At 39.6% G+C, this 57,671-nt stretch carries 63 protein-coding genes and 5 pseudogenes (1 of these 68 running past the window's edge); 13 read left to right on the forward strand and 55 right to left on the reverse strand.

The window, feature by feature from the left end; all coding sequences use genetic code 11:
* Positions 1-258 precede the first annotated feature (258 nt).
* The 23 genes from RG959_RS09335 to RG959_RS09445 all read right to left on the reverse strand — a co-directional run bounded on the left by RG959_RS09335 (position 259) and on the right by RG959_RS09445 (position 18,057).
* A complete protein-coding gene (locus tag RG959_RS09335) occupies positions 259-882 on the reverse strand; it encodes a carboxymuconolactone decarboxylase family protein (RefSeq protein ID WP_342796864.1) in 624 nt (207 codons plus the stop codon).
* 363 nt (positions 883-1,245) lie between these two features.
* Positions 1,246-1,962, reverse strand: coding sequence for a cytochrome c biogenesis CcdA family protein (locus RG959_RS09340; protein ID WP_342796865.1), 717 nt, complete (start codon positions 1,960-1,962; stop codon positions 1,246-1,248).
* Between the two features lie 159 nt (positions 1,963-2,121).
* Complete coding sequence (locus RG959_RS09345; RefSeq protein WP_342796866.1) at positions 2,122-3,501, reverse strand: MBL fold metallo-hydrolase; 1,380 nt, start codon at positions 3,499-3,501, stop codon at positions 2,122-2,124.
* 217 nt (positions 3,502-3,718) lie between these two features.
* Positions 3,719-4,279, reverse strand: coding sequence for a TlpA family protein disulfide reductase (locus RG959_RS09350; protein ID WP_342796867.1), 561 nt, complete (start codon positions 4,277-4,279; stop codon positions 3,719-3,721).
* On the reverse strand, positions 4,276-4,914 hold the full coding sequence (locus RG959_RS09355; protein WP_342796868.1) for a hypothetical protein: 639 nt from the start codon (positions 4,912-4,914) through the stop codon (positions 4,276-4,278). The genes RG959_RS09350 and RG959_RS09355 overlap by 4 nt, the downstream gene beginning before the upstream one ends.
* Before the next feature lie 170 nt (positions 4,915-5,084).
* Positions 5,085-5,330 carry an OsmC family protein gene (locus tag RG959_RS09360; RefSeq protein WP_342796869.1) on the reverse strand — a complete coding sequence of 82 codons (246 nt, stop codon included), beginning with the start codon at positions 5,328-5,330 and terminating at the stop codon, positions 5,085-5,087.
* Positions 5,331-5,477: 147 nt separating this feature from the next.
* Positions 5,478-6,491 carry a C40 family peptidase gene (locus RG959_RS09365; RefSeq protein WP_342796870.1) on the reverse strand — a complete coding sequence of 338 codons (1,014 nt, stop codon included), beginning with the start codon at positions 6,489-6,491 and terminating at the stop codon, positions 5,478-5,480.
* Positions 6,492-6,727: 236 nt separating this feature from the next.
* Positions 6,728-7,486, reverse strand: a complete 759-nt coding sequence (locus RG959_RS09370; RefSeq protein WP_342796871.1) for a response regulator transcription factor — start codon at positions 7,484-7,486, stop codon at positions 6,728-6,730.
* A 172-nt stretch (positions 7,487-7,658) separates the two neighbouring features.
* Positions 7,659-8,600 carry an ATP-binding protein gene (locus RG959_RS09375; RefSeq protein WP_342797010.1) on the reverse strand — a complete coding sequence of 314 codons (942 nt, stop codon included), beginning with the start codon at positions 8,598-8,600 and terminating at the stop codon, positions 7,659-7,661.
* Positions 8,601-8,706: 106 nt separating this feature from the next.
* Positions 8,707-9,402 (reverse strand): response regulator transcription factor, encoded by a 696-nt coding sequence (locus RG959_RS09380; protein ID WP_342796872.1) that lies wholly within the window; start codon positions 9,400-9,402, stop codon positions 8,707-8,709.
* 133 nt (positions 9,403-9,535) lie between these two features.
* Complete coding sequence (locus RG959_RS09385) at positions 9,536-10,138, reverse strand: class I SAM-dependent methyltransferase (protein WP_342796873.1); 603 nt, start codon at positions 10,136-10,138, stop codon at positions 9,536-9,538.
* 184 nt (positions 10,139-10,322) lie between these two features.
* Positions 10,323-10,919 carry a class I SAM-dependent methyltransferase gene (locus RG959_RS09390; RefSeq protein ID WP_342797011.1) on the reverse strand — a complete coding sequence of 199 codons (597 nt, stop codon included), beginning with the start codon at positions 10,917-10,919 and terminating at the stop codon, positions 10,323-10,325.
* Positions 10,920-11,291: 372 nt separating this feature from the next.
* Positions 11,292-12,068 (reverse strand): sulfite exporter TauE/SafE family protein, encoded by a 777-nt coding sequence (locus RG959_RS09395; RefSeq protein ID WP_342796874.1) that lies wholly within the window; start codon positions 12,066-12,068, stop codon positions 11,292-11,294.
* 59 nt (positions 12,069-12,127) lie between these two features.
* A complete protein-coding gene (locus RG959_RS09400) occupies positions 12,128-12,355 on the reverse strand; it encodes a sulfurtransferase TusA family protein (RefSeq protein WP_342796875.1) in 228 nt (75 codons plus the stop codon).
* Positions 12,356-12,396: 41 nt separating this feature from the next.
* Complete coding sequence (locus RG959_RS09405) at positions 12,397-13,524, reverse strand: MBL fold metallo-hydrolase (protein WP_342796876.1); 1,128 nt, start codon at positions 13,522-13,524, stop codon at positions 12,397-12,399.
* A 62-nt stretch (positions 13,525-13,586) separates the two neighbouring features.
* On the reverse strand, positions 13,587-13,982 hold the full coding sequence (locus tag RG959_RS09410) for a DsrE/DsrF/DrsH-like family protein (RefSeq protein ID WP_342796877.1): 396 nt from the start codon (positions 13,980-13,982) through the stop codon (positions 13,587-13,589).
* Positions 13,983-13,995: 13 nt separating this feature from the next.
* The gene (locus RG959_RS09415; RefSeq protein WP_342796878.1) at positions 13,996-14,556 is read right to left on the reverse strand and encodes a sulfurtransferase TusA family protein; all 561 of its coding nucleotides are present in this window, start codon (positions 14,554-14,556) and stop codon (positions 13,996-13,998) included.
* A 54-nt stretch (positions 14,557-14,610) separates the two neighbouring features.
* Positions 14,611-14,907, reverse strand: coding sequence for a rhodanese-like domain-containing protein (locus tag RG959_RS09420; protein WP_342796879.1), 297 nt, complete (start codon positions 14,905-14,907; stop codon positions 14,611-14,613).
* A gap of 23 nt (positions 14,908-14,930) precedes the next feature.
* Complete coding sequence (locus RG959_RS09425) at positions 14,931-15,299, reverse strand: rhodanese-like domain-containing protein (RefSeq protein ID WP_342796880.1); 369 nt, start codon at positions 15,297-15,299, stop codon at positions 14,931-14,933.
* 34 nt (positions 15,300-15,333) lie between these two features.
* Positions 15,334-15,816: a DsrE/DsrF/DrsH-like family protein gene (locus RG959_RS09430; RefSeq protein ID WP_342796881.1), complete on the reverse strand. Its 483-nt coding sequence runs from the start codon at positions 15,814-15,816 to the stop codon at positions 15,334-15,336.
* Positions 15,817-16,005: 189 nt separating this feature from the next.
* A complete protein-coding gene (locus tag RG959_RS09435; protein WP_342796882.1) occupies positions 16,006-16,266 on the reverse strand; it encodes a metal-sensitive transcriptional regulator in 261 nt (86 codons plus the stop codon).
* The gene (locus RG959_RS09440) at positions 16,253-16,513 is read right to left on the reverse strand and encodes a hypothetical protein (protein ID WP_342796883.1); all 261 of its coding nucleotides are present in this window, start codon (positions 16,511-16,513) and stop codon (positions 16,253-16,255) included. The genes RG959_RS09435 and RG959_RS09440 overlap by 14 nt, the downstream gene beginning before the upstream one ends.
* A 1,091-nt stretch (positions 16,514-17,604) precedes the next feature.
* Positions 17,605-18,057, reverse strand: coding sequence for an OsmC family protein (locus RG959_RS09445; RefSeq protein WP_342796884.1), 453 nt, complete (start codon positions 18,055-18,057; stop codon positions 17,605-17,607).
* Between the two features lie 205 nt (positions 18,058-18,262).
* Between RG959_RS09445 and RG959_RS09450 the strand changes: the two genes are divergently transcribed.
* The gene (locus RG959_RS09450; RefSeq protein ID WP_342796885.1) at positions 18,263-18,940 is read left to right on the forward strand and encodes a GntR family transcriptional regulator; all 678 of its coding nucleotides are present in this window, start codon (positions 18,263-18,265) and stop codon (positions 18,938-18,940) included.
* Between the two features lie 257 nt (positions 18,941-19,197).
* Here the strand turns inward: RG959_RS09450 and murI are convergent, their stop codons facing one another.
* The 6 genes from murI to RG959_RS09480 all read right to left on the reverse strand — a co-directional run bounded on the left by murI (position 19,198) and on the right by RG959_RS09480 (position 24,362).
* On the reverse strand, positions 19,198-19,974 hold the full coding sequence (gene murI / locus RG959_RS09455; protein ID WP_342797012.1) for a glutamate racemase: 777 nt from the start codon (positions 19,972-19,974) through the stop codon (positions 19,198-19,200).
* A gap of 611 nt (positions 19,975-20,585) precedes the next feature.
* On the reverse strand, positions 20,586-21,701 hold the full coding sequence (gene mnmA / locus RG959_RS09460) for a tRNA 2-thiouridine(34) synthase MnmA (RefSeq protein WP_342796886.1): 1,116 nt from the start codon (positions 21,699-21,701) through the stop codon (positions 20,586-20,588).
* A 104-nt stretch (positions 21,702-21,805) separates the two neighbouring features.
* A complete protein-coding gene (hslO, locus tag RG959_RS09465; protein WP_342796887.1) occupies positions 21,806-22,687 on the reverse strand; it encodes an Hsp33 family molecular chaperone HslO in 882 nt (293 codons plus the stop codon).
* A gap of 28 nt (positions 22,688-22,715) precedes the next feature.
* The gene (locus tag RG959_RS09470) at positions 22,716-22,934 is read right to left on the reverse strand and encodes a DUF896 domain-containing protein (protein WP_342796888.1); all 219 of its coding nucleotides are present in this window, start codon (positions 22,932-22,934) and stop codon (positions 22,716-22,718) included.
* Positions 22,935-23,095: 161 nt separating this feature from the next.
* Complete coding sequence (locus RG959_RS09475) at positions 23,096-23,218, reverse strand: isochorismatase family protein (protein WP_342797013.1); 123 nt, start codon at positions 23,216-23,218, stop codon at positions 23,096-23,098.
* Between the two features lie 547 nt (positions 23,219-23,765).
* Positions 23,766-24,362 carry an SIR2 family NAD-dependent protein deacylase gene (locus RG959_RS09480; protein ID WP_342796889.1) on the reverse strand — a complete coding sequence of 199 codons (597 nt, stop codon included), beginning with the start codon at positions 24,360-24,362 and terminating at the stop codon, positions 23,766-23,768.
* A gap of 209 nt (positions 24,363-24,571) precedes the next feature.
* On the opposite strand from RG959_RS09480, the gene RG959_RS09485 reads away from it, so the two are divergent.
* A complete protein-coding gene (locus tag RG959_RS09485; RefSeq protein ID WP_342796890.1) occupies positions 24,572-24,913 on the forward strand; it encodes a winged helix-turn-helix transcriptional regulator in 342 nt (113 codons plus the stop codon).
* Positions 24,914-25,225: 312 nt separating this feature from the next.
* Here RG959_RS09485 and RG959_RS25580 read toward each other — a convergent pair.
* The 4 genes and pseudogenes from RG959_RS25580 to RG959_RS09495 form a co-directional block, all read right to left on the reverse strand.
* A pseudogene (locus RG959_RS25580) lies at positions 25,226-25,318 on the reverse strand (RNA-guided endonuclease InsQ/TnpB family protein); the annotation flags it as partial.
* Between the two features lie 34 nt (positions 25,319-25,352).
* Positions 25,353-25,460, reverse strand: a complete 108-nt coding sequence (locus RG959_RS25585) for a zinc ribbon domain-containing protein (protein ID WP_483298872.1) — start codon at positions 25,458-25,460, stop codon at positions 25,353-25,355.
* A gap of 123 nt (positions 25,461-25,583) precedes the next feature.
* A complete protein-coding gene (locus RG959_RS25145; protein WP_369335178.1) occupies positions 25,584-25,688 on the reverse strand; it encodes a helix-turn-helix domain-containing protein in 105 nt (34 codons plus the stop codon).
* Positions 25,689-25,949: 261 nt separating this feature from the next.
* Positions 25,950-26,393 carry an Lrp/AsnC family transcriptional regulator gene (locus tag RG959_RS09495; protein WP_342796891.1) on the reverse strand — a complete coding sequence of 148 codons (444 nt, stop codon included), beginning with the start codon at positions 26,391-26,393 and terminating at the stop codon, positions 25,950-25,952.
* Positions 26,394-26,513: 120 nt separating this feature from the next.
* Here RG959_RS09495 and RG959_RS09500 point away from each other — a divergent pair, with 120 nt between their 5' ends.
* Positions 26,514-27,050: a cysteine hydrolase family protein gene (locus RG959_RS09500; protein ID WP_342796892.1), complete on the forward strand. Its 537-nt coding sequence runs from the start codon at positions 26,514-26,516 to the stop codon at positions 27,048-27,050.
* Between the two features lie 1,385 nt (positions 27,051-28,435).
* On the opposite strand, the pseudogene RG959_RS09505 reads toward RG959_RS09500, so the two are convergent.
* Positions 28,436-28,615: pseudogene (locus RG959_RS09505) on the reverse strand (IS110 family RNA-guided transposase); the annotation flags it as partial.
* Positions 28,616-28,898: 283 nt separating this feature from the next.
* Between RG959_RS09505 and RG959_RS09510 the strand changes: the two are divergent.
* A pseudogene (locus RG959_RS09510) lies at positions 28,899-30,006 on the forward strand (transposase).
* Positions 30,007-30,150: 144 nt separating this feature from the next.
* Here the strand turns inward: RG959_RS09510 and RG959_RS09515 are convergent.
* The 9 genes and pseudogenes from RG959_RS09515 to nadE all read right to left on the reverse strand — a co-directional run.
* On the reverse strand, positions 30,151-30,924 hold the full coding sequence (locus RG959_RS09515; protein ID WP_342797014.1) for an MBL fold metallo-hydrolase: 774 nt from the start codon (positions 30,922-30,924) through the stop codon (positions 30,151-30,153).
* A 225-nt stretch (positions 30,925-31,149) separates the two neighbouring features.
* A pseudogene (locus RG959_RS09520) lies at positions 31,150-31,405 on the reverse strand (Hsp33 family molecular chaperone HslO); the annotation flags it as partial.
* A gap of 34 nt (positions 31,406-31,439) precedes the next feature.
* On the reverse strand, positions 31,440-31,658 hold the full coding sequence (locus tag RG959_RS09525; protein WP_342796893.1) for a DUF896 domain-containing protein: 219 nt from the start codon (positions 31,656-31,658) through the stop codon (positions 31,440-31,442).
* 30 nt (positions 31,659-31,688) lie between these two features.
* Positions 31,689-32,231 carry a cysteine hydrolase family protein gene (locus RG959_RS09530; RefSeq protein WP_342796894.1) on the reverse strand — a complete coding sequence of 181 codons (543 nt, stop codon included), beginning with the start codon at positions 32,229-32,231 and terminating at the stop codon, positions 31,689-31,691.
* A 59-nt stretch (positions 32,232-32,290) separates the two neighbouring features.
* On the reverse strand, positions 32,291-33,754 hold the full coding sequence (locus RG959_RS09535; RefSeq protein WP_342796895.1) for a nicotinate phosphoribosyltransferase: 1,464 nt from the start codon (positions 33,752-33,754) through the stop codon (positions 32,291-32,293).
* 59 nt (positions 33,755-33,813) lie between these two features.
* Positions 33,814-34,392, reverse strand: coding sequence for an HD domain-containing protein (locus RG959_RS09540; RefSeq protein WP_342796896.1), 579 nt, complete (start codon positions 34,390-34,392; stop codon positions 33,814-33,816).
* A 37-nt stretch (positions 34,393-34,429) separates the two neighbouring features.
* Positions 34,430-35,275 carry an SIR2 family NAD-dependent protein deacylase gene (locus RG959_RS09545; RefSeq protein WP_342796897.1) on the reverse strand — a complete coding sequence of 282 codons (846 nt, stop codon included), beginning with the start codon at positions 35,273-35,275 and terminating at the stop codon, positions 34,430-34,432.
* A 108-nt stretch (positions 35,276-35,383) separates the two neighbouring features.
* Entirely contained in the window at positions 35,384-36,235 is an 852-nt protein-coding gene (locus RG959_RS09550; RefSeq protein WP_342796898.1) for an SIR2 family NAD-dependent protein deacylase, read from the reverse strand.
* A 189-nt stretch (positions 36,236-36,424) separates the two neighbouring features.
* Positions 36,425-36,847: pseudogene (gene nadE, locus RG959_RS09555) on the reverse strand (NAD(+) synthase); the annotation flags it as partial.
* A gap of 243 nt (positions 36,848-37,090) precedes the next feature.
* Between nadE and RG959_RS09560 the strand changes: the two are divergent.
* The 3 genes from RG959_RS09560 (at position 37,091) to RG959_RS09570 (ending at position 39,483) form a co-directional block, all read left to right on the forward strand.
* Entirely contained in the window at positions 37,091-37,426 is a 336-nt protein-coding gene (locus RG959_RS09560; RefSeq protein WP_342796899.1) for a winged helix-turn-helix transcriptional regulator, read from the forward strand.
* 382 nt (positions 37,427-37,808) lie between these two features.
* Positions 37,809-38,261: a MarR family winged helix-turn-helix transcriptional regulator gene (locus RG959_RS09565; protein ID WP_342796900.1), complete on the forward strand. Its 453-nt coding sequence runs from the start codon at positions 37,809-37,811 to the stop codon at positions 38,259-38,261.
* A 40-nt stretch (positions 38,262-38,301) separates the two neighbouring features.
* Positions 38,302-39,483, forward strand: a complete 1,182-nt coding sequence (locus tag RG959_RS09570) for an MFS transporter (RefSeq protein ID WP_342796901.1) — start codon at positions 38,302-38,304, stop codon at positions 39,481-39,483.
* A gap of 396 nt (positions 39,484-39,879) precedes the next feature.
* On the opposite strand, the gene RG959_RS09575 is transcribed toward RG959_RS09570, so the two are convergent.
* Positions 39,880-40,320 carry an Lrp/AsnC family transcriptional regulator gene (locus RG959_RS09575; protein ID WP_342796902.1) on the reverse strand — a complete coding sequence of 147 codons (441 nt, stop codon included), beginning with the start codon at positions 40,318-40,320 and terminating at the stop codon, positions 39,880-39,882.
* A gap of 121 nt (positions 40,321-40,441) precedes the next feature.
* On the opposite strand from RG959_RS09575, the gene RG959_RS09580 reads away from it, so the two are divergent.
* The gene (locus RG959_RS09580) at positions 40,442-41,005 is read left to right on the forward strand and encodes a cysteine hydrolase family protein (protein ID WP_342796903.1); all 564 of its coding nucleotides are present in this window, start codon (positions 40,442-40,444) and stop codon (positions 41,003-41,005) included.
* A gap of 294 nt (positions 41,006-41,299) precedes the next feature.
* Here RG959_RS09580 and RG959_RS09585 read toward each other — a convergent pair whose 3' ends face one another.
* Positions 41,300-41,440 carry a hypothetical protein gene (locus tag RG959_RS09585; protein ID WP_342796904.1) on the reverse strand — a complete coding sequence of 47 codons (141 nt, stop codon included), beginning with the start codon at positions 41,438-41,440 and terminating at the stop codon, positions 41,300-41,302.
* Positions 41,441-41,753: 313 nt separating this feature from the next.
* On the opposite strand from RG959_RS09585, the gene RG959_RS09590 reads away from it, so the two are divergent.
* Positions 41,754-42,515, forward strand: a complete 762-nt coding sequence (locus RG959_RS09590; RefSeq protein WP_342796905.1) for an MBL fold metallo-hydrolase — start codon at positions 41,754-41,756, stop codon at positions 42,513-42,515.
* 664 nt (positions 42,516-43,179) lie between these two features.
* On the opposite strand, the gene RG959_RS09595 is transcribed toward RG959_RS09590, so the two are convergent.
* The 5 genes from RG959_RS09595 to RG959_RS09615 form a co-directional block, all read right to left on the reverse strand.
* Positions 43,180-44,577 carry an MFS transporter gene (locus RG959_RS09595; protein ID WP_342796906.1) on the reverse strand — a complete coding sequence of 466 codons (1,398 nt, stop codon included), beginning with the start codon at positions 44,575-44,577 and terminating at the stop codon, positions 43,180-43,182.
* A 112-nt stretch (positions 44,578-44,689) separates the two neighbouring features.
* Complete coding sequence (locus RG959_RS09600) at positions 44,690-46,117, reverse strand: glycoside hydrolase family 1 protein (RefSeq protein ID WP_342796907.1); 1,428 nt, start codon at positions 46,115-46,117, stop codon at positions 44,690-44,692.
* 64 nt (positions 46,118-46,181) lie between these two features.
* The gene (locus RG959_RS09605) at positions 46,182-48,065 is read right to left on the reverse strand and encodes a beta-glucoside-specific PTS transporter subunit IIABC (RefSeq protein WP_342796908.1); all 1,884 of its coding nucleotides are present in this window, start codon (positions 48,063-48,065) and stop codon (positions 46,182-46,184) included.
* 134 nt (positions 48,066-48,199) lie between these two features.
* A complete protein-coding gene (gene licT, locus RG959_RS09610; RefSeq protein ID WP_342796909.1) occupies positions 48,200-49,054 on the reverse strand; it encodes a BglG family transcription antiterminator LicT in 855 nt (284 codons plus the stop codon).
* A 161-nt stretch (positions 49,055-49,215) separates the two neighbouring features.
* Positions 49,216-49,662 (reverse strand): Lrp/AsnC family transcriptional regulator, encoded by a 447-nt coding sequence (locus RG959_RS09615; protein WP_342796910.1) that lies wholly within the window; start codon positions 49,660-49,662, stop codon positions 49,216-49,218.
* A gap of 121 nt (positions 49,663-49,783) precedes the next feature.
* Here RG959_RS09615 and RG959_RS09620 point away from each other — a divergent pair, with 121 nt between their 5' ends.
* Positions 49,784-50,338 (forward strand): cysteine hydrolase family protein, encoded by a 555-nt coding sequence (locus RG959_RS09620; protein ID WP_342796911.1) that lies wholly within the window; start codon positions 49,784-49,786, stop codon positions 50,336-50,338.
* 92 nt (positions 50,339-50,430) lie between these two features.
* On the opposite strand, the gene RG959_RS09625 is transcribed toward RG959_RS09620, so the two are convergent.
* Positions 50,431-50,793 (reverse strand): hypothetical protein, encoded by a 363-nt coding sequence (locus RG959_RS09625; protein WP_342796912.1) that lies wholly within the window; start codon positions 50,791-50,793, stop codon positions 50,431-50,433.
* 17 nt (positions 50,794-50,810) lie between these two features.
* Between RG959_RS09625 and RG959_RS09630 the strand changes: the two genes are divergently transcribed.
* The gene (locus tag RG959_RS09630) at positions 50,811-51,662 is read left to right on the forward strand and encodes a helix-turn-helix domain-containing protein (protein ID WP_342796913.1); all 852 of its coding nucleotides are present in this window, start codon (positions 50,811-50,813) and stop codon (positions 51,660-51,662) included.
* Between the two features lie 221 nt (positions 51,663-51,883).
* Here RG959_RS09630 and RG959_RS09635 read toward each other — a convergent pair whose 3' ends face one another.
* Positions 51,884-52,150, reverse strand: a complete 267-nt coding sequence (locus RG959_RS09635; RefSeq protein WP_342796914.1) for a hypothetical protein — start codon at positions 52,148-52,150, stop codon at positions 51,884-51,886.
* A gap of 105 nt (positions 52,151-52,255) precedes the next feature.
* Between RG959_RS09635 and RG959_RS09640 the strand changes: the two genes are divergently transcribed.
* Positions 52,256-52,432 (forward strand): hypothetical protein, encoded by a 177-nt coding sequence (locus RG959_RS09640; RefSeq protein ID WP_342796915.1) that lies wholly within the window; start codon positions 52,256-52,258, stop codon positions 52,430-52,432.
* Positions 52,433-52,743: 311 nt separating this feature from the next.
* Entirely contained in the window at positions 52,744-54,123 is a 1,380-nt protein-coding gene (gene purF / locus RG959_RS09645) for an amidophosphoribosyltransferase (protein ID WP_342796916.1), read from the forward strand.
* Positions 54,124-54,274: 151 nt separating this feature from the next.
* Here purF and RG959_RS09650 read toward each other — a convergent pair whose 3' ends face one another.
* The 3 genes from RG959_RS09650 to RG959_RS09660 all read right to left on the reverse strand — a co-directional run.
* Positions 54,275-54,544, reverse strand: coding sequence for a hypothetical protein (locus RG959_RS09650; RefSeq protein ID WP_342796917.1), 270 nt, complete (start codon positions 54,542-54,544; stop codon positions 54,275-54,277).
* 962 nt (positions 54,545-55,506) lie between these two features.
* Complete coding sequence (locus tag RG959_RS09655) at positions 55,507-56,811, reverse strand: (Fe-S)-binding protein (RefSeq protein WP_342796918.1); 1,305 nt, start codon at positions 56,809-56,811, stop codon at positions 55,507-55,509.
* A 1-nt stretch (position 56,812) separates the two neighbouring features.
* A protein-coding gene (locus tag RG959_RS09660) for an FAD-binding oxidoreductase (RefSeq protein WP_342796919.1) crosses the window boundary here: on the reverse strand, positions 56,813-57,671 show its 3' portion. The gene runs 551 nt beyond the window's last position; only the last 859 of its 1,410 coding nucleotides appear in the window; the start codon falls outside the window, past its right edge — the gene reads right to left on this strand; the stop codon is at positions 56,813-56,815.

Below are 57,671 nucleotides of genomic sequence, written 5' to 3' on the forward strand. Positions count from 1 at the left end.
CACTAGGCTATGTAAGCCCGATTGAATACAAACGATCGCCCCTTAAAAAAGCTGTCTGATTTAGTGTTGACAATCCAGGGTACTTTCAGGAAAACGCTGAGTTATCCTGATAAGGAAATTCCAACATAAAAAAGGCTAACTTCTCCGTAAATTCAAAGAGAAATTGGCCTTTTTCATTACTTCTTTAAAACAGCCGATTACGGAACAGACCTTGATCAGATTCATATGAAATGGGGTATTTAAATAAACCTGCTTTTATTACATTAAAGTTTCCACGCCTTGTTTTTCATCAAAATTCAGCACAGCGACTTTAAACAGATTTGAAATAAAAGCATGGATCAAAGCAGCCGGCAGAAGAGGAATAATACTCATGATCATCTTAACTTCATAGAAAAAATTAGTTTTTTCAATTTTTTTGCCTTTGATACGGCTTTTGAAGGCACTTAGTGCGATGCCGTAAATATTCCCAATCATAATTATTCGAATGACACCCAGTATTCCAAACGCTTTTTCAGTTCCATATACTTTCACTACGCGATTCCATGCTTCCTGGGATGGATTTCCTCTCGTATCGGCGTAATGCTGCGCAAAAACAATAGCCGACATTTCATCATCCGAAATTCCTTCCGTCATTCCTGATAAAAGCATTTTTATTTCCTTATCGCTCATCCCTTGTTCCAAAGCAATTTTTGTATGGGCATATGAGCAAACTTCACAGCCATTTACTGCCGTTACAGCTAGCATGACCCTTTCAATAAAATGTGGGGATATCCTATTCATTTTCTTGTTCTTTCTCATGTATTTGAATGTCCTTAGGCCTTTATAAAGAGCAACATAAAATTCTTTTGTAGTATAAATTTTTTTATATAATTCCTGTCCCATTCTTTTGTCTCCTTCCTACACAAGTAGTTGCTTGTAAACTAGCAGAAACTAGTAACTAAAAATTGCTGTAGCCCCGATGACGAGTTTTCTCCAATGCTTAATAATTACTGATCACCACAATAAAGAGCCACTAGTTCTGTTTATTTACATTTAGTCGGTGCAATGAACATTCGTTATGCACCTGTGGTTGGTGGTAAAAGTCAACCAGCCTAAGAACCTATAAGGTCTGTCTTAGGAGCGGTGATGACACACCGTTATCTTGAAGGCTGCTCAAAGCAGAAGTGAACTGAGAACGCTTAGTCATTCAAGAATCCCATCCGTACACCATTAAGGTGTAAGACTTGCCTCTTTAGAGGGCTTTTCTTAAAATGTAAAAAGAGAAAATTGAGCGAAATAAGCGCTTATTTTTGTCATTTGTCCGGTAAACACAAGCAATCCAAGCAAAATCATAATAGAGCCATTTATGACTGAAAGCCTGCCCAGATATCGATTAATCGTGCGAATGATGCTTACCGACCTGGTCATCATAAAAGAGAGCAGCAAAAAAGGAAGAGCCATTCCTAAAGAATAAAATGTTAACATCACCATGCCATGACCAAGCGTATTGCTTGAACTGGCAAGCAACAAAATAGAGGAAAGCGTTAATCCAACACAGGGCGTCCAGCCGAATCCAAAAGCCATGCCAAGCAGAATAGAGGAAAGCCAGCTTGTCGGCTGTTTCAATTGATGATCCCACTTCTTGTCTTTCATCAAAAAGGAAAATTGAAAGATGCCAAGCATTTGTAAACCAAAGATAATAATCAAAATTCCACTTAACTGTTCAATAAACGGACGATTGGCTGTAAACAATTGGCCTATAAACGTCGCTGATGCTCCCATTAAAATAAATACCATGCTAAACCCAAAAACAAAAGCCAAAGAGCGCTGAACTAAATGGCTCGCGTCTACCCTTAGCTTTTGTTCCTGAATGTTTCCGCCTGTTAAATGTGACACGTACGCCGGCAGGATTGGCACTACACATGGCGAAAAAAACGATAATAGACCTCCTACAAGCGCGATCCATAATGTGACTTGTTCCACCTTTTCACCTCTTCAATCTACATTTCTTATATTCTGAAGTCTGTTTATTAAAATTTAATGAAGATGATAAAAAGACAGAAGCAACTACTGTATAAAAAAGCTATTTTGTCCTAACAGGTTCTATAAAACGGTTTTTATGATCAAAAACGTAAAACATTTTTATGATGAAACAATACCGTGCTTTTGGAGTGCTTTATATCCTCCTTGCAGATTGATGACACGCTCTACACCACGGGCTTTCAACACACTTGCAGCAATTGCTGAACGGCTGCCGGCCTGACACTGGACAATTACGGGCTGTTCGTTTTTTATGCGACTGATTTCATCTGGCAAATCGCCAAGCATAATGTGCTCTGCCTCTGGGTGATGCCCTTCTTTCCACTCAGAATGGTTGCGTACATCAATAAGCTGACCTTCCTGTATTTGGGAAAATTCTTCCGCAGTGATTTGTGCGATTGTTTCACCGCCTTGTTCTGCTGTTTTAGGGCGAATAACGGATTTCACTTGATCTAAACCGATAGACTGGAGCGCCGTCAGCATGTCTTCCTGCTGTTCCTCACTAATCACTGCTACAATATCGCGGTCATATGGCAGCAGCCAGCCAGCCCAATTTGTAAACGACTTGTTAAGAGGAATATTATATGCGCCTTTTAAATGATGCTCAGCAAATTCCTTTGCCGGGCGCGCATCTAAAAATGATATATTCCTAACATCCAATTGGCCCACGTCCCCCATTACTTTTGGCGTTTCTGTTGGTAAACTTGCGGGTCCTTCCTTATTCATCTTTTTCATCATCGAAAAATATTTTGGCGCTTCGGGCTGATCACTCAAAAGTTCTTTAATAAATGAATCTTCATTATCAATTTTTAGCGCCCAGTTATTGACCTTTTCGTAACCAACCGTTGATAGAGGCACTGCTCCAAGTGATTTTCCACATGCACTGCCCGCTCCATGTGCTGGCCAAACAAGTACGTAATCGGGAAGCTCCTTAAAACGTTGAATGGATTGAAACATATCTTTTGCACCGGATTGGGCCGTTCCTTGCATGTTTGCCGCTTTTTCTAACAAATCCGGACGGCCGATATCGCCTACGAATACAAAGTCACCTGTAAACATTCCCATTGGAACGGAAGAACCGCCTCCTTCATCTTTTAAAAGAAGCGAAATGCTTTCCGGCGTGTGCCCTGGTGTGTGCCATACTTCCATTTTTACTTTTCCAATATGAATGATCGACCCATCTTTCACAAGTTCAACATCATATCGATCTATAAATTGATATTTCCAATCTTCGTTTCCTTCATCGGACAAATACATTTTGGCACCTGTTTTTTCCGCAAGCTCAATCGAACCTGATAAAAAATCGGCATGAATATGTGTTTCTGCAATTGCTGTGATGTTTAATCCTTCTTTTTCTGCTTTTTCAATAAAAGGAGCCACATGCCGAGCTGGATCAATCACAATTGCTTCTCCCGTTTTTTGACACCCAACCAAATACGTATACTGAGCTAAACGCTCATCAAAAAATGATGTGAAAAACATAAAATCCCTCCTATTTTTTATCCTACAAGTCTGTAATTCAGTCCTTGCCTGCATGCCACTGTGATGGTAATTTCCTTATCCATGTTTTAAATCCACCTTTCTTTAGTTATTCTTATATTTACCTCATTACGTATAACACCCCCCAAAAGTATATTTAGTTCAAACAATTTTCAGCCATTGTCACTAAATACATAATCAACAACTCCTAGATGGTCTATTAGTTTGGTAAATGAGAAAAGAGTTTTTCTAATCTCTCTTTGCTGACCGGGCCAACAATGCGTTCCCGGATAACTCCATCTTTATCAACGACATAGCTTGTAGGAATCGTATTCACTTTATAAAGATCATTTACAATTCTCCTCTCATCGTATATGACAGGAAAGGTAAGGCCGTTTTTCTGTACAAACTGATGAATGGTATCAAGGTCCTTATCAAGATGAGTTAAGTTTACTGAAAGTACAGCCACATCTTTCCCCTTGTACTCTTCATAAAAGTCCTGAATATGCGGCATTTCCGCCCGGCATGGCGGACACCAGCTTGCCCAAAAATTAACGAATACATTTTTCCCTTTATAGTCTGAGAGTTTTATATTCTGGTTTTCTCTAGTTTTCAACCCAAAATCAAGTGCTTTCTGTCCATGCTCCGTACCGGTTTTAATTTGTTCTGTAGTCTGGGATGATTCTTTGTTTATCGGGGATTTTGGTTTACCTGCGTATTGATCAAAGAAAAAAAGACCAATGGATAAAGCAAGAAGCAATAAAATAACTTTTTCTTTCATATTTTTTCCCCTTTTAATGGGATTTTGTAAAACAAAATAGATAGCAGCGGAAACATGACCGTTATCCATATTTCTATCAGCGGCGCTTCGTTAAGCATGTGAAATAATAACCCAAACACAATGAAGATGATGCCCGCTTTTTGTGGCAATGGGCTCTTAGCTTCCACCTCCCACAACCACATGATTAAAAAAACAGACGTAGCAGCCAGAGAAAAGATCGTCACAATTCCCTCTCTCTGAACAAAGCTAGTTAATACTAAAAAAATTCCATAAGATGCTGTACCAAATACAATTATTGCTTCACTTAATGAACACCAAATATGCCCCTTTTTTGCTTTCCATACTAAAAAGCCGATACTTATCAGTGCCCCAAGAAAAAATCCCTTTTCTCCTCCTGAAAAATAAATGATAGATAAAATCTCTGCTTTAACCATTGAAGGATTAAAGAGAATGATACTGAACTTCCAGACAATTCCCCAAATAAACAGACTGTTCATAACCACTTCGTTATTTTCGTGCGGGATTTGATGATGTCTTGCATACCATTTCACGATAAGCCATCCGCCCAGCAGAGAAATGAATGCAAGGATCCACTCCAGCGGAACCGGTAAATTTTCAAATAGTAACATCTGCAATTGGACGCTCTCCTTTTAAATTTCCCACTCTCTTATTTGAGTTCAAACGATGCCTGAATGGTAATGCAGTCTTTGACAGATTGAACCATCCCACAGTTTTTGACGGTTAAATTTATGTTTTTTTCTATTTTTTCTTGGGATAATCTTGAACCTCCTATGATAAAATGAAGCTAAATTTCACTGATTCGGTTTGCTTCTTCCTGTATCCGCTTAACGCCTGTAACGAGATGGATACTTTCAATATCCAGCCTTTGTTTCTCCGCGATTTTCGCAAAGGTCATTCCTGCACATCCTGCGATTGCGGATATAAAAAGCTCATAGGGTCGGAAGCCTTTTCCTATCTCCGTAGAAATCGGCAAATTTCCATGTTCATGCTGTGTGATAGCCAATTTTGTTTCTCTGATGGTTACATCCATACCTGATCCATCCCTTTTCTGTTCGTTTTCTTTATTTTCTCAAGCAAATGTTAAGGTTTGATGAAAATCTCTTATTTATCAGAACAAGGTCAAAATACTTACTATAAAAAATGAGCTTAATCCAGCTGGCTGGATTAAGCTCTCTTTTCATTTTGCATTTATCGCATTATAAATAGCGACTGAAAAAGCTTCACGTGTTGCATGATGCGTCCCATAAAACTTTTCCCCTTTAAAAAATCCTGTTTTATCGACAGAAGTCATCGTTACGATACCTTCATACGCCCAGTGCCCTGCTTTGACGTCTGTGTATAGAACGCTTGCCGCCGCTGTTTGTGATACTTTTAGATCGAATGCATGTTGAATGATGGAAGCCATTTCATTACGTGTCATTTCTTCATCCGGACGGAAAGTTTTATCCTCAAACCCATTGATAATGCCTGCTTCGCGGATGGCGGCAATATCATAAGCAAAACGGTTTGTTTTTGGTACGTCTTTAAAGTGGCTCATTACCTTAGGTTCCAACTTTAGAACCCGATTCATAATGGCTGCTGCCTGGCCTCGTGTGACTTTCTCATCCGGACGGAATGTACAGTCCTCAAACCCATTAATCACCTCTTTATCTGTTAATGATTTAACGGCTGTGTACGTTGCATCCGATTTTGCGACGTCTGTAAACCATTCTGGTGCTTTCTCTTCCTGTATAACGCGTTTTGCCCCCGCATACTTCGGTCCCCAATAAGGGTTGTCCATAGACACTAGTGCAACACCTTTGCTGGTTGTAGCATTTAATACCATGTTATTGCCTGCATACACACCTACGTGAGAGATTCCTTTTTTATATGTATTTGCGTAAAAAATAAGATCGCCTGGCTGAAGGTCACTTTTGGCTACCGATGTGCCGATTTGATATTGTTGATCCGTTGTGCGTGGGATTGAGATACCTGCTTCATTTTTATAAATATATTGAGTGAAGCCGGAACAGTCAAACCCGTTTGGTGTGGTACCTCCCCAAACATAAGGAACTCCTATAAATTTTTGACCATACTGGACAATGGCTTCTCCGATAGAGGCTGCTTCTGTTTTCACGGACAAAAGCGGAGAAATAGTTAAAAACATTACTGCGGCCAAGAACGTAACTAGTACTCTTTTTACTCTCTTCACTTTGTTCCTCCCAGATGACTATTTATATAATCTTTTATTTCCTTTATTTTATCAAAAAGGACGAAACTTCTATTTTAAGTTCCAATGACAAAATGATTGATAAGTAAGTCATTTTTGTTGAAAATTGATGGAATCTGCACATACATGAAACAAAAGGTCGTTTGTTTTTTAGATACATAGAATCTTATTTCCAATAAAAAATCTGCTGAATAATTAAAGCACATTCAGCAGATTTTTTAGTTTAGTTTTATCAACTTATGGTCTATACTCGATTTTTCTTTCAGATGGCATTCGGCCCATTTTTGGTTTGAATCTTCCACATTTATTTTCCATAAGTAACCGATTCCTCTTGCTGTTCTCAAAAACTCATCGATTGGAAATCCCACTTCCCGAAATTTCATTCTAATATTTCGAATATGAGAATCAACAGTCCGTGCATCGATATGCTGGTAGCCGTCCCAAAGATGTGATAATAGTTTTTTTCTTTTTATAACTTGATTAGGATGATTTAAAAAATACTCAATTAACGCATATTCTTTTCGTGTGAATGGTAAAAGATTGCCCTCATACTGTATTTCAAGCAATTCTCGATTTAAGACGATTCCTTTAAAATACAGTTCTTTAGGGTTGCTACTAGCACTTCTTCTTAAATGAGCTTTTGTCTTCGCAATGAGAATATCAATATCCATACATTTTGTCACAACGTCATCTGCTCCGGCATTCAAGGCCTGCAATATAAAAATTTTGTCATAAGTTTCTGTCATGATTACAATTGGAACAATGGAACATTCTTTTATCTTTTCACATAATTGAATCCACAAAAGTGAAGGTAAAAGAATATCTAAAATAACTAAATCAATCCATTCATTATGTACGATATGTAAGGCTTCTTCAGCAGAGTGAATTCGGATACAGGATACCTCGTTTGGCTCAAGCACCCTGCAAAATTCGTCTAGTACAGCTCTTTTTTCTTCCACTACTAAAACTTTATACAAGCCACCGCCTCCTTTCTTTTGACTGAACAAAAGTTGAAAAGTGAGAGAGAATATCGGGCCTTTACAAAAGCAGTTAAGCCCTTAAAATTTGCAGCTGATTCTCACTGTATTCGTAAATAAAGTTCAATAAAAGTATGGAGGCTAATTGTTAAGAAATGATTAAGATAACGACTTACTTCTTTGCAAGAGGAAGGCTGATCCAAAAAGTGTGATTGTTTCCATCAGTTTCAAGACCAATGGTTCCTTTATGAGCGGTTACAATGCTTTCTGCAATTGCTAGGCCAAGGCCTGCACCTTCTGACTTCGTGCTCCTTGATTCTTCAAGACGGTAAAACCGTTCAAAAATCAATTCTTTTTTTCTTGGATCGATAAACTGTCCGGTATGAGAAAAAGAAATAATATATATTTGCTCTTTCTTTTCTCCCTTGACCGTCAAGTTCTTCCCCGTATCATAGTCTGAAATATTCTGGAGAATATTTGTGAAAACTTGCATGAGTCCATCTTGATTTCCAGGTAAAATGGCTTCTTCAATATCGAAGAGGGCATCGGCGAAATGGATATTTATTTTCAACTGAAAGGCGGTTAATGATTCCTCTAGTACTTTTTTGATTTCTAATTGATCTAGTGTCTTCTTTGAAAGATAGATTCCATTGTTCCACGCGTTTAATTCAGTAATCAGTTCAACAATTCTTGTAATACGACGGGATTCTTCAAGAAGTGAACCAAACAATTCTGTATTCCCTTCAATTACCCCAGTTTGCAGGGCTTCGAGGTAACCATTTATATTTGTTAGAGGTGTCCTAAGCTCGTGTGCAATGTCCTTAAGCATTTCTTCTCTTTTTTCTTGGGCAGACTGAAGCGACTTCGCCATGGCATTAAAATTTTCAGCCAGTTCCTTTAACTGACCTGATGTGGATACTTCAACTTTTGAAGGTGTTTCGCCTTCCTTGATTTTTTTTGCTGCCCTGGACAAATCTATGATGGGATCTACTATCTTTTTGACTGTCACGTAGTGGAATACGCCCACGATAATAAAAGCAAAAATGCTCACTTTCCACAGAAAACCGTCTAAGGTTTTAACAAAAACAGGACCTGTGACATTTTCAGCATTCACCAAAAAACAGGCGTACTCTTTGACAGAGAAGCCCGCTAGAAGAATGACTAGAAAAATAACCAGGCTGTTTAGTAGGATAAGTTTTGATAAGAGGTTGGACATTTTCCTATTGAGCCACAAACTTATACCCCATTCCCCGCACAGTTTGAATATAGTCTTTCGGTGACTTTTCTTTAATTTTTTCTCTTAAATGCTTGATATGCACATCAATGGTTCTGTCAGATACTTCTTTCTCATGATTTTCATAGATAAAGGATAAGATCTGCTCTCTAGATAAGACCTGCCCTGGATGCTTCATAAACAAATGAAGGAGTTTAAATTCAAAACGGGTTAGGTCAAGCATTTCTTTGTTTATCCATGCCTCTCCTTTTGCGGGTTTAATCGTAAAACCTGTAAAGCTTAGCTTTCCACAGCGACTAGCGGTTCTTCTTAGAACGGCTTCGGTCCTGACTATTAATTCAGCGGGACTAAATGGCTTTGTTATGTAATCATCTGCACCTAGTTTGAACCCTTGAATCAGATTGGCTTCTGATACTTTGGCTGTAAGCATAATAATTGGCATCATACTTTTTAAATCTTCCCGAACCCACTGACAGAGTTTCTCTCCATTAATTCCTGGCAGCATAAGATCAAGTATTAATATACAAGGATCCAGCTCCTCAATTTTTTCTTTTGCTTCGCACCCGTTAGCGGCCTCTATTACTTCATATCCTTCTTTAACTAAATAAATTTTTACAAGGTTACGGATTTTGGGGTCATCTTCTACAAGTAAAACGGATTTACCGATTAAGTGGTGTTGCATTAAAAGAAACCTCCCTTTTTAGGACGTAAACAAATAGGAATGGGAAAAACAAATATCCTGCTTTTCTTCTTTCAATGATCAGTTTTAGAATATAAATTAAGTAATACGGCTGGTATACGGATGTGTTTTTTACTTATTTTAGGGTTAATTCTCTCCTGATACTTCCCATCAGCTGTTTTTCCTGTTTCACTTTTAGACCGGCGACTTGTATGTTCTCCATTGTTTTCCGATTGATATTAGCACCCCATATTCTAACAATCAGGGGGTTTGCTGCATCCATCAGTTTGCCAAGAGCAGTGTTATCGCTGCGCATGTGTTCAAGCATTAATATCTTCCCGCCAGGCTTTAACACTCTCTTTATTTCTTTTAATCCTTGGATAGGATCAGGGACTGAACAGAAAACACAAGCCGTAACCACGGTATCAAAGGATGCATCGGGAAAATCCAGCTCTTCTGCATCCATCTCAATGAGTTTAACAGGAACCGGGGCTTTTTCAGCTTCTTTCTGTGCCAGCTTTATCATCTTCGGGCTAAAATCAATTCCTGTTACATGAGTTACCTTAGAAGGATAAAATGGAAGGTTCGCACCTGTGCCAATCCCAACCTCCAATACCTCCCCTTCTGCCTTGGCAAGCATCTCCCTGCGCCATGAAGAACGGATCATGTTATCCATCGTATTAAATACCGGGGCAATCCGGTTGTATCGCCTTTTAATTAGTTCTGTTTGTTTAGACATATTGATCTTCTCCTGTCCTTATCACTTTTTAATGTAAGCATCATGAAAGAAATTTGAATTCAATAATGGCTAACTAATCAACAAAGCTAGAGAAATAATATATTGCATGATAGCCGGAAAGTTGAATGCTTTCCTGCACTGAACTTACTTTTTTAAATCCGTACTACCTAGGGAGACTTCTTGATCATTGTTTAGGTTTTTGAAAAATGGATTGAATAATATGACTGGTGCCTTGATGAAGTTTCCCCTCGTTTCGTTCCGCTTCACCTGTATAAAAATGCTGGACATACCATCCTTCAAATGCATTTAATAATTGAACAGGCGTATGCAGCAGATGAATATCCCGGGGGCCGCCAGAATGAAAACGCAGTTGTTCGGTTGAATACAATTCAGCTACATACAAGCCGCCGGGTTTTAGAGATTTTTTGATACCCTCCACCGTCTTTTCAAAAATAGGCTTTGGAAAATGGCCGAATACATGAATGACCGCATCCCATTTATTTTCAGCCCAATCAGCCTGGGCAAGATCGCAAAATTCAGCTTTTACCGTGACTTCTCGTTCTAAAGCTAAGCTCTTCGTTTTTTCAATGCCTGAAAGAGCATAATCCCACGTTGTTACGTGAAAGCCTTTTTGAGCTAAAAATACTGCATTGCGGCCTTCTCCCTCTGCAATGGAAAGAACTTCACCTTCTTTTTTGATTTTTTCTGCAGCTATGCGAATAATCTCACTCGCTTCTTTTCCATACACATATTCTTTTTCTTTAAATCGTTCATGCCACATATTCACTTTTCATTCTCCTTCCGTTATTTACGATATCAGCTGGTTTTCTTATCCTTGAACTTGTTAACTGCTGGTTGCTTTATTCGAATAATAACATTATCTAAAAAATCCTGACTATTCCCATTACGTTTTAGCCAACCCTTTTATCCTTCACTACTATAAAAGCATCCCTGGCATATCCTGTTTTCCTGATTAAAAGATTTTTTCAATCGCGACGATAAGTCCAAACACCACCCAAATTAGAACACCTGGGCATACTTGGGGAAATTTTCTGTTTTGTGTTCCATAACCGTTTTTTTCGCATGTTCCACTTCTACAGCTAAATAAATGTCTGACTTTCATGGGAAGCACTACCCTCTTTTCTTGTTTAGGTTACAGAATGTCCATCCATATTTTAATCGATGTACCCAAAATAAGTAATGCCAATACCACCTGGAGTATTCTTATGTTTACTTTTTGGCTAGCTTTGGCTCCTAGCGGTGAAGCCAGTAAACTGGCGATAATCATGATTGCTGCCGGCTCATATAAAACCTGCCCGGTCGTGATTTTACCCACCGTCGCACCAATTGATGAAATAAACGTAATCGCAAGGGAAGTAGCAATTGTCATCCGGGTTGGGATTTTTAAAACAACGAGCATAATCGGTACAAGAACAAAAGCCCCGGCTGCGCCAACAATGCCTGCTCCCACTCCGACCACAAAAGCAAGCCCTGCAGCCAGCCATTTATTAAAAGTCACCTGATCAAGTGGAATATCATCCAGCCCTTTCTTTGGAAGAAACATTAGAATGACCGCAATGGCCGCGAGTATGCCATATACCACGTTAATGCCGCCTTCTGACATCAAGCCAGAGCCGTAGCCGCCGATAAAACTTCCAATCAGGATGCTGGATCCCATGTATATAATCAGCGTTTTGTTCAAATAGCCACCTTTTCGGTATGTCCACACCCCTGCGATTGTGGCAAAAAAGACTTGAATAGCGCTGATTCCAGACACTTCATGGGTACTAAATGCCGTCAATCCGACCAAGGGAGGGATATATAACAGCATCGGATATTTAATAATCGACCCTCCGATCCCCACCATTCCGGAGATAAAGGAGCCGGTAACACCGATTAGGAAAACCGTTACAATAAACGCAAGATCCATTTGTTTCTGCTCCTTTCAAAAGAAGAAAAGATATCAAACGATATCTTTTCCTTTTCTTATCAGCTCTTTTTAATCCAGAACTTTAATACATTGCCCTCTTCTGCAAGGTCCAGCAGTTCGTGGCCGCCTGATTTTGCCCAGGCCGCAAGGTCCGCTTTTGCGCCTTTATCTGTCGCATGGATTTCCAGCACTTGTCCGGATTCCAGTTCATTCATCGCTTTTTTCGTTTTCACAACCGGCATTGGGCAGGCAAATCCTTTGGCGTCTAATACTTTATTTGCGTTCATGTCAATCTCTCCATTTCTGTTTTTAATAGTTGGTTTGTATTTTATCGAACCGCACAGCGGTTTGGCCCGATTTCCATTTCACGCTGCTGTTCTTCGTCCGGCGTGATTTTCCCCATATTGGTCTGGCGGATCTCCTGATACGCGTTTGGCTGTGGCGGCAGGTTGCCGGTTACCAGCTCTCTAAATTCCGACTCGTCCTCAATATTCAAGCCGTGGTTTTTCTTAAATAGTGTGCCGAGTTTCTCGGATACACTCCCATCCTCATTCAACTCTTCGGTAATCATAAAGTGGGCAGGCAGAACAATCAGGTCATCGGATAGTTCTTTGTAGCGTTTATAAAGCGTCTCGCGCAGATCCCCTACCCAATCTTGTGCCAGTCCGGCTAAATCAGGACGACCAATCGAGTCGATGAAGAGAATATCTCCTGACAGCAGGTAAGCATCATCTACAATAAAGGATGTGGAACCAATGGTATGGCCTGGCGAATATACAGGCTGAATCGCAATGGTCGTGCTGCCGATCTTCACATCTTTTCCTTCTTCTAACGGCTCATAACTGAATGTGACCTCTTCGGCATCTTTTGGCGGAAGCCAGTATACAGCTCCTGTGGCTTCGGCGATTGCCCGGCCGCCTGAAATATGGTCGGCGTGAAGGTGTGTATCAAACACGTGTGTAATCTTGAGACCCTTTTCTTTTGCAAAATCCAGGTACACATCGGTCATCCGAGTCGCATCAATTATTGCTGCTTCTCCGTTTGACACCAACATGTAAGAGAGGCAGCCCTTCCCGATACGGACAAACTGGTACAGTTCGCCGCCATCTTTTAAATCGCCTGCTTTCACCGGCTCCAAGTATTCGCTCCAGGCTTTCATGCCGCCTTTAAGATACGAAACCGTTAATCCTGCTTCAGAAAGCATATCGGCTACCATAATGGATGAACCTTCCTTGGCACAGACCACCACGATTTCTTTGTTCTGTGGAAGCTGCGGCAGGATCTCTTCTACACCATCCAGAAGATCAAAGTAAGGGACATTTAAGTGCTGAATATTGTCCCCTTCCACTTTCCAATCCTGAAAGGCATCTTCGTTCCGGACATCTAAAATAAAGAAAGACTCTTTTTGAATCACTTTTCTTGCGACTTCTTTCGCTGTCATCACATGTACTGACATTCTACATTTACCTCCTACTGTATATTTTGATTTAAAAACTTTTAGTTTTTCTTTTTTTATTTTTAGAACGTTAACGTTACATCCGCATCTTTTGCAAATTCTAAAAAGGTAACGGCTCCGCCTACTTCAATCCCGTCAATAAAAGCGTTCTTCTCAAGCCCCATGACATCCATCGTCATTTGGCAGCCGATAAAGGTAACGCCCATTTCCTGCGCCATCTCTACCAATTCCGGGATAGAAGGCACATTTGACTTTTTAAAGCCTTCGGCAAAATGTTCTTTTCCTTCCGGCATAGGAAGCTGCTGGTATGCTTCTTTGTGAATGAGGTTAAGCCCCTCAAAGGTAAAGAAAATCGCTACTTCCTGATCACTTGCAGCAGCTGCTGTTGCAATGTTATACACTTTATAAGCATCAAATAATCCACCATTTGCGGCAATAATCGCTGTTTTTCTAGTCATGTTTTTTCCTCCCTTATTTAACCGTTTTTCCTGTCCAGTCACACATGCCAGGTACTACGTTGATTAACTTTTTAAAGCCTTGTTTGCTCATTATCTGAGCAGCCAGTTCACTTCTTCGCCCGGAGTGGCAGATGACATAAATAAGATCATCTTTTTTTAATTCATCTGAACGCTGTTCCACTTCACCAAGAGGGATATGGATTGCACCATCAATATGCCCTTCCTGGTATTCTTCTAATTCACGTACATCTAACACCGTAATATGTTCGCCGTTTTCGACTTTTTCTTTAAAGTCCTTTAATGAAATTTCAGGAATCACAACCGTTTCTGATACCGAACTTGCTCCACCCTTACGAAGGTAGTGCCGAAGAACATCCCCTTCAATTTCGGTTCCTAAATATTCATGACCGCCTGATTTTGCCCATGCCTGCAAATCAGCCGTTGAGCCTTTATCGGTTGCCTGGATTTCTAATACCTGGCCCGGTTCTACATCCTTCATCATTTTTTTCGTTTTCACAATCGGCATTGGACAAGCCAGTCCTTTTGCGTCTAATACATGGTTTGGTGTAATCATTCTATTTCCTCCTATTCTTATAAACCACCCAGGGTATATTTAAAGGCAAAAAAATTATTCGGTAGGTCCCTGCCACTCATTCATACCGCCCGCCATATTGATCACTTTGTATCCGCGTTCTTCCAATAGGTTAGCAGCCATTGAGCTACGGCCGCCTGAACGGCAGACGACAATATGTTCCTTTGACTTATCTAGATCCTGCAGACGGAATTCCAGCAGTCCCAAAGGAATATTGACTGCTCCCGGAATCTTGCCTGCGGCAACTTCATCTGTTTCACGAACGTCGATGATAGAAAGCTCTTTTCCCTGAGTTACTAAAGTTTCCACTTCATTTGGCAGCATTTGTTTCATTACAATTCCTCCTCATATCCTGATCACCAGGCACTCATTCCGCCTTTAACATTCGTAATGTGCTTAAAGCCGAGCTTTTTCAAGATTTTGCTCGCCTTACTGCTTCTCATGCCGCTTTGACAGATCACAAACACTTCTTTTTCTTTTGACAGTTCATTTGCCCGCTTTTGAAGCTCATGCAGGGGAATGTTTTTAAAACCATTAATCCGGTTCGCTTGAAATTCATTTGGTGTCCGTACATCGATAAACTGATGGTTCTTCGAGTTTAATTCTGATTTTAATTTAGTTGTTGTAATATGCTTAACGCCTTTAACCGGAGCAAACCTGCGATACAAAAACCATGCCAGGTATACACCTAATAATATATTGATGAACGTACTTGTCTCAAACACCGTATTCGATACCCCCTTTTCTTTATCCATCATTTTAAATGAACAAGTTCACATTGCCGTCTTCTGCATCCGCTAAGTAAGCTGCTACTCCTGCATATTCAATGTTCTCAAGCAGCTCTTCCTGCTGAAGACCAAGAAGATCCATCGTCATTGTGCAGGCAACCAGTTTTACATCCTGTTCCTGTGCCATTTCAATCAATTGCGGAAGGGTCACCGCATTATGTTTCTTCATTACGTGCTTGATCATTTTTGGGCCCACTCCAGCAAAATTCATATTTGACAAACCCATTTTATCTGCACCGCGCGGCATCATTTTAGCAAACATTTTTTCAAGAAATCCTTTTTTCAGGGTCAATGGTTCATCCTTACGCAAGGCGTTTAATCCCCAGAAAGTGTGAAAAATCGTTACCTCGTGATCGTAAGCGGCCGCTCCGTTTGCGATGATGTAAGCAGCCATTGCTTTGTCGTAATCACCGCTAAATAAAATAATGTTTGTTGTTTTCTTTTGCTCAGTCATCTTATTCTCCTTTACTATTACCCGTATGGGTATGTTAAAATTTAAAAATTTTTTTGTTTTGAATGAAGAAACAAATTATTCTTTTCTTCTCTTCGGTTAATAACTTATATTGACCTAACCCCATATACCTATATGGGTATATTAAAATAAAAAAATAACTTCGTCAACTGTTTAAATTGATTTTTTTAATTATCTGCTCTTTACCAGCAGCTCTACCGCTTCTTTCACCAGGGTATCTGTTCCTTCCCCTGCTTCAATGTTTTCTCTAATACACTGTTCCAGGTTTGTGCTAACAATGACTCCCATTGTCCGGTCAATAGCACTGCGTACAGCCGACAATTGCATCACGACTTCCTTGCAGTCTTTCCCTTCTTGCATCATGTTCATGACTCCTCGAATTTGTCCTTCAATACGCTTTAACCGGTTTTCGATTCTTTTATCGTATACCACAGCAAATTTCTCCTTTCTGTTTTTGGTTCCATTGCCGTTTTGTCAGTGAGTAACTGGCCACTTCAAAGCCTTTCGCTTTCAAATACCGTAAACCTAAATTTAACTCGAGCTGATCTGTGGCTACCACATGAATGCTAAGAGGCGGAATTTCCCGATAGTTCCGCTTGAGATAAGCATACGGAATATTCATATATTGCTTGTACTCTTCATTTTGGGCGTCACGGTAATCTCTAATATCTAAAATCATCAAGTCATTCTTAACAAAATGACTTTCTTTTATAAAAGCAATTCCTCTAACAGGACAAAGACGTCTATATGGTATAACGGCTATTGAAAAAAGAAACAAACTAATCAACAGAGAAATAATGACTTCCCCTCCTTGCTATCAATAGTGTATGGATACATACTATACCCCACAAGGTATATTGTCAAGCGTAAAATGATTTCTCCAGCCTGCCCAGTATTTCTTGAAGGGGCTGATAAGGCACTTTTTTAAGATATCAGTGGTATTTATTAGTTAAGATTAGTATGGCAACAAGGTAAGATTTAATCGAGTTTTTCGTGTTCTTTTGATAGTCTCTTTGTTTATCGAGAAGAACGGACTGGTACTGATGGCGGTAGAGGTTAATCCATAAGTAAAGAACGCTTTTTCATTCCTCATTCGAAAAATGTTGAACCGGTAATTCAGCATCACGTATTTTTAATTTAAACCAAACAACAGTATATCAAGAGCACCGTCCATATACGGGTAAGAGTACAACCTTTCATTTAACTTAAAAGCGAAAGTATTTTCACATCTAATACAACGAAAGAATATCTATGCTTATTAATCCTCTTTATTTATCTGTCCAGTTGAGTGTAGACAGTCCAGCATTTTACCAATTTCACATTAAATCAGTGAAGAAAAAACAAATATTAAAAGCAACTTTGAGTAACAACGAGGAGAGAAATTGATTAAAAATCAACAATGAGCGTCCCATTATTTTGCCAGAGGGAACAATTTCAGATTATCCAGGTAAAAGTATTGATTTCTCAAAAATTATAACTCGATTGTTTTTTCATTTTTACTCAGAGCTTACCATGGGTAGTGAAGATCTAAACAAATAAGAGCTCGTTAAACAGCTCACCCTTGAAATATTACTGCTGCCAATTATTGCCTTGGTCCTGACCGGACAGCAGCATTGTGCTCAAGAAATGTTTGTCCATCCCACCAAAACATTAGTGATTATTGAAATCTATTATTTATGAATTTCATTTTTCAACTCTTGTATCAAGGATGAGCATGTTAGTTTTCTCTTTTTTTAGCGACAGCCTAATTTGCGGCCTGCCAGATATTCATTAATTTTCTTTCCCCGATGCTACAGATACCTTGCCTTCAAAATCTATCTGAACCTCCGCTTTTTTCAACATATTCCCAATTGCACATCCTTTATCAGCAGCCACAATTGCTCTGTTAGCTGCTTGGATCTGCTCTTCCGTTGCATCAGCAGACAAAATAACATAAGGATAATGGATAATTTTAAATCCTTCTTCCTTTGAATTGGTTGCTTCCGACTTCATTGTCAATTCTGCTACAGGTAATTTTCTTGTTTCAAGCATGGCAACCAGCGTCATCGAATAGCAGGCTGCTGCAGAGGAAACAAGCAATTCTTTAGGCTCTGTGCCTTCCCCACTGCCACCTAAAGACTCTGGGATCGCGATATTTGTTTCAAGACGATCAGCTTTAATTTTTCCGGTACCTTTTGTATTTCCATTCCAGACAGTCTTTACATTCGTTTTTGAACCAGCCATTAATGTCACTCCTAAATCATGTATTTTTAGTTAACTAGTTAATTGGTTAACTGTAAATCAAGTTTATACCTTAATAGTATTGTTGTCAAATGCTCTTTATGAAGCGGATTTAATGCCCTGGGACAAAACTTGATTTTTTAAAGTTTGTTCACTAATCTAAACATATCTAGCTTATTAGTTAACCCAGAAAGTTGGTTGTTTAAATATGAAGTATTCAGGGTCACTTTTTAACATTGATTCGCAGTCTCCTTTGCCCATTAACATTCAGATCAAAGAGCAGATTAAATGGTTAATTGGAAAGGACCTACTCAAACCGGGAGATATTCTTCCTTCAACCAATCAGTTAGCGGATCAACTTTCCATTAACCGCAATACGATTCAGTCAGTCTATTCTCAATTAAAAGAAGAGGGGCTTCTAATTATACAAAAAGGACGAGGAACACAGGTTGCCGGCGAGGAAGAAATTGCGAGATTTAAAACCCAACATCCTTATTTTCTTTTTGTTGAACAAACAATCAAGGATGCCTACGAACTGGGTTTTAATATCGAAAATGTGTTGCTGTCGGGCTTTGCCTACATGAAGCTATTCGGCCAACCACTTAAACAAAAGCCGCGTTATCTCTTTATTGAATGTAAATTAAGTTCATGCATCTTTTATTTGGATGAAATAAGACGGATAACATCTGCAGACATCCATACAATCGATGTCTCGTCCTCGACAGAAAACGTCCTCACTGAAGCCATACGCAATGCAGATGTGATTGTAACAAGAGCTGATCTTGCGCAGAAAGTGAAGAGATTTGCTGATGCTGCTCAAAAAGCCGTTATCTCTGTTGGCTCCACAAATGATGTATCTCTTTTGCTGAATATGATAAGACAATAAGGACAAAGCTGTCGTACTCAGAATGTGTCTATTATTTCTGAACAAATTTGGAGCCGAAGTTACATAATTTTAACGACAGGTGGAGCAACAATCGATGTGATAAAAAATATATAGCAGAACAGGGAGAATAAAGACTTTAGCGCCTCCCCCCTAAATCGGAGATTTTGAAGGGGCATGCGGCGCTAATTTTTTGTTCAATTTTCTTTTCGGCATCAGCTTCACTTCATTTTGACAGAGAACGTAATAGAAACTTTGTTTTATACTTGATCTAGTAGATCCATTAACTCTTTATATTTAGAAATAATTTCATTATCCTCAACTTTGTATCCTGATTGAAAAAATAAAATGTCTCCGCTACCCTTATTAATTTGATTCTTTGTTTCAAGAATTCGTCTCAAATTCTTTGCAGTTCCAATATTACCAGAAATAATATCTACGTTTTTGGGGAGTATTTCCTTTAAAATTTTTTCAAAGTATGGGAAATGAGTACATCCTAAAACAATGGTTCCATACTGTTTTAAATCAACCGATAATAATACGTTTCTTAAATAAGGTAAAACCCTTTCACCGTCGAATATAAAATTCTCAGCAAATTCGACAAGACCCGGAAGAGGCAAACTATCAACAATATCGTAATGATCTAAGCTCTTCACAAGGTTATAGAACCTTTCCTCTTTAAGAGTTAAATTTGTCGCTAATACTAAAACTTTTTTCCTTTTTCCTTCACGTTGTTGAACAGCTGGTTTTACAGCTGGTTCAATACCGATTATAGGAAAATCATACGTTTTGCGAAGGTCTTCTATTGCAATACTGGTTGCGGTATTACAAGCAACAACTAATGCATTTACTTCTTGTTTAGCAATGAAATCCACTGCGTTAAAAATATATTGTCTTACCTCTTCCTTAGGCTTTTCGCCATATGGAACGTGTAAAGTATCAGCATAAAAGATATAGTCTTCGTTCGGCAAGAACTTTAATGCTTGATGCAGTACAGTTATTCCCCCAATACCAGAGTCAAAAAAACCTATCCTCACTTTTTTCACTCTCTTCATCAATTAGTTCTGTTTTATTTCACTGCTTGAAATACACTCTTTGTTCACTAGTAAAAATTAGACACAGTGAAAAGGAGCTATTTCCGACTACTGTTTTTCTAGTTAAAAAATTTTTTAAATAATTTCAATAAACACTATAATTCCAAACACAGCCCCGAGCAGAACAGCTGGGCATACTGGTGGAAACCTTCTACTGTTTGTTTCATAACCGCTTTCCCACATATTCCGCTTCTGCAATTAAATATATTCTTGATTTTTCATTAGAGGCATAATTCTCTTTCCTTCTTAAGATTAAAGAATATCCCGCCAAATTTTAATCGCTTTACTCAAAGATCTGCAATGCCAATACCGCTCGGCGTATTTTTATATTTACTTTTTAGCCAACTTTAGCCCCTATTGGAGAAGCAAACTGTCAATAATCTATCGCTATCGGCCCGTAGAAAACCTGAACGACCGTTATTTTACTGACCGTCGCACCAATTGATGAATTAAACGTAATTGCAAGAGAAATGGCCATCGTCATCCAAGTTGGGATCTTTAAGACAACAAGTATCATCGTTACAGGAACGAAAGCTCTAGCTGCGCTTTTTTCTTTACCCTACATACCTTAATTGCTTGTGATTGCGATACACTTGGTTAATAGTTCCTCCACCGAGACATTCTTCTCCTTGATAGAAGACAACTGCTTGTCCAGGCGTTATGGCACGAATCGGCTCATGGAAAGTAACTTTAACTCTAGAATCATTCAACCGTTCTACTGTTACTTTATTGTCTGGTTGGCGATAGCGGAATTTTGCAGTACACTCAAATTTATTAGGTATGCCTCCTTTTGAAATCCAGCTTACATCGTCAGAAATGATGCTGTCTGAATACAGCATTTCATGGTGGAAGCCTTGTCCAACATATAGTATATTCCTTTCAACATCCTTTCCAATTACAAACCAAGGATCGCCGTCTCCCCCAATCCCCAATCCATGCCTCTGCCCGATTGTATAGTACATTAATCCATCATGGTGGCCGACGACTTTTCCGTCGAATGTTTCCATATTCCCCTTTTGAGCAGGCAAATAACCACTTAAGAACTCTTTGAAATTTCGTTCACCAATAAAGCAAATGCCTGTGCTGTCTTTTTTGGATGCTGTCGCCAAATTAGCTTTTACAGCTAATTCCCTTACTTTTGGTTTTTCCATATCACCTACCGGGAATAATATCTTACTTAACTGCTCCTCTGTTAATTGATTAAGGAAATAAGTCTGGTCCTTATTCACATCTTTTCCTCTTAACATGTGAACCTTCCCGCTTTCTCTGACCACCCGTGCATAATGTCCTGTAGCCACATAATCAGCTCCAAGGCTCAGGGCATAATCTAAAAATGCCTTAAACTTAATTTCCTTATTGCATACTACATCCGGATTTGGCGTTCTTCCTACCTTATACTCTTCGAGAAAATAGGTGAATACCTTGTCCCAATACTGCTTTTCAAAATTCACAGCATAATAGGGAATCCCTAGTTGATTGCAGACTCGGATAACGTCCTCATAGTCTTCTGTAGCTGTACACACACCAAATTCATCCGTGTCGTCCCAGTTCTTCATAAATAATCCAATTACCTCGTAGCCTTGCTCTTTTAGAAGCATTGCTGCAACGGAAGAATCGACTCCGCCGGACATCCCTACAACTACGCGTGTGTCTTTCGGTGCTTTCTCCATTTAGTTTCTTCCTATCTTTTAATATATATTTTCTGTCATTCATATTAATTTTCGCTGATAGCAGGCAGAAAAAGATATAATATGATCTACACTTTCTTTATACTTTACGAAATACCCACTCTTAATAATGTTTCTAAATCCTCTTTAGTATAATGGTAGCTTTCATTACAAAAATGGCATGTTGCTTCAGCCTGTCCATCCGTATCTATCATATCTCGGATTTCTTCGCTTCCTAGACTTGAAATAGCGTTCGAAATTCTATCTCTAGAGCACTCACATTGGAATTGAACTGGGATTGTTTCAAGAATGGTGATATTTTCTTCACCAAGTAACTGAATAAGGATTTGTTCAGGTGTTACACCTTGCCCAATCATCGAAGAAATAGAAGGCATCGTTTGTAAACGTTCTTCAATTAAACGAATGGTTTTTTCTTCTGTGTTTGGCATCAGCTGAATAACAAACCCTCCAGCTGCTTGAATGGTAAAGTCCGGGTTCACAAGGACACCTGCACCAACAGAGGAAGCTATTTGTTCTGAATGCAGTAGATAAGAAGTAAAATCCTCACTGATCTCACCCGATGCAATGGAAACCTGGCCAATGACGGGTTGATTTAAGCCAATATCTTTGGTGACAGAAAGGATTCCATTTGTGCCTACCGCTGATTTAATATCAAGTGAACCCTCCTGATTCAGTCCTGCATACGCGTGAGGGTTTGAAACATATCCTCTCACTTCGCCCTTAGTATTTGCATCAACTAGAATGGTCCCGATAGGTCCGCCGCCATTCATTTTTACGGTTAGTTTTTCCTCGCCTTTTAGCATGGCACCAAGTATGACTCCTGCTGTCATAGAACGTCCTAGAACCACAGAAGCGACCGCTAGCATATCATGGCGGCGTCTTGCTTCCTCAATCGTTTCAGTTGTAATAGCTGCATATGCACGCACTTGTTTATTATGAGCAATTGCTTTTACTAAATAATCTTTCACTTTGATCTCCATTCTTTCATATATGCTTTTAATCCTTTGTCTTTAAATTGCGGACTTTTTCAGGTGTTACATCATTTCCAAGTGGATCCAGCACCTTCATTCCTGAAAAAGTGTGGAGAACTTGTCCGCGAATAACGCGTAAATAATCTTCTCGAAGTACTTGCTGTTCGACTTTTTCAGCATTTGTTAAATCTTCTGCCCGCTGCTTTTTCGCTAACTCATTAATTCGTTGTAAAAAGTCAATCATGTATTTTCACCAGCCTAATTAATTTCGTATTTATTCAATAATTTCAGTATGGAAGCAAAGTTTCATATGATTTATCATTGTTTCTCCAAGGTCAGTAAATGTTGCTACACCTCGTTTATGGATTGCTGTTTTGAATCCTTCTGCGTCTGCTCCTGCAACTGTTAAAAAGTCACAAATATCCGTACTACCCCAACAGTATGAACCTTTTCTACCCCTAAATTCCTTAAAGTTTCAGCTAAATCTGTTTTAAAGAATGCATTATAGTTCGTTTTAGGAGTATAAATTAACTTCTCACTATCTTTATTTCTTTGAAACCAGCCATGTAATTATCCGTACAACTGTTGCCCTTCTGTACCTACAATATTATGTGGTGTCCATAATTCAAAATGCGGGTCATTTGGTTGATGTGCATCCATCTCCTCATCACTCAGACCTTTTTGATGTCCGATGAGGAGTGCCAGCAACAGCACGCGAGCGCAATGGGCTTTCGTATGCCATTCACTATCCGGCAGCCAAAACTCTACGTTAAATATTAATACCTTTCGAAATGGCGAGGCCATTACTTGCACCGATTACAATACTGTCAGCTTTCTTGATTTTGCTTAAAACTTCTTGATACTTCTTTTCCATATGAACCTCCATTATTTCAAAAGTTTCGATAAATCTATTTTGTTTATTGAATTCGTGTAATGCGAAGCCGGATCTCTCAGTATTTATCCAATATCCGAATCTCTTTTTCCCTTCCCGTCCAAGGCATCTTGTAAGACACGTGCAATATCTTCTTTAATGGCAAGTCCTTTTTCACTTAACTCTTGAGGAACGATCGCATCTTTAGGATTTATTGTAATGTAGTAGGCATCCGGAAAACTGTATCCATGGTTCCATTTCCTGGCCGCATTTTGAACATACTGGAATTAACTCTGTTGGAATTCTGGTTCCATCAATGTTTGCATACATGGTCTCAACTTGGTCTTTATTAAAATAAATTTGATCATGGCAACGAGAGCCACATTGAAAATAACGTAAATCCCCTTGAATTGGGGAAACTTTCACTTCAGGGAAAGTCTTGGAAAACTGTGTGTCTTGATTCGTTGTAACAATGAAATAGTTTTTGTCTTGAAGTAGTTGCAATAAATCAAGGTAGGGACGACCGGCTTCGGCATCATGTATTAACTTCATTTCAGTTGCAAGATAAGCCCACCGTTCTTCTCTTGTAGAAAAACGGTAGTAAAAGCCCTCAAAAAGGTTTTTAATACTATAATTATCTGCAAATTTTCCAAAATGCTTCAGAAAATTTTCATCAGTATGATAAAAACTGTATCCGATAGCCTTAGACATCCCCGCAACGCCACCAACCACAATCGCCTCAGCTTCTTCGATTTTCTTTAGTAATGTGTCTATGTTGTCTTGATATTGTTGTGATAACATACTTTATTTATCCTCTTAACGATTTTTCTTCATAAGTGAAAATCATTACCTTATATAGCACCCCCTCTAAACAATTATTTGAATCCAGAGATGTATATTTTTCCTCACGTTCGAAGCCTCCTTTACTTGGAGCTGAATGTATTATATAGTCGATATATATCTATAAACAAGTATGCACTTTTATGACGCATACTATCTAGGAGGATAGCATGGATATGAAAACTTCTAAGGTTAATGTTGCTGGCAATCAAGAGCCTTTTTTTAACTACACCCTTTCCATTATTAATGGGAAATGGAAACTATTAATTATTTACTATTTATCAAAATTCAATACAGTGCGCTATAATGAACTTCAGCGTATGCTAGGGAAGATAACCTATAAAACTCTCAGTTCTACATTAAAGGATATGCAGAATGATGATTTAATTCATCGCAAGGAATATCCACAAATTCCCCCAAAGGTCGAATATAGTCTTACTGAAAAAGGGCAAAGTCTTTGGCCTATTATCCAAGAAATGTGTCAATGGGGTGAGCATAATAGTAAAAAATAAAAGAGAGAAAATGCAGATATTCTACATTAATGAGGTGGTTATGAAGAATTATATGCCTAGTTTTATATCAAATTCGCCGAAGTGAATTTACGTCCAGATTTTCATCGAGCTCGCTTAGTGAACCTCTCCAACTAGTTGCTGCGCAATTTGATGAAGCATCTCTATCAGAGACATAAAAAAACACGCTCTAACTTCATTGATTTTCCTGCTTCATCAATTTCTGCCCTATTCTTCCGAACAGGGTCTTATATCATCTCTATAGAAGTTGTTTTATACTGTTCGGGCGGGCCTCGACCTACATTTGTAAAGGAATTATATTGCCGGGATGAGCCCTATCTGGACCAGCCCGGCTTTTTCAATGTTTAAGGCGGCATTATGGTCGCGGTCCAGCACAAGACCGCAATCCGGACAGGCATGCGTCCGGACAGAAAGGGATTTTTTACCCTTTTCTGCATTCCGAACAGTCCTGGGTGGTGAAGCGCGGCTTCACTTTGACCAGCTGGCCGCCATTGCACTCGCACTTATACGCCAGAAACTGGCGGAACATTCCCCCTAGCCTGTCTATTGTTTTCTGAAGAGGCTGGGAAGGACCTTTTTTAAGATATGGATGGTGTTTCTTGGATAAGGTTAACAGGGAACTGAGGTTAGATTTAGTTAGGTTTTTCTTGTTCTATTGATAGGCCCTTTGTCTATCAAGAAAAGCGGAGTTATACTGCTGGCGGCAAAGGTTGACCCATGAATGAAGAGGGCTTTTTTGTTCCTCATTCAGAAAAATTTCAAAGCGTTAATTCGATATAATTCCAAAACACCTAGTATTTAACAAACGTAGTATACCAAAAAGGAAACAAATGTTTCAAATACTAAGTAAGAAACACAAAAAAGCGGCCATTCATCTTCTACTCATTGCGAAGCAATTTGAAGGAATCTTCTGGCCGGTAATGCGATAAAGAAAAACGTAACATCTTAAAAAATTAGCATTTGGAATGAAACAAGATGACTGAAAATACACTATCCTCTGGAGGAATAAACCTATTTATCATATTTTGTCAGTCAATAGACTACGTTGTTTAATCTCTTGTATTGATAAATACAAACTATAATTCCCGAAATCGAGAATCTTATTAAGAAAAAGATTTAATTTCTCCTGAGAATTAACTTTTATTTTTAAATGGTAACATCCTTCTCCTGATATTCGATGAGCTTCAACTACCTCATTTCGCTCATTAATAAAACGTATAAACGAATCATGGTTTGCTGTTTTCATATAAATAACGACAAACGCTGTGTAAGAAAGTCCTAATTTCATCTCATCGACTATTAGAGAGTAGGCTTTAATCACACCATTATCCTCGAGCTTTTTAATACGATTCCCCACCGCCTGTCCCGTCATATGAATTTGTTCACCTAAGTCTTTCCATTGAATACGTGAATTTTCGGATAGTAACCGAAGGATCTGAAAATCAATGTTATCAAGTTCCATAATAAATTTCTTTCACCACGAAATGATTTGATATAAAAGTGTTTCATCAAAGCATCGATAAGAATTAAGATATTGTTTATCGCTATATTTGCAATAAAAATTTTTAATGAGATGGATAAAATGAGTACAGCTTTAATCATTGTTGATATACAAAATGACTATTTTCTAAATGGAAAGATGGAGTTAAGCAATCCTGATAAGGCAGCCGCTAATGCTGCTAAAGTTCTTGATTGGTTTAGACAAAATAACAAAGATAATATTTTTCATGTTCAGCATATCGCAGGCAGTCTAGAGTTAGGCTTCTTTCTTCCAAATACAGAGGGAGCTGAACTACATGAAACTGTTCTACCATTAGAACACGAAAACCTTATCGTAAAAAATTTCCCTAACAGCTTTTTAAAGACTGATTTAGAAAGCAAATTAAGAGAAAAAGGTGTAACCAAGGTAGTGGTTGTAGGTATGATGACGCATATGTGTATTGATGCAACAGTCAGAGCTGCAGTGGATCTAGGCTTCGAAACTACACTTATTGAAGATGCATGTGCGACAAGAGACATGTCGGTTGTGCCAGCTGAACAGGTTCATTATGCGTTTGTCAGTGCACTTAAAAGTATGTACGCCAATGTCATTTCGACTGAGGATTTTCTGCAACAATAAGCTAACAAAACATTGAAGACAACTAAAGAGCCTGGCGAATTTCTCAAAGGCTTTGGCTTGCAGACAAAGGTTTCAATTTGAAAATAGTGTCTGCAAGCTTTTTCTTATTATTAGTCAACAGATTATACTTACTTCCATCGATAATTAAAAGGCTTGTCTTCCTGAGAAATGAGAATAGGATTTAAATCCTTCCTTTAGGTATAATAAATAATTTAGCATACCTTGCAATTTGTTTTATTAGGTTGTTCGTTTAATTAGTGAGTTTTTCTATTTTAAAATGAGAATGCCATTTGTGAAGCTCTCACCTAAATCAAAGATTTTGATGGAGCATCCCTTATCTTGAACATGGTACAGCATCAGCTGGTTAAGCTTCCTCCGGAAACCCGAGTGCATAATGGAGACTAATGAACGAAGACAAGACCCGGGATGTTCTTATTGCCAGCTCGGGAACTTTTACCTGAAGTGACAACCATTTCGTTTCCGAAGTGGCTTTTTGAAAAGCTCGAATGAAATAACGGGTTTCGATATTATAAGAAGCTGACAAATACGGATAATAGACTTTGCCTGTAAAAAACGTGGTAAGGTCTTTTTCCAGTTCTATTCCACTGCCTTAAGTACAGAAAATTAAAAAGAAGTTTTCGAACAAAGAATTAACATCGCACTCTGGATTGAGTCAATAATTTGGGCACAAAAAAGTTAAGTCTTAAGCGGTTCTTCTAATCTGATACTTCATGGCTTGGGCTTTTCTGACTTAATAATTCAATAAAATCCAAAGAAATCTAAATGATAAAGGTTTCCTCTAAAATAACGCCTCGTAGTAAAACCTGCTATCTCTTGTTAGGCTTCCATTAAGAAGGATTGAAATGTCTATTATACAAGTGACATTTATTTATCTTCTTAAAGCTATGTAGTAGCGAGTTTCTTCTATTCCGGAAGCCCAGCATCCGTGCAAAGATTTAGGGAAATGGTACTTATTGTTTGGGCACTAATGATACTTTCATCTACACAAAGGGGTTTTATACAAATTGGACTATTCCATTGAAATAGGCAAGTGCAACATGAAAGGCTAATTTAGTTTTCTCCTGTCGTTAGGCTGGGTTTTAAAGTTCTTAAATTAAATAATATTTATAGGGTTTATTAAGCAGCTGACCCTTTTGTTGCTTTTAACAATATATTTTAATACTTTTAAACCTTTTAAACTTTTAGGAAGCCGAAATCCATTGATACATAAGGGTTTTTTAAGCCTATATGTGGACAATTCCGGTTTGAATATGGATGGATTCGGTTTTAGTATGGATAATTTCGGTTTGAAATGCGGACAATTTCGATTTCAGGACTTTTATTGTTATTTTAGCTGAGCTAACCATACTTATTTTTGATTTTTAATATGGAATGTGAGGCTGTTCTCCATTATTATCAATTAGTCCCTTAATTCTTTCCTGCAGCTCTTCAAAATCAGGCCGGGAATGCCTGATTTCACCTTCAAATATGCATTTTTCCTCATGGTTATACAGCACCATATAACTTCTTCCCATACTGACATCAAACGCAATTACATGCTTCATCTACATCCTCCTAACCGAGCGTTGAAGCCATTTAGCTTACACTTATCTATTCCCATTTCTCATACACGATCTCAAAGGATCCAACATACTTAAACCTGATTCAGATAAGGTAAGTGAAGGAGGCCCGTTTTGTATACGGATTCTAGATCCTAAAAGCCTGTCGGCCTCCAGCTTCACTTCTACTATATAAAAAATAGCAGTGCAAACCAATGCCTTGGTCTGCACTGCTAATCTTAGTATGTTTTGTATAATGAACCTATCAAAATCTTGTGGGGGAATTTGTATGTTATCAAAACGTCTGGAGAACCGGCGGAACCAGATAGAGGTTATCGCGCTCGACCAGCTTGTGCCGGCTGACCATCTGGTCCGCAAAATCGAGGCGGCGATCGACTTCGATTTTATTTATCCATTGGTGGAAGATATGTATTCAACTGACAACGGCCGGCCAAGTGTGGACCCTGTCGTATTGATTAAAATGGTGCTAGTCCAGTACCTATTTGGCATCCGCTCCATGCGCCAGACGATTAAGGAGATTGAAACTAACGTGGCGTACCGCTGGTTTCTTGGGTATGGATTTTCGGAGAAAATTCCTCATTTCTCTACCTTCGGTAAAAACTATGTTCGCCGTTTTAAAGATACTGACCTGTTCGAACAGATCTTTTACCGGATTCTGAAAGAAGCGATGGCGAAAGGATTCGTCGATCCATCCGTTGCTTTTATCGATTCGACGCATGTCAAAGCGAGTGCTAATAAAAAGAAATTCAATAAGAAAGTGGTACGTGTTGAAGCACGCAGCTACCAATCGCAGCTTGAGGAAGAGATCACTGTAGATCGTGAGGAACATGGAAAAAAGCCGCTTCCCCCACAGGAAAAGGAAGAGACGAAGGAAATCAAGGCGAGCACGACTGATCCAGACAGCGGCTACTATGTGAAAGATGAAAGGGAGAAAAGCTTTGCCTACTCCTTTCATACCGCCTGTGATGCCAACGGATTTGTCCTTGCCTCCCGAGGAACAGGTGCTTTTTTATCGGACCACTACCCGGGAAGGGTACAGGCAGTATGCTTCTGATCCAAAGCAATGTAAAGACTGCCCGCTTCTCTCCATGTGTACTCAGAGCCAGAATCATATGAAGCTGGTTTACCGGCATGTATGGGAACACTATCATGAGGAAGCGGATCACCTGCGCCATACGGTGCAGAATAAATATGTGTATGCAAAGCGCAAAGAAACGATTGAGCGGGTCTTTGCGGATGCTAAAGAGAAGCATGGCATGCGATGGACAACCCTCAGGGGACTGGGGAAATTATCCATGCAGGCGATGCTTACTTTCGCTGCCATGAACCTTAAAAAGCTGGCCTGCTGGTCTTGGAAACCAGTGCAGCCAGCTTGAATAGGGCTGTTCAAATGCATAAAAAAAGACAAAGCGGCCTCAAATCGGAGATTTGAGAATCACTTTGTCTACAGTCTGAGAGACCCTTCAAGGGTCTCTTGCCATACAAATTAAAATTTACTACACGTTTTTTCTGTTTTCACCTTAAAATGAGTAAGATTCACCATCATCTGGCACTAATACATTAGACTCGATTCCTTTTTCGCTGATAAAGTTCTTTAATTCTTCTCTGGACAATCCCCAATGGTTAACTGCTTCCATATGACTAACAATGATGGTAGCTTCAGGAGCAGCCTCGTATACTTCATATATGTCTTCTTTCCCCATAATAAGAGGGCGAGTAGGCCCACCTTCAGTAAATTGGTTTTCGCCACCATTTAACAAAATAACTTCTGGTTTGTAGGTATCGATATTCTCTTGTACTTTTTCATACCAGACGGTATCACCAGCTAAATACACTGTTTTTTCTTCAGTGTGTTCGAAGACAATCCCCATCACATTTCCCATGAGCTTTGCCGTTTCTCCATATCCGTGACGACCATCAACTTCAGTAAGTTCAACTCCATTAAAGTCTATACCTACTTCTTCTTCCATGACTTCAACATTCGTGAACCCTGATTCTTTGGCTAATTTAGCATCCTGTTCATCTTGCATAAACATCTTAATGTCTTTAGGCAACTGGTCTTTTGCCGCTTGGTCAAAGTGATCCTCATGTGTATGAGTTATGATGACAGCATCTACCCCATCAAGAACCTCATCAACGGACATTGGTAATTCAACTATTGGATTCCGATCATCTCTTTCGGCAGGAAGGAAAGGATCAAATTCACCTTTTTTTGATAACATCGGATCAACCAAGAACTTTTGCCCACCGTATTCTACAGTTAATGTAGCATTTCGGATTTGTTGGATATTCATTTCCTGTTCTTGTTTTTCTTGTTTAGCTGTATCCTTCTCTTCTACGTTCTCCTGCGAGCTACCGCAAGCAGCTAATATGGCGCTCATCAGAAGCCCTGTCGCCGTAAGACTCAATTTCTTTTTAAGATTCTTCATATTAATAAAACCTCATTTCTTAAATTTAATAATTATTTTTCATTTAAATACACAACATAATGAAACGAATTGTCTCTTCTTCTGTGTTCACATCGGCTGAATAATAAAACCACCAGCAGCTTGAATCGTAAAGTCCGGATTACTAGTACACATACAGCAACAGAGGGGGGGACTTGTTCTGAATGCAGTAGGTAAGAGGTAAAATCCTCACTGTTTTCACCCGATACAATGGGAACCAGGCAAAACAGCCCTGGATGTGCATGGGAAATGAAACATAACCTCTCGCTTCCCCCTTGGCATTTGCATCAACCAGGATGGACCCTATTAATCCGCCGCCATTCATTTTTTTCACTTTAATCGCCCATTCTTTATATATGCTTTTATTCTTTTGTATTTAAATTTCGGACTTTTTCGGGTGTTACATCATTCCCAATTGGATCCAACACCTTCATTTTTGAGAAAGTATTGAGCACTTGTCCACGTATTGCATGTAAATAATCTTCTCGAAGCACCTGTTGCTCGACTTTTTCTGCATTTGTTAACCCTTCTTCACGCTGCTTTTTCGCTAATTTATTAATTCGTTGTAACAAGTCCAACATGTTTTTTCACCGCCCTAATTGATTTTGAATTTATTCAATAATTTGAGTATGGAAGCAGCGTTTCATATGGTTCAGCATTGTTTCTCCAAGATCAGTAAATGTGGCAACCCCTCTTTTATGAATGACTGTTTTGAATCCTTCTGCGTCTGCTCCTGCAACTGTTAAAAAGTCACAAATATCCGTCGTTACCCCAACAGTATGGACCTTTTCTACTCCTAAACTTCTTAACGTTTCAGCCAGATTTGTTTGAAAGAATGCATTATAGTTCGTTTTAGGCATATAAATTAATCTTTCATTATCTTTATTGTGTTGAAACCAATCATATAAATCTCCGTACAATTGTTGCCCTTCTGTACCTACAATATTATGTGGTGGCCATAATTCAAAATGCGGGTCATTTGGTTGGTGTGCATCCATTGATACGACAACTACATTTCCCTCTGCTAAAAAACTTGTTGCCAAATCCTTAATATAGGGCACTATTTCTTGTGCTGGCTTACCAACAGTTAATGTTCCGTTATCAGCAACAAAATCATTACTCATATCAACAATTAACAAAGCTTCTTTTGCCATTTTAATTCAACTCCCATAAGTGAGTTTTTTGAAATTACACTTCTTCTAGATGTTTTCCCCTATACAGGGACAGCATTTCGGGTGTGTTTTTTTGCTTCCTCAATGTTTTTCATTTTGTTGTCCCAACAAGCCTGACTTAGATCCACAGGATATTCCGCTGGATTTAATGAACGTTTGTATTCGTCCCATAAAAGGCCTAGTTGTTGCCTGGCATAGGATTGAATCTCTTGGATTGAAGGACATTCATACACAAGTGTGCCATGGTCGAAAATATCTTCGTGCAAGTCTTTGGCTGTAAAATTGGTGACAAAATTTCCAATGTACGTATGCACAGGGTGAAACATATGAAGTTTTGATTCTTTTTCTGGTTGTTCGTTGGCTAAGGCGATATAATCCCCTTCTGATTTTTTCGTAAGATTATTGATAATACGATATACCTTTTTTAAGCCTGGTGTTGTGACTTTTTCAGGGCTTGCAGAAATTTTGATCGTGTCACGCATCTGTCCGTTGTCATCTTCAATGGAGACCAGTTTGTACACAGCACCCAAAGCTGGTTGATCGTAGGCAGTGATGGCTTTGGTACCAACTCCCCATACATCTATTTTCGCTCCTTGTGCGTTTAAGCTCATAATCGTATATTCATCAAGATCATTCGAAGCAAAAATTTTAGCGTCGACAAATCCTGCTTGATCTAATAACTTTCTTGCTTCTTTGGAGAGGTAAGCCAAATCTCCACTATCTAAGCGAATGCCTATAAAATTTATCTTGTCGCCTAGTTCTTTGGCAACTTTGATTGCCGTAGGAACACCTGATTTTAAAGTGTCATAGGTATCCACTAAGAAGACACAATCTTTGTGACTTTTTGCATATTTATGGAAAGCAGTGTATTCATCTTGATACGCTTGAACAAAGGAATGTGCATGTGTTCCTGAAACAGGAAGCCCAAATCGTTTTCCTGCTCGAACATTGCTTGTGCTAGAGAACCCACCAATATAAGCAGCTCTTGTCCCCCATAAGGCGGCATCGAATTCATGTGCGCGTCTTGATCCAAACTCTGAGACGGGTTGATCACCTGCAACTTGTTTAATTCGAGAAGCTTTGGTTGCAATGAGTGTTTGATAGTTCACGATATTCAACAATGCCGTCTCGATGAGTTGCGCTTCGATTAACGGTGCTTCGATACGAAGAATGGGTTCGTTGCCAAATACAACTTCCCCTTCTTTCATGGCACGAACCGTCCCTGTAAAACGTACAGTTCGTAAGAAGTCAACATAGTCTTCTTGATAACCAAGTTCTTTTAAATACTCCAAATCGCTTTCAGAAAAATAAAACGTTTGGAGATAATCAATGATTCGTTCCAACCCGGCAAAAATCGCATACCCATTTCCAAACGGCAATTTCCGAAAATACAAATCAAAAACAGCTTTTTTTATATGAATGTTATCTTCCCAATAAGCTTTCGCCATATTAATTTGGTACAAGTCCGTGTGTAAGGCGAAGCTATCATCTATATATTTGTTCATCACACTTTCCTCCTAAGCTTGTAAAATATGATCGGACTTGCTCATGATTAGCAGGTTTTTCACGTATTCGTTTCACTACTTTTACGTAAAACTTCTTTAGCAAAGTCAACAAGTTGACGTGCTTCTTCGGTCCGAAGAAAATTCACATCCAAACCATCAGGACCTAGACGGAAGCGATCCAGTGCGTCAGCATCCTTGAAAATCTGATACAGCAGCACGGCCCTTTCAGTTAAACCAGATGACTTTTTAATTTTTGACAAACCAAGCGAATCATCTTGGTCATGGTAATAGGTGATGTAGTAGGTTTGCTCATCATAGGGTAAATCGTGCTCACGGCAATAATCCTTATAATACGCTCCAGCGCGACCGCCATGTCCCTTGTCAATCCCATCATCAAGACGACGGGAATCGTGGAATACAGCTGCCATTCCAAGTGCATCCTTTTCCTCATTACTCAGACCTTTTTGATGTCCGATGAGGAGTGCCAGTAACAGTACGCGGGCGCAATGGGCTTTCGTATGCCATTCACTCTCGGGAAGCCAAAACTCTACATTTTTCTCCATGAATGCATACCATCGTTCATAAGGTTCTTTGATTGGTTGGCAGATAGGATCATTCAGAATATTTGATAGAAACATCTTGCACTCTCTCCTTTTTTCAATACGTTGTATCAGCTTATTTCATCTGTACTAATTGCTGTAACACTTCCGCGATATCGCCGTCGATACCAATGGATTTATCAGTAATGACATCTGGAATATAAAGCTCTCTCCCCTTATTAAAGGTAATATAGGTAGCATTTTCTTCCGAGTTAGTCAAATTCATAAACGGGGCTTTAATCAATTGATTTCTTGCTCCTACGCCTAATTCCAGTAAGACTATTTTTTTGCCATGAGCATTATCGATAAAATCCTGATAAGCCTGAAAGCTGGCTTGCCATGCCTCACCTCTTAGAAAATTCCGATCGACTTCGACATGGACCTGCATGGGGCCACCACATTCTGGGCATTTAGGAATAAGGTTTGAAGGAACTTTTCCATTTTCTTGGTTTCGGGCCATTTCGCTCAATATTTCGTCGCCTTGGTAAATTTGATTATGGCAACCATTAGAACATTGCAAATACCGACTATTACCCTCTATTTCAAAAAGGCGTTCCTTTGGAAATCCTGCCAGTGTAAAATGAGAATCTGTATTAGAGGTAACCACAAAATAGTTTTTATTCTTCACCAGTTCATAAAGGTTCTTCATAACAGGACTGACTTCCTTGTTGTTTAAAAAGTAGGCGTACATACGGCTGAAAAATGCCCACTTTTCTTCTTCGGAAGGATATGGATAAAAAGCTCCCTGTAGGATGCTGCGAAAACCGTATTTTTTTCGAAAATCACCAAAGTGTTCCAAGAAAGACAAATCCTCTGCGAAAATATTAATACCTCCCGAAATGGCGAGGCCGTTACTTGCTCCAATTACAATGCTGTCAGCATTCTTGATTTTGCTTAAAACTTCTTGATACTTCTCTTTCATATGACCCTCCATTATTTCTAAAATTTCGATGAATCTATTTTGCTTAATGAATGCGTGTAATGCGAAGCCGGATTGCCGAGTACTTATCCAATATCCAAATCTCTTTTTTTAATTCTCGTTCAAAGCATCTTGTAAGACACGTGCAATATCTTCTTTAATGGCAAGTCCTTTTTCACTTAACTCTTGAGGAACGATCGCATCTTTAGGATTTATTGTAATGTAGTAGGCATTCGGAAAACTGTAAGTCATATTCCAAAACGGCTCTTTAATAAACATCGGTGTCATTGTTCCAACGCCTAATTCCAAGAAGAGAATCTTTTTATCTTTGTTTTCGATAAGATACTCATTGTATTTTCTTAATTCATTTCTGTAAGAGCTTCCTTCCAGAAATACATAAGAGCGCACCCATGGTTCCATTTCGTGCCCGCATTTTGGACATACTGGAATTAGCTCTGTTGGAATTCTGGTTCCATCTATGTTTGCATACATGTTCTCAACTTGCTCTTTATTAAAATAAACCTGATCATGGCAACGGGAGCCACATTGAAAATAACGCATATCCCCTTGAATTGGGGAAACTTTATCATCAGGGAAAGTCTTGGAAAACTGTGCGTCTTGATTCGTTGTAACAATGAAATAATTTTTGCCTTGAAGTAGTTGCAATAAATCAAGGTAAGGGCGACCGGCTTCGGCATCATGTAAAAATTTGATTTCAGTAGCAAGAAAAGCCCACCGTTCTTCTCTTGTAGAAAAACGATAATAAAAGCCATCAAAAAGGTTTTTAATACCATATTTATCTGCAAATTCCCCAAAATGCTTCAGAAAATTTTCATCAGTATGATAAAAACTGTGTCCGATAGCCTCAGACATCCCAGCAGCGCCACCTACCACAATTGCCTCAGCTTCTTGGATTTTCTTTAGTAATGTGTCTATGTTATCTTGATATTGTTGTGTTAACATCTTTTATTTGTCTCCTTTACTTTGATTTAAATATAATATACAGCAAGTATAAACCATTAAATAAGTATGAACTTTTTTTACATATACTATCAACAAGGATAGTATATTTATAATAAAATCCAAAAATAAGGTTGCTGACAGCCGATTATTGGTTCAATAAAATAACCTCCTATACGGAGCGGCTTCCCTTCAAACAAATGCTTCCTTCCACCAAGTATCAAATGGAGTTACGGGCAACTCCCGCTTATGCTTTATTATTTCAAATCGTTTTTCAATATTCGCCTTAACACTAGCTTCCACTTCGTTTCCCAATAAATATTGATCAAGAACATCGTATTCAATACCTAGTTCCGTATCGTCCGATTGCAGAGGTTTGTGATCGCGCAAGTCTACTGTTGGAGTCTTAAGGTAAAGTTGCTCGGGAGCATGAAGCTCCTTCAAGAGATCACGTCCTTGACCTTTGGTGAGGCCAGTTAAAGGAATGATATCGGCCCCCCCCGTCGCCGAATTTCGTGAAGAATCCTGTTACTGCCTCGGCTGCATGATCTGCTGCTCCCCAGCAATCGCATATTGTGCAACCATACGCATTCTGGCTTTAACATTCCCCTTGTGATTTTACTCTTAAATGAATTGCCTTACTTTTTGCTGATCATCGGCAATCAATTCCATTTTTTGTGCCAACAAGTTTATCTTATATCCCCCTCACAAATACCGATTGTAAAATCGAGAGGCGGAATATATTTTTATGTTTTGAGACATGCTTTACTTGAACCTGAACGTATTATATAGTTGGTATAGATACACAAACAAGTATGCACTTTTCAGACGCATACTATCCAGGAGGGTAGTACACTTATGAAAACATCCAAAGTTAATGTCGCTGACAACGAAGAAACTTTTTTTGGCTACACACTTTCTATTATCAACGGTAAATGGAAACTGCTCGTTATTTACTATTTATCAAAACATGGGGCAGTACGTTATAATGAACTTCGGCGCATGATCGGTAAAATAACCTATAGAACACTCAGCTCTACCTTAAAGGATATGGAGAGTGATGGCTTAGTTCATCGTAAGGAATATCCACAAATCCCCCCAAAGGTCGAATATAGCCTTACTGAAAAAGGGCAAACTCTCTGGCCTATTATTCAGGAAATGTGCCAATGGGGAGAGTATAATAAAGAACGCTAAAGGGAGATAACTGGATATTTTGTATAGATTGCTGGGATATAACTAGTCAAAAAGAAAAAATGGTTCCAATCATCGTTATTTGATGATAGGAACCATTTTTATTTGGATTATTTCCACTGTCTCTTGGTGAATTCCGTTCCCGTAAGGAAGCAGCTTGATCAGAAGAAACACTTTAGCTTCCCGGTTTATCCTACCTACACATTTTTTCAGGATGACATCCATGATGCATAACAAGACCTTTTTATATTTTTCATATAACCAAATGAACCATCTAGACGTTCTTTGTGAAATGAAAAAAATATTGACATAAAATGCGTTAGCATATAAGATACATTTCGTTAGTTAAGTTCAGTTTGCTTAACTGAAGTAGAAGGAGGATATTATGCTTTCAAATTATCAAAAAATGTTTAAAGAACTGATTGTCGTTTTTAGTGAATATTACTTAAATTATCTTTTGTACAATAAAAACGCACAAAAGTTCAATGCTTATAATTTAACAGCACAGCAAGATACGCTTTTATTTTTTGTGAAGGACAATCCACGTATCACAGCAAATGAAATCGCCAAGAAATTCGCGATTTCTAAAAGTGCTGTGAGCCAAGTATTATCAAAGCTCGAAGCACAAAACTTTATCAAACGTGAGGCTAATCCAAATAATCATCGCGAGTTTTTCATCGTATTAGCAAAGGAAGGTCTCGCTTATCAGGCATTAAGCGAAGAAGCAGACAAAGAATTTATGACGAAGCACTTCGCTGACATCGATTTAGAACAATTGCAAAATGTATTACAAACAATGAAGAAAGTGAATGCATCCATTTCATCCTCCAACAAATAGGACCATGAATTGTTTGACAATTAAGTAGGGGAATTCAATTATGAATCGAAAAGAGAAAGTGTCTATTGCACTTGCATTATCTAGTTTATTTATTGCTTTTGTGGGGATGGGACTTGCCGCACCAGTTATGCCATCGATTGCGAAGGATCTAAGATTAAGTGGTGCCGTTGTCGGTTACTTGTTCGCTGCGATGGCCTTTGCGCAGTTTCTGGCTTCCCCATTTACAGGTGTATGGGTCGATTCAATCGGCCGTAAAAAAATGATGGTCATCGGTCTTTTGTTATTTTCATTTTCAGAGGCACTGTTTGGCTTTGCAAATGAAACGTGGCTATTATTTGTGAGCCGTCTACTTGGCGGTGTAGGTGCCGCCTTCATTATGCCAGCTGTTGTTACGTATATTGCCGATAAAACGACGCTAGCAAATCGTGCAAAAGCGTTAGGCTACCAATCGGCTGCGATTAGTTTAGGATTTATAATTGGACCAGGAATTGGCGGATTTATTGCAGAGTTTGGGATACGCGCACCGTTCTTCTTTGCTGCTGCCATTTCATTGATTACTGCCATTGTTATTTCCCTTGTATTAGACGATTCGATTTCAACAGAGCAACTACAAAAAAATCGTGCATCCGCTGTACAACCAGAGTTTATTCAGGAGTTTAAAAAATCTTTTCATCCACAGTACTTCTCACCACTACTGATCGTGTTCGTACTAGCGTTTGGACTGGCCGTTTATGAAATGATGTTTAGCTTATTCGTCGATGAAAAGTTGGGCTTTACGATCCGTGATATTTCGATCATTATTACGGTCGGCTCAATCGCTGGAGTTGTCGCTCAAATTTTATTCTTTGATAGGCTGGTCAATGTAATTGGCGAACGAATGCTGATTAATTTAACCTTACTATCTTCTGCTATTTTCATCTTTATTACGATTTTAATAGACGGTTACTGGACGATGACTGTCATTACGAGCATTGTATTCTTCTCTGGTGATATTTTACGCCCTGCTGTGACATCCTTTTTATCAAAAATCGCTGGAGAAAACCAAGGGTATATTGCGGGTATGAATTCTGCTTACACAAGCTTCGGTATCATACTAGGACCAATTATTGGCGGTATTTTATTTGATATCAACATCAATATGCCGTATGCATTTGCCGCAGTTGTGCTTGTCATCGCGTTTGTTATTTCAAGTACAAAATTAAAGAAGCCTCACCTCAATTAAACCTGCTTAAAAATTCGCTATCTCATTAGGTAGTGAATTTTTATTTTATATTCAAATTAGTGCGAAGTGCACTTATGCATAAAATAATATGTACTTTCATTTTATTGAACGATGGAATAAAAACTCTATCTAGCACCAATGAAGGAAAATTAAATGTAGAAAACACTATATTTAGGGGCTGCTGAACGAGGCTTACCCCTCATCGTGTAGTTCCAATATCTTTCGATAATGAATCAGACAAAAAAACCTCCTGTATAAGCAATGTCACACCAATAGGTGTGCACACTAATTATACAAAAGGTATGTAGTGGTAAAAAGTCTGTCATTAGCCGGTACATTTGTTGTCATTGACTGGTAAAAACACAGGTGGTACATTTCACTGGCCGTGATCATTTATCATGTAGCAGTCAACGGATTTTGTTGTTTAATCTCTTGTATCGATAAATGTACATTATAATTCCCATACTCAAGAATTTTATCCAGAAAAAGATTCAAATGTTCTTGCGAGTTAACTTTAATTTTTAAATGGTAACAGCCTTCTCCCGATACTCGGTGAACTTCCACTACCTCATTTCGATCATTCATGAATCGTATAAACGAATCATGGTTTGGTGTTTTCAAGTAAATAATGATAAACGCTGTATAAGAAAGCCCTAATTTCATTTCATCGACGATTAGAGAGTAGGCTTTAATCACACCATTATCCTCGAGCTTTTTAATACGATTCCCCACCGCCTGTCCCGTCATATGAATTTGTTCACCTAAGTCTTTCCATTGTATGCGTGAATTTTCGGAGAGTAACCGAAGTATTTGAAAATCAATATTATCAAGTTCCATAATAAACTCCTTTCACCATGAAATTATTTTGTTTAAAAACGTTTCGTCAACTTATCGATAAAATACCACATACGGTATATGATTGTAATGTAACAAAATACATTAAACAAGGTGGAGAATTATGAGCACAGCTCTAATTATTGTAGATATTCAAAACGACTATTTCCAAAATGGAAGAATGGAATTAGTTAATCCAGATAAAGCGGCTGCGAATGCTGCTAAAGTGCTTGAACATTTTAGAAAGAACAACAATGATAACATTTTTCACGTCCAGCATATCGCAGGTGATCCATCATTAGGATTCTTCCTTCCGGATACAGAGGGTGCTGAAATACATGAAACGGTACAACCATTGGAAAAAGAAAGCATTATCATCAAACATTTCGCTAACAGCTTTTTAAAGACTGAATTAGAAAGCAAATTAAAAGAAAAAGGTATAACCAAGGTAGTGGTTGTAGGTATGATGACGCATATGTGTATCGATGCGACAGTCAGAGCTGCAGTGGATCTAGGCTATGAAACTACACTTATTGAAGATGCATGTGCGACACGAGAATTATCTTATCAAGATCAAGTCGTTCCAGCAGAACAAGTCCATTTTGCGTTTGTCGGCGCGCTTAACGGTATGTATTGCGCTGTAACTTCGACCGAGGATTTCCTACGACAAGAAGCTGACAAATCATAAAGAACAATTAAATGTAAAAGGCTGTCCAGATATTATTTTTTCTGGATAGTCTTTATTCATTACGCTTTATTTGGTTGTTCGACATAAGCATTCCCCATCTGATAAAAGATCGAGAAGCCCTGTTTTTGGATCCATGACAAGACCATGTACAGGAATTGTTTTTGCTATTAATGGGTGATTACGGACAACATCACAACTCTTTAACACACTTTAATTGAGAAATCCCATGAGTCATAATAAATGTAAACTGAACGAAGTACTGCTTGTCTTTTAAAACAAGAGAACATTTCGCATTCAATCTTTATTCGAATAAAACTCCACATCTTTTGCTGCTAATCCTTTTTCAACATTTTCCATCAGGTCCGTTGTGTATGCTTTAAAGTCAAAGCTTTTTCGTTTGATGTTAATCATGACAAACCTAATCATACTTCTCATGCCTTTACCTCCTGCTCGTCCGATTAGTCTCTATTTATCTCTTATAGGTGTAAAAAGTATACATATTATTCCTTGTAGATTGGATAGTGTTAATGGGGGGAGGTACACCTATCTCCTTTAAAACGGAACCAAGAAATCCATATCATACAACTCAAACTCATTTTGGATCTTTGCCTAATATCAGATCAAGTGCTGCATCTATCCAATCGAGACTTTCTAAACCGGCGATTTTGTATAAAAATGCCCGACCTTGACAATAGTATAGAATATACATTGTTCAAAGGAAATTTCAAAGAAGAGGAGTTAATTTAATATGAATATAGAACTAATTCGAAACGCTACACTCGTTGTTCAATATGCAAGTAAAAAGTTTTTAGTTGACCCATTTTTAGCGGATAAGGGGACTCTTCCTCCTTTTCCTTCATTAAGACAAAACAACTCAAATAATCCATTAGTTAGTTTGCCAATATCTATTGACGACATCATTCATAATGTTGATGCTGTTATTGTCACTCATCTACATTATGACCACTGGGATGATGCTGCTAAAGAAGCGCTGCCAAAAGAGATTAAAATATTTACCCAAAATGAAGAAGATGCGACTGAAATTCGAAATGCAGGCTTCCAAAATATAGAGGTTTTACAAGAGAATACAGTCTTTGAAGGAATCCAATTAATTAAAACAAAAGGCGAGCATGGAAGAGGAGAAATCCTAAAAGTTACTGGTGTAGTGTGCGGCGTTGTCTTCAAACACTCAAATGAGAAAACTTTATATGTAGCCGGAGACACTGTTTGGTATGAGGCTGTTCAGGAAGTAATTGAAACACACAAACCAGAAATCATTGTTGTCAACGGTGGGGATGTTCAACTCTCTGAAGGTGGCCCTCTAATTATGGGGAAAGATGACATTTATGAAGTTTATAAAGCTGCACCTAACGCAAAAGTTATTTCTGTCCATATGGAAGCTGTTAACCATTGGACACTATCCAAAGAAGAATTAAAAAACTTTAGTAAAGAAAAAGGATTTTCAAGTAATATTTTAGTACCAGAAGATGGTGAATCCTATACATTTTAGTATGAACACCGACAGATATTGTCTAGTTCCTATTTAAAAATAAGAAATAGAAGAAGCTCATAATTATCAAAATTTTAATTGGGAGCTTCTTCTAATGACGAATATTATTAACTGTAAATATATCGCCAATCCTCCATATGGAGAAATATCCTAATACGACAAAACAACATGAAAAGCTACAAGGATATTTCGATAGGAGGTAGAGTTCAAAACAATGACAGCAAAAGAAACAAATACATCAACACAGCAGCCTATATATGTGGAGTTAGTATAGTTTCATGGACACAGTTTAATTAAGTCCTTACAATTATTTTGAGAGGATGTGTCCGAAATGGAACGTAAACCTGCAAGATAATAAATACGCGGCTTCTTTTTGTTGGTGACGTATCCGTGCTGGATCTTACGCCAAATGTAGTCTGAAAACTCTCTCTCGTAGGGCCGATATTCCATGCACAGGTTCATCTTGCCTTGTGTACCCTTATGTTCATTAAGATCTTATGTCTCGATTGGCCGACAACATGTCAATCATGTGACGCAGAGGAAGAACGATGCCGCTGTTTCATGTATTCGATAGTGGTTTAGACAAATAGGAAAACAAAACAACCTCTAGCGTGTTCTTTTGAGAATAAGCTGGAGGTTTGTTTGGTCTAGAGTTCTTTTAATATTATTTCGTGTGGCGAATGAAACGCAGGAACCTTCCCCTTTGTTTTTCGCTTTTCCCAATATACAAAATGCCTGACAAGACAACAACGGATACACCTGCCAGGATGACTGCGAGCCAGTTTTGGTTGTAGTCGTTTATGCCTGTTGCAAACATCAGTCCGAACAAGCTGGAGGCGAGAATGTTTCCGATAAACCGTGACGTTAAAAATAAGCCGGATGCTGTTCCGCTTTCTGCTACAGGGACAAAGGAATACAAAAGCGTTTGTAAGCCAATGTTCAATATACCATTGCTCAGCCCAATGATAGATAAAATAACCGCGATCCAAAGCAGCGAAGATTCTTTATTTATTGTTAACAACAAAAGAACCCCGCCAATTCCGATGAACGCGCCTGCAAGCAGCGGCTTTAAGTGACCTGATTGTTCAATCCAGCGTGTAGCAATCGGCGTGATCACCATAGCGAATACAGAGAGAGACAGCATCATGAGTCCGGTTTCTTTTGCATCAAGCGTCAATGCTGCGTTCATATACAATGGCATGGAGAGAAGCATAGAGAAAAAGATGAGTGTAGCAAAAGAATACAAGATATAGATCAATGAGATGTTCGGGTGATTTTTTAAAAAAAGCACATCAATAAACGGTTTTTCTTTCTTTTTTTCAACCTTGTAAAAAACGATCGTGAGTACGATGCAGATTACAAGCAGCCACACATTTACTTCTGTTTTAATAGTTTGCAGCCAGTAGATCCAAAGCGAAATACACAAGCTGAACAACAAAATGCCGGCTCCGTCCCATTTAAATGTTGTCTCTGTTTGCTGCACGTCAGCCGGAATAAAAAAAAGACCTAATAGAGCAGAAACAATAATAATAGGAAAGTTCACATAAAAAATGACATGCCAGCTGCCCCAACCGATTAAGAGGCCGCTAATGGTCGGTCCAAAAGCAGCCGAAGTTGTCGCAAACACAGACAGCAAGCCAATCACACCGTTTTGATTTTCTTTAATATAGGCGCGGACAATGCCCATTCCCGCTGGATACAAGGCTGACGTTCCAATCGCTTGAATGGATCGCATCAGCAGCAAGGAGAGCATATTTTGAGAAAAGGGAGCCACAAATGAAGAAATGCTGACTAATAAGAGGCCTGCAATAAAGATTTTTTTCCTTCCGTATACGTCACTTATTTTTCCGAGGAGTGGTAAAAAAACCGCACACACAACAAAGTAAGAAGCAATGAGCCACGTAATATCTTTTGATGTAAGCGCGAATTCCTGCTGAATGTCTGGCAATGCCACTGTAATCATAGAAGTATTTAAAGGGTTCAACATGACGGCTAGTATAATAGATGCAACTAAAAAATTCGGTTTTTTCACCGCAGTCAGACTTTCCGTTTCGGATGCCATAAATAACAAATCCTTTCTATATGGAAAAGGATGCCCACTCGGACACCCTGCATTTGGCGCGATACAATCATCCTGTGACTGATTGTGAGGAAAAAGAGTCGTCTTGTCCGGCTTACACCGTCCGTTTGTCAGCTATTGAATACGACAAATTTTCTCCATTTGACTCAATCACCTGCTTGTACCAGTAAAACGAATCTTTTTTGATTCGCTGAAACGTTCCGTTGCCATTGTCATCGACGTCGATGTAAACAAATCCGTACCGCTTTTTCATTTCTCCTGTGCTGGCCGCAATAATATCAATAGGTCCCCACATCATATAGCCCATCAGCGGAATGCCATCGATATCAATTGCTTTTTCCATTTCCTGAATGTGCTCTCTAACATAATCGATCCGGTACGAATCATGAATGCTGCCGTCTTCTTCTATATGATCCACTGCGCCTAACCCATTTTCAACGACCATAAGCGGTAATTGATAGCGGTCATATAACACATTTAATAAATAGCGGAGTCCGGACGGGTCGACCGGCCACCCCCAGTCACTTTTTTGTAAAAAGGGATTATCGTAGCCCGTTTTCACACCATTTAATCCACTAAATTCTACTGGAGTGTTTTTGCCGACAACATGGGTTAAGTAGTAGCTAAAGGACAGAAAATCCACTGTCCCTTTTTTCAGTTCTTCCAAATCTCCTTCTTGAATGGGCAACTCGATGCCTTCCCGTTCAAATTCTTTTCGTTTGTAAGCTGGATAATAGCCGCGGCATTGAACGTCACAGTAAAACAGCATATTGTGCATAAAGTCATTTGTTGCCTGAACATCCTCTGGGTCCGGGCTGGCCGGATAAGCGACATGACCGTTGTACATCATGCCTACTTTGTTGTCAGCATCTATCTCATGCGCCAGCTGGACCGCTTTTGCACTTGCTAAAAATTGATGATATGCCGCTGTCATCCGCACCTGCTTATCATTCGAATCAATTCCTGCAGCCATCCATGGCTTTGTTGACAGCACGTTGATTTCATTGAATGTCAGCCAATACGTCACTTTTCCTTTATACCGTTGAAAGACCGATTGGCAATAATTCATAAAAAAGTCGACTACTTTCCGGTTTTGCCATGAGCCATATTTCAGCAGTCCAAGTGGTGTTTCAAAATGAGACAATGTTACGATCGGTTCGATGCCATACTGCCGGCACGTGTCAAAAACTCGGTCATAATGCTCCAGGCCTGCTTCGTTTGGTTCCGATTCGTCTCCATTTGGGAAAATTCTGGACCAGGCAATTGACAGCCGGTAGCTTTTAAATCCCATTTCCGCAAACAGAGCAATGTCCTCTTCAAAACGGTGATAATGGTCCACTGCTTGATGGCTTGGATAATAGTTACCTTCAATGATCGTTTCCGTGATCTCCCGAGGCACCCCATGAACGCCTGCTGTCATAACATCAGCCGTACTTAAGCCTTTCCCCTCCTCTACATAAGCGCCTTCACATTGATTTGCTGCCGTTGCGCCACCCCACAAAAAGTCTTTTGGAAAACCCATTTTATCTGCTCCTTTTCGTTAAGTGATTTTGGTCAGCTGCCCATAGGAGCAGCTGATCGATTGATTATCTAGCTAATTTTAACAATGCTTCTCCTACACCAACATCTTTTCCGGTAATGCTTAACACATCGGCATATTCCGATGAATTGGTCACAATCAGCGGTGTAATCACGTCATAGCCTTCTGTTTTAATGCCTTCAATATCAAATTCTAGCAACAAGTCACCTTTTTTCACTGTTTGTCCTTTTGCTACTTTTGCTGTGTAATGGCGTCCTCCGAGCTTCACTGTGTCAATCCCGACATGAATGAGCAGCTCTTTTCCATCTGTTCCGGTTAAGCCGATGGCATGATTTGTTTCAAAAAGAGCTGTCACTATGCCGTCGATTGGTGCAAATGCTTTTCCTTCTTCTGGAATAATCGCAACGCCTCTTCCTAAAATGCCTTCTGAAAAAACAGCGTCACTTACTTCTGTAAGTTCCACCGCTTTGCCTTTTAAAGGAGAGTACACGACATCTTCCGGCAAGTAAGTGGACTCGGTGATTGCTTTTTCACTAGATACGCTGCCCGCTGGTGCTTCATCTTCAACTGGATCTTTAATGCCCAGAATAAAGGAAACAATAAAGGCAACGGCAAACGAAATCGCACAAGCAATGACAGCATGTGTGAAGTTTTGGAATCCATCCGGGCCGATATAGCTAGGAAGCGAGAAAAGACCTGGTGCTACTTGCGCGTATCGTCCGACCTCCATAATGCCAAGGTAAAGACCTCCGATTCCCCCGCCAATCATCGCTGCGACAAGCGGCCGTTTAAACCGCAAACTAATGCCATACATCGCTGGCTCTGTAATTCCGATCACAGCGGTTACTCCTGCGGAAGAAGCCAGTTGCTTCACATCTTTGTTTTTCGTGCGAAATGCAACAGCAAGTGAAGCGGCTCCTTCCGCGACATTTGATACCATCATCCCCGGACCGGCAACCGTATCAATACCGGACGTCGCCAACATACTCATCCCGATCGGAATAATACCATAATGCATCCCTGCCATGACCAAAAACGGCGTGAACGTACCAACGATCGTTGGCACAAGCCAGCTTACGTGTGTATTCAAGAAACCAATACCCGCGCCAAGTGCTAAGCCAAGATAGTTTCCTAATGGCCCAATAAACAGCAGTGTCACCGGCGCCACAATAATGAGCGTAACTAATGGTGCTAAAATGAGCTGAAGAGACTTCGGAGTAATTTTTTCAGCAAACGGTTCAACATAAGATATAAACCAAACCGCTAAAATAATAGGAATAACCGATGACGCATACGATACAAGCGGAATATTTAGTCCTAGAAAGTCAATTCCAGTCCCAGCTTCTTTTGCAGTACCTGTCATGGCAATAAACGTTGGGTGAATTAAAATGGCCCCGATGCTCATCGCTACATACTGATTTACATTGAATTTTTTTGCTGCTGAAACAGCTAAAAGCACAGGCAGGAAGTAAAAAGCAGCATCTGCCATGAAATTCAATACTTGAAATACATCGGATTCAACATCTATCCAATTAAAGGCCATGAGCAGTGCCAAAAGTGCCTTCAACATACCAGCACCAGCAAGCGCTGGAATAAGCGGGAAGAAGCAGCCCGCGATCGTGTCTAAAATTCTCGGAATCAGCTTCTTTTCTTTTTCATCTTTACTTCCGCTTGACTGTTCTGAAAAATTCCCCAGTGCTTGAATTTCCTTATGGACGTTCTTCACGTCATTTCCAACTACCACCTGATACTGTCCACCCTTATTAACTACTCCAACGATGCCTTTTAATTTCTTAATCGCTTCTGTATCTGCTTTTTGATCGTCTTTCAAATTAAATCGGAGTCTGGTGGCACAGTGCCCTACAGATGAAACATTTTCTTTTCCGCCTACTTTTTCTAAGATGACAGCCGCTAACTCTTTATGTGTCATATTTCCCACCTCTTTTTTCTGAATGTTCTGTCGGGTTTTGAACAAAATAAAAACCCACCAGTTACAGTAAGAAATCAAAAGATGATTTCCTTCTGTAACTGGTGGGTATAGCCTTTCGTAACAATCCCACATATTTATTTGCTTTCTTCAATGACCCTTCTAATATGAATGGCCAAGTATACAATTTCGTCTTCAGTTAATCGATAGCCCGTTTCGTTTAGAACATACTCTTCAATACGCTTAGCACACTTATATTCATTGGGATACTTTGTTTGAATAACTTCTGCAAAGCCCAGATCCGATTTTCTCCGATCATGCTGAACTTTCATCAGCCTTCTGACAAAATATTTAATATGTGTCCAAAAGCGTTCATAATGCAGCGAGTTTTCGTTCAGCTCGATGCCGTAATGATATTTAACGATGTCGATGATCTTTTTTTGCCTTTGAATCAGTTCCATCGTTTCCTGCATCTTTACGGTGTCATCCATCTGGGCATTGACCAAATGAAGCGCTATAAAACCGGCTTCCGAGTCACTCAGCATAACTCCATGCCTTTTTTTAATAATTTTCAAGGCTTCTTTGCCAATCAAATACTCGTGGTTGTAAAACCGATCAACTTCCCACAAAATGGCGTTTCTTACAGTGATGCCTTTTTTTGCCCGGTCAATGGCATGGTAAATGTGATCCGTTAAACCGAGCCAGATGGTATCATCAAGCTTTTTATTTAACGAGTTGGCTGCATACCGCACAATTTCATTGGTTGTTTTGACGTATGTATAAGGAATGTTTGAAAGCAGAACTTCAAGGTAATTGCTGTCCTCTTCCCCTTCTATCACATACACCCGTTCAATCAAAGACTCATCGATAAAATCGTTTCTTTGCTTTTGAAAGCCAAGGCCTTTGCCCATGACAAGCACTTCTTTGCCATCTTTATGCGAGCGTACTAAATTATTGTTAATCACTTTATCAATCTTTAAATTAGCAGACAAATCGTTTTCCTCCAAGGCTCACACAATGATGGATCGCTGCCTTTATCACGACAGTGCTACTAGTGACCAGTATAGCCTGCCGAACAGTAACTACCCGATCCAAATTTATATTGCTATTTTAGCGCCGGCTGAAAGCGATGTCAACTGTAAAAATAAATTGTTTATGTTTGCCTGGCCGACAGCGTATGACAGTTTTTCACTTCTTGAATGGACAAATTCAACATGTAATTTCCATATTCAAGTATTTGATTCAGCAATTCATTTAAATGGTTTTGTGCATGTAGTTTGACTTTCAAGTGGTAACACCCTTCCCCTGATATGCGGTGGGCTTCAACGATTTCTTGCCGATCGCGTAGAAAATGAACGAATGCATCATGATTGGCGGTTTTCATGTAAACAATTACGAAAGCCGTACAAGACAAGCCGATTTTTACGTCTTCTACGAACAAAGAATAAGCTTTGATGACCCCATTTTCTTCAAGCTTCTTAATCCGGTTCCCTACCGCCTGCCCCGTCATATGCACCTTCTCCCCTAAGTCTTTCCATTGAATGCGTGAGTTTTCGGACAGGAGCTGGAGGATTTGATAATCCATGTGATCAAGTTCCATAGTACATTCCTTTCACGATGAAATTAATGAACAATAAAGTCTTTCGCGAGCCTATCGATAAAAGAGACAGACTACTTTATGCTTTGTATTGTAATTCATTTTTCTTACGAGGTGAAAGAAAATGAGCAAAGGTTTAATCATTATTGATATTCAAAACGACTATTTTCCAAATGGGAAGATGGAGCTGAGCCAGCCTGACAAAGCAGCTGCCACCGCCGCAAAAATACTGGAATGGTTTAGACAAAACGAAAATGAAACCATTTACCATATTCAGCACGTCGCTCACGCTCCGGAACTGGGCTTCTTTCTACCCGATACAGAAGGCGTTCACATTCATCACACGGTTTCTCCAAAAGAAAATGAAATCGTCATCCAGAAACACTTTCCAAACAGCTTTTTACAAACAGAACTGGAAAGCAAACTGAAAGAAAAAGGCGTAACACAGCTTGTCATCGTCGGCATGATGACCCATATGTGCATCGATGCCACTGTTAGAGCCGCGGTCGATCTTGGCTTCGAAACCACATTAATTGAAGATGCATGTGCCACAAAAGAGCTGGCCTACGAAGACAAAACGGTTCCCGCTGAACAGGTCCATCACGCCTTCATCGGGGCGCTAAATGGCATGTATGCCCGCGTTATGTCAGCGGAAACGTTTTTGAAAGAAAATCAGTGAACTGTAGGGTGTGAAATATAAAAAAGCGCAGCTGATGTGCTGTGCTTTTTACTCTGCTATTTCTAACTCTTTATTGTTTTCTAGTTGTATGATCAGTTTTTGGGTCGTTTCATCTCTAAATACGACCATCCTTCTCGCCCTATCCATAATCCTTCTAAGTCCTCATAGTCTTGCTGCGTAGTGGCCGCTCTTTTTTCGAGCGCCTCATACTTTGCTTCTATAACTGATTTCTCTTGTTTTACTGTTTCAAGGTCTCTTCGAATAATTTCATAATCTGCTTCAGACGTATTTATATTTTGTAGAAAATTGATAATCTGTTTCATTGTAAATGCATTAGAGGTTGGAATTTCTATTGTATCTTGATCTGCAGGATTATTTTCTGAAACAATATGAAGTTCTGAAACCCTTTCTTTCTTTTGGGAGTTACGAAAATATCCAAGAGAAATACTATTCAACAAAAGAAGTCGCAGAAATGATTGGCCGCTCCGTCTCTACAGTTCATGCGTATGTACAAGAAGGAAAGCTAAAACCTGTGGAGGATCCGTGGGGAGGTCACCAAGGGCTTCTTTTTTCTAGAGAAGAGATTGAACGGCTTATCGAAATGATGCCTAAAACGCCGGAAGGCTTAACGTTAAACCAAGCGGCAGAATACCTGCAGACAAACCGAAACTTTATTGCGGCTTATATTAAAGAAGGTCTTCTTCCCGCCTCTGAAGGACAGATAAGAGGGCGAATAATTCCACTGATCCAAGAAAGCGACCTTAAAGAATTCAGCGAGCTGCATGAAAAGAAAATTTGGGAATACCGGCTTTCCCAGCGGCAATACTACAATAAAAAAGCAAAAGAAGCCGTGTATCAGCGCTTTTCTTCCCCTTCTATTCCGGAAGCAAGACTTATGCGCAAAGGTTTGGGAGATTGGTACTTCATTGTGCCGGGAACCGACGACACTTTCAGCTACATGGAAGGAATCTATACACACAGGTTAACACCTGACTATTCAATTGAAATGGGCAAGCGTAGCACGAAACCTGGATATGCGGTACTCAATCTGCCAGCCGTCTATTCCCTTACCTATCAATTGATAGATCTGCTTTATCAACAGGTACCAGTGGCCAACCTATACATGGAACGGTTAAAGGATCGTTGGGTCATTCATATGAAAGACGCACGATTAAATGGTGTTTCGGTTGAGTTAGCGGACTTCTTCATTAAGCGTTCGGCTAAACAAGGGCGTGTGCGGTATGTTCCGGAATATGAGGCACTCAGCATTGGATCCGATGAGGAATTGCTGTCGGTTTCGTTTTCAGTAGATATTAAAGAGTGACTACGAAAAAAGGAGAACAGATAGGGAAAAGTATGCAGGATATTGCGGCAGAAATCCTTGAGGAAGTGTATAAACGTGAGCAAGGTCAAAGCGGAGGTAATATCAATCATTTTTAAGTATTGAGTCGGAATTGGGGCTTACTTATTTAAGTCAGCTCTTTTATTTTATGCTCTGTAATTATTATTGCCTGGTTCTTGTTTTAGTTAAGCGGAGAACATATTTCAAAAGCTACGTGGACGGGGACACATAGCTTGAGCCGCTACATATTTTTCTATAAAAGGCTCATCGCTTTCAGATAAAATCCCTTTCTCTTTTATCCTTTTCATCGCTTCTTCGTTTACTACACATTCGTGGCCATCATCATGCAGGAAAAAAACAGGCTTATCGAATTTGATTTCTTCCGAATCTTTCGCTGTAAGCAGATGGTCTATGTCAGAAAACTGGCTGTCTATTAATCCATTTCCGACCATCCAATCTCCTTCTTCCAACTTTGCTTCTCATATGTTGAATAAATGATTTCCTTCGCTCCTCGTAAGAAGTCACATCACGAAAATTCAATTCTTTTTTCATAATGCCATAACGAAGGAGGGCATATGAGAGTCATTAAAGGCAGCAGTAACCACTCTTTCCCGCCCGTCTACTACATGCTCACCCATTTCTTCAGCAAGACCACGATTTATGGAAACAATTTTTCCGTCATCCATCGTTATATGATATCAGTCGCTAATCCCGTCATTTACAAATGGTCTGTAGATCCGTACATTATTTAATATTTTCATCTTCTCTTCCTTTCTAAATCAATCCTTCCCTAGTCTCTACCCCTTCGTTTATTTTTTTAACGATAGCAGGAAAACCCTAGCTGCCGACACTGGTACATAGTTCCCTTATCCCTGCATCTAATAAAAACCACCCTTCCTCCTCGAGATAAAAACAGTCCGAGTAACCCATATCTAAACGTTAGAGATAAAGAAAGCGGGCTGTTCAACCAGAACCAGAGCGCGATACACAACAGGTTACACAAGAATAAAAATGGTCTTTCAGTAGAGAATAGAAGAAATGGTATAAACAGGAGGGGACAAGAATGACTTCAGAAATGAAGGAAAAATGCGGGGTATTTGGCGTGTTCAATCACCCTAAAGCAGCCGATTTAACATACTACGGACTTCACGCCCTTCAGCACCGGGGCCAGGAGAGTGCAGGAATCGTGGTTAGCGATGGCAAGACTTTTAGACACCACCGCGGGATGGGATTGGTTACCCAGGTGTTTTCGCGTGATATTCTCGATGGGATGGACGGGAATATGGCTATTGGCCACGTTCGTTATTCAACCTCTGGAGAAAGCTTGTTGCAAAACGCACAGCCTCTCGTTTTTAAATATAGCGGAGGCGATCTGGCTGTGGCTCATAACGGCAATCTGGTAAATGCAAGGATAGAACGTAATGTGTTGCAGCAGCAGGGAAGCATCTTTCAAACAACAACTGATACAGAAATCATCGCCCACCTTATTGCCCGTTCCAGTAAAAACGAGTTTGAGGAGGCAGCTCCTGACATTCTTACACGAATCGATGGGTCTTTCGCTTTGCTTATTATGACAGAAAAACAGATGCTCATTGCGCTGGATCGTCATGGATTACGCCCTCTCAGCCTTGGAAGGATCGGTGAAGCGGTCATTGCTGCTTCAGAAACATGTGCTTTAAATGCTGTTAATGCTGAGTTCTGGCGGGACGTGGAGCCGGGAGAATGGCTTCTTATTGACGAAAATGGCATTCGAACCGGACGATTCGCTCCGAAAAGTGAGTTATCTCTTTGTTCTTTTGAGTTTGTTTATTTTGCCCGGCCTGATAGCGTTATACATGGAAGAAGCATTTTGTCAATCCGAAAAGAATTAGGAAAAATTTTAGCAAAGGAACATCCGATACAAGCAGACGTGGTAGTCGCTGTTCCCGATTCCAGCATACCGGCAGCTATTGGTTTCGCCCAAGAATTAGGGGTCCCTTATGAGATGGGTCTGATCAAAAATCCATATGTCGGCCGTTCATTTATAGAGCCTACCCAGGAACTGCGCGAATTGGCTGTTCGCCTTAAACTGAGTGCCGTTCAAGAAATTCTTGAAGGAAAAAGAGTGGTGCTTGTGGATGATTCGATTGTAAGAGGAACAACCAGTAAACGAATTGTCCAGTTGATTCGGCAGGCTGGAGCCAAAGAAGTTCATGTACGCATTAGTTCACCGATGGTTCGCAACCCTTGTTTTTATGGAGTTGATATGCCGACAAAAGAAGAGTTATTTGCCAACAGACTAGAGCATGAGAAAGCAATGGGCGAAGCGATTGGAGCAGATACTTTAGCTTTTTTAAGTACAGAAGGTTTGTTAAAAGCAGTGGATGTGAACCTGGCAGAAACCAGCAATCGTTGTATAGCTTGTTTCAGCGGGGCTTATCCAACCAATTTATACTTGAAGTGAGTAAGTAAAGTACCCGACAAAATTAATAGCTGCTGACTATCAACCCAACAAGGCATGTGTTTGTACCAATTATGCCTTGTTGAACTTTCAGAAAAAAACCATTCTTTTAACTCCGCCTAATTGTAAATACAAGAAATTTACAGGTATCCGTTTAAATCACAAACTGCTTATTTTTTAGATGAAAGTCGTAATACTGATCAAGCTTTTCATATAGTTTTTCAAGCAATTCCTCTACTTCTTCCCGTTCATTCTGCCATTTTTGAATTTGATCTATTGACTCTTCAACCGATGTATTATGTAAATCGTGAATTACCCTTTGATCCACTTGTTCATATGTCTCGTCTATCAAATCATCCAATTCATCCCGTGCTTGTTTCAAATCAGAAATTTGTTCCGTTAGCTGTTTGAGAAGGGGATTCAACTTTCATACCTCATTTCATTTTTATTTCTATTTTTAAATATGACGGAAAAGCACTATTTTTATACCGATGATATCCCACTTAATTCTTTCTAATACAAAGGCAATTCATGTTTCCTCAATATGTTTTATGCTCCCAAGTCTTGTCTGTTCATCAGCTAGTGGTATTTTACAGGGATTTCACCCATTATTAGTTCATGTAATTCTTCTGACGACCGTTCGATCACTTTCGGAGATTCATCCCCCACTTATCAAGCTGGATCTTCCGCTTCTTTTAAACCGGCAGGCTGCCGGGAACCGACGATACTTTTAGCTACATGGAAGGGATCTACACACATAGGTTAACACCTAACTATTCCCTTGAAAGGGGCAAACGCAGCACGAGGCCTGGATATGCGGTACTTAATCTTTCGGCCGTCTATTCTCTCACCTATCAAGTAATGGATCTGCTTTATCAGCAGGTGCCAGTGCCCAATATGTAGGAGCGGTTAAAGGATCGATGGGTCATTCATATGAAAGATGCGCGGTTAAATGGTGTTCACGTTGAATTAGCTGACTTTATTAAACGTTCGGCTAAACAAGGGCACGTGCGTTATGTTTCTGAATATGAGGCACTCAGCATTGAGCGGAGAAGGAATGGTTGTCGGGTTCCCTGTCAGTCAATGTTAAGGACTGGCTTCGGAAAAAAGGAGAACAGACAGGCAAGAGTATGCAGGATATTGTGGCGGAGATTCTTGAAGAAGTATATAAACGTGAGCAAGATAATATCAATCATTTTTAATTGTTAAATCAAAATCGGAACTGACTTATCTAAGTCAGTTCCTTTATTTCATACCCTGTGATTGTAATTACCTGCTTCCACTTCTTCATTTAGTACATTAATCATCGCAATGGTCATCTTCACCTGGCTTTTAAGCTATGCTTCGCCAGATTCATCTAATTTTTACACAGGTTAAGTGTACAATTCATGAAATTCCAGCTGTTTCAGCAAGATACTCGATTAAATGCAGTGCCCTCACAGACTGGGTAAGATTTTCACGTTCAATGCCCAGCTTCATTTGCAGCAAGCATCCTGGATTGGTCGTAATTACGACAGATGCTCCGGTCGCTTTTGTATCTTTCATCTTCTCATTAAGAATCTCCATAGATGCATCATAGTTAACGATATTATAAATCCCTGCTGAACCGCAGCACATGTCTGCCCGCTCCATCTCTATCAATTGAACTCCTGAAATTCCTTTTAAAAGCTCTACAGGCTGTTTAGTCACTTTCTGCACGTTTGTCATGTGACAGGAACGTTGATACGTTACCCGCTCTTCCCGATTTGATTGCAGATTCGGCAAACCGCCGCACGAAATTAGTACCTCGCTGATGTCTTTGGATTTTTTAGAGAATGCCAAAGCTCTAGCTGCCCATTCCTGATCATTTGCAAGCAAATGACTATATTCATACAGCATAGCACCACATCCGCCTGCATTATTTACAACAAAATCAACATTCTCTTCTTCAAACACTTTGATATTTTGCTTGGCCAGACGCTTGGCTTCTTCCATTTCTCCAGAATGTGCGTGCAGCGCCCCGCAGCATGTTTGTTTTTGTATGACGACAACATCACAGCCAGCTTCAGCAAGCAGCTCAATCGATAACCGGTTTATACGCTGAAACATAGCATCCATAATACATCCGGTAAAAAAGGCGACTGTATATTTTTTTTCTCCTTTTGCTTTTACTCTGTCAGGTGTTTTTTTGCGTTCTTTCGGTGAAACAGACTGCGGCATGATCGCTTCGAACGCCCCTAAATGATAGGGCAGCTTGTTTGTCAGGCCAGATTTATGTGCTGCTTTTCGTATCCCACTTTTTTCATAAAACCAAACGGCATTACCCGTTAATTTCATAGCCTGCCTGCTTGGAAATACTTTTTTAAACATAGCCTTTCTCAGCAGGCGGACAGGAACAGAAAATTTCTTGCGTTTCACAATTGTTGCCCGTGTTGCTTCTAAAAGAGACCCATATTGAACTCCCGTTGGACATGCCGTTTCACAAGCACGGCAGCCAAGGCACATATTCATTGGCTCTTCCAAAACCGATAGGTCCGTTATCTTTCCCTCCCCCACCATTTTGATCAAATTTATTCGACCACGCGGAGAATGTGTTTCTTTCCCCATCGTCATGTAAGTCGGACAAACTGGCAGACAATAGCCGCATTGTACGCAGGCATTTGTTTTTTCATACTGTAATTCTTCTTTCAATTGTTCGAGCGTTTGCTTCATCTTAACTCAACTCCAATTTCTGCCCTGGTTCGGGGAATATTTTTCCTGGATTCATGATGTTATTTGGGTCCCACACTTCTTTAATGCGTTTCATCATATCCAGACCAGCTTCACCTAGCTCCATTTCCATAAAAGGAGCTTTCATTAAGCCAATACCATGTTCACCCGATAGTGTTCCGCCGAGTTCCACTGCTGCCGTAAAGATCTCCGCAACTGCCTGCTCAACACGGCGCATTTCTTCTTTGTCGTTTTTATCGCAAATAATGTTGGGGTGTAAATTTCCGTCTCCTGCATGGCCAAATACGACAAGGTGTACGTTGTACTTATCACGAATCTCCTGAAGCCTTTGGCACATTTGCGGAATTTTGCTTCTTGGCACCGTGGCATCTTCTGAAATCTTAGTTGGTTTTATACGGACGATAGCTGGCGACACCAGCTTGCGAGCTCTCCAGATTTCTGCCTCTTCAGCTTTGTGTTGTGGAATACGAATGTCCTCAGCACCAACCGAATGGCATAGTTCATTTATTTTTTTTACCTCGTCTTCCAAAGCCAGAGGATGCCCATCCAGTTCAATTAAGATAACGGCTTCAGCCTCTGTCGGCAGTCCTAGCGGTTCGTAATTTTCAACCGCTATAATAGAAGACTGATCCATCAGCTCCATTTTTGAAGGCAAAATGCCTGCCGATAAGATTTTTGAAATGGCACTTCCTGCATCAACAAGGCTGTTGAACACCACCATAAGCGTGGCAGAAGCGACGGGTTTTGGAATAAGTCGCAGTATCGCTTTTGTAATAATACCCAGCGTTCCCTCTGATCCGACAATCAGTTTTGTTAAATCATAGCCGGTTACGTTTTTTACT

The organism is Domibacillus sp. 8LH (genome assembly GCF_038806185.1).
Lineage (GTDB): Bacteria > Bacillota > Bacilli > Bacillales > Domibacillaceae > Domibacillus > Domibacillus indicus_A.

Coding starts and splice junctions, on each gene's coding strand:
- RG959_RS09400 (WP_342796875.1), bottom strand. CDS start 12,355: ATGAACGCAAATAAAGTATTAGACGCCAAAGGATTTGCCTGCCCAATG.
- RG959_RS09640 (WP_342796915.1), top strand. CDS start 52,256: ATGAGAGTCATTAAAGGCAGCAGTAACCACTCTTTCCCGCCCGTCTAC.
- RG959_RS09470 (WP_342796888.1), bottom strand. CDS start 22,934: ATGATTGACTTTTTACAACGAATTAATGAGTTAGCGAAAAAGCAGCGG.
- mnmA (WP_342796886.1), bottom strand. CDS start 21,701: ATGGAGAAAGCACCGAAAGACACACGCGTAGTTGTAGGGATGTCCGGC.
- RG959_RS09605 (WP_342796908.1), bottom strand. CDS start 48,065: ATGACACATAAAGAGTTAGCGGCTGTCATCTTAGAAAAAGTAGGCGGA.
- RG959_RS09620 (WP_342796911.1), top strand. CDS start 49,784: ATGAGCAAAGGTTTAATCATTATTGATATTCAAAACGACTATTTTCCA.
- RG959_RS09415 (WP_342796878.1), bottom strand. CDS start 14,556: ATGATTACACCAAACCATGTATTAGACGCAAAAGGACTGGCTTGTCCA.
- RG959_RS09540 (WP_342796896.1), bottom strand. CDS start 34,392: ATGTTTCTATCAAATATTCTGAATGATCCTATCTGCCAACCAATCAAA.
- RG959_RS09390 (WP_342797011.1), bottom strand. CDS start 10,919: ATGTGGCATGAACGATTTAAAGAAAAAGAATATGTGTATGGAAAAGAA.
- RG959_RS09500 (WP_342796892.1), top strand. CDS start 26,514: ATGAGTACAGCTTTAATCATTGTTGATATACAAAATGACTATTTTCTA.
- RG959_RS09630 (WP_342796913.1), top strand. CDS start 50,811: ATGATTGGCCGCTCCGTCTCTACAGTTCATGCGTATGTACAAGAAGGA.
- RG959_RS09405 (WP_342796876.1), bottom strand. CDS start 13,524: ATGTCAGTACATGTGATGACAGCGAAAGAAGTCGCAAGAAAAGTGATT.
- RG959_RS09530 (WP_342796894.1), bottom strand. CDS start 32,231: ATGGCAAAAGAAGCTTTGTTAATTGTTGATATGAGTAATGATTTTGTT.
- purF (WP_342796916.1), top strand. CDS start 52,744: ATGACTTCAGAAATGAAGGAAAAATGCGGGGTATTTGGCGTGTTCAAT.
- RG959_RS09550 (WP_342796898.1), bottom strand. CDS start 36,235: ATGTTAACACAACAATATCAAGATAACATAGACACATTACTAAAGAAA.
- RG959_RS09590 (WP_342796905.1), top strand. CDS start 41,754: ATGAATATAGAACTAATTCGAAACGCTACACTCGTTGTTCAATATGCA.
- RG959_RS09450 (WP_342796885.1), top strand. CDS start 18,263: ATGAAGTATTCAGGGTCACTTTTTAACATTGATTCGCAGTCTCCTTTG.
- RG959_RS09410 (WP_342796877.1), bottom strand. CDS start 13,982: ATGACTAGAAAAACAGCGATTATTGCCGCAAATGGTGGATTATTTGAT.
- RG959_RS09655 (WP_342796918.1), bottom strand. CDS start 56,811: ATGAAGCAAACGCTCGAACAATTGAAAGAAGAATTACAGTATGAAAAA.
- RG959_RS09480 (WP_342796889.1), bottom strand. CDS start 24,362: ATGTTATCACAACAATATCAAGACAACATAGACACATTACTAAAGAAA.
- RG959_RS09560 (WP_342796899.1), top strand. CDS start 37,091: ATGAAAACATCCAAAGTTAATGTCGCTGACAACGAAGAAACTTTTTTT.
- RG959_RS25585 (WP_483298872.1), bottom strand. CDS start 25,460: ATGTTCCGCCAGTTTCTGGCGTATAAGTGCGAGTGCAATGGCGGCCAG.
- RG959_RS09570 (WP_342796901.1), top strand. CDS start 38,302: ATGAATCGAAAAGAGAAAGTGTCTATTGCACTTGCATTATCTAGTTTA.
- RG959_RS09335 (WP_342796864.1), bottom strand. CDS start 882: ATGGGACAGGAATTATATAAAAAAATTTATACTACAAAAGAATTTTAT.
- RG959_RS09515 (WP_342797014.1), bottom strand. CDS start 30,924: ATGAATATCCAACAAATCCGAAATGCTACATTAACTGTAGAATACGGT.
- RG959_RS09445 (WP_342796884.1), bottom strand. CDS start 18,057: ATGGCTGGTTCAAAAACGAATGTAAAGACTGTCTGGAATGGAAATACA.
- RG959_RS09615 (WP_342796910.1), bottom strand. CDS start 49,662: ATGGAACTTGATCACATGGATTATCAAATCCTCCAGCTCCTGTCCGAA.
- RG959_RS09580 (WP_342796903.1), top strand. CDS start 40,442: ATGAGCACAGCTCTAATTATTGTAGATATTCAAAACGACTATTTCCAA.
- RG959_RS09420 (WP_342796879.1), bottom strand. CDS start 14,907: ATGAAACAAATGCTGCCAAATGAAGTGGAAACTTTAGTAACTCAGGGA.
- RG959_RS09535 (WP_342796895.1), bottom strand. CDS start 33,754: ATGAACAAATATATAGATGATAGCTTCGCCTTACACACGGACTTGTAC.
- RG959_RS09440 (WP_342796883.1), bottom strand. CDS start 16,513: ATGATTTTAGATATTAGAGATTACCGTGACGCCCAAAATGAAGAGTAC.
- RG959_RS09545 (WP_342796897.1), bottom strand. CDS start 35,275: ATGAAAGAGAAGTATCAAGAAGTTTTAAGCAAAATCAAGAATGCTGAC.
- RG959_RS09485 (WP_342796890.1), top strand. CDS start 24,572: ATGGATATGAAAACTTCTAAGGTTAATGTTGCTGGCAATCAAGAGCCT.
- RG959_RS09395 (WP_342796874.1), bottom strand. CDS start 12,068: ATGGATCTTGCGTTTATTGTAACGGTTTTCCTAATCGGTGTTACCGGC.
- RG959_RS09600 (WP_342796907.1), bottom strand. CDS start 46,117: ATGGGTTTTCCAAAAGACTTTTTGTGGGGTGGCGCAACGGCAGCAAAT.
- RG959_RS09385 (WP_342796873.1), bottom strand. CDS start 10,138: ATGTCTAAACAAACAGAACTAATTAAAAGGCGATACAACCGGATTGCC.
- RG959_RS09495 (WP_342796891.1), bottom strand. CDS start 26,393: ATGGAACTTGATAACATTGATTTTCAGATCCTTCGGTTACTATCCGAA.
- RG959_RS09350 (WP_342796867.1), bottom strand. CDS start 4,279: ATGAAAGAAAAAGTTATTTTATTGCTTCTTGCTTTATCCATTGGTCTT.
- RG959_RS09380 (WP_342796872.1), bottom strand. CDS start 9,402: ATGCAACACCACTTAATCGGTAAATCCGTTTTACTTGTAGAAGATGAC.
- RG959_RS09430 (WP_342796881.1), bottom strand. CDS start 15,816: ATGACTGAGCAAAAGAAAACAACAAACATTATTTTATTTAGCGGTGAT.
- RG959_RS09585 (WP_342796904.1), bottom strand. CDS start 41,440: ATGAGAAGTATGATTAGGTTTGTCATGATTAACATCAAACGAAAAAGC.
- RG959_RS09360 (WP_342796869.1), bottom strand. CDS start 5,330: ATGGATGTAACCATCAGAGAAACAAAATTGGCTATCACACAGCATGAA.
- RG959_RS09595 (WP_342796906.1), bottom strand. CDS start 44,577: ATGGCATCCGAAACGGAAAGTCTGACTGCGGTGAAAAAACCGAATTTT.
- RG959_RS09565 (WP_342796900.1), top strand. CDS start 37,809: ATGCTTTCAAATTATCAAAAAATGTTTAAAGAACTGATTGTCGTTTTT.
- RG959_RS09525 (WP_342796893.1), bottom strand. CDS start 31,658: ATGTTGGACTTGTTACAACGAATTAATAAATTAGCGAAAAAGCAGCGT.
- RG959_RS09575 (WP_342796902.1), bottom strand. CDS start 40,320: ATGGAACTTGATAATATTGATTTTCAAATACTTCGGTTACTCTCCGAA.
- RG959_RS09345 (WP_342796866.1), bottom strand. CDS start 3,501: ATGTTTTTCACATCATTTTTTGATGAGCGTTTAGCTCAGTATACGTAT.